Annotated in this window: 42 protein-coding genes (1 of these 42 running past the window's edge); 11 read left to right on the top strand and 31 right to left on the bottom strand. The window is 53.6% G+C overall.

Features of this window, described 5'->3' with window-relative positions; all coding sequences use genetic code 11:
- The 9 genes from AC0LWN_RS24755 to AC0LWN_RS24715 form a co-directional block, all read right to left on the bottom strand.
- A protein-coding gene (locus AC0LWN_RS24755) for an ABC transporter permease (RefSeq protein ID WP_474670072.1) crosses the window boundary here: on the bottom strand, nucleotides 1-182 show its 5' portion. It extends 736 nt beyond the left edge of the window; only the first 182 of its 918 coding nucleotides appear in the window; its start codon is at nucleotides 180-182; its stop codon lies off the left edge, out of view.
- Between the two features lie 54 nt (nucleotides 183-236).
- Entirely contained in the window at nucleotides 237-1,769 is a 1,533-nt protein-coding gene (locus AC0LWN_RS24750; protein ID WP_474670070.1) for an ABC transporter substrate-binding protein, read from the bottom strand.
- 30 nt (nucleotides 1,770-1,799) lie between these two features.
- Nucleotides 1,800-2,783, bottom strand: coding sequence for a M14 family metallopeptidase (locus AC0LWN_RS24745; protein ID WP_474670068.1), 984 nt, complete (start codon nucleotides 2,781-2,783; stop codon nucleotides 1,800-1,802).
- 153 nt (nucleotides 2,784-2,936) lie between these two features.
- Nucleotides 2,937-3,653, bottom strand: coding sequence for a response regulator (locus tag AC0LWN_RS24740; RefSeq protein ID WP_474670066.1), 717 nt, complete (start codon nucleotides 3,651-3,653; stop codon nucleotides 2,937-2,939).
- Complete coding sequence (gene dcuS / locus AC0LWN_RS24735) at nucleotides 3,643-5,253, bottom strand: DcuS/MalK family sensor histidine kinase (protein WP_474670064.1); 1,611 nt, start codon at nucleotides 5,251-5,253, stop codon at nucleotides 3,643-3,645. The genes AC0LWN_RS24740 and dcuS overlap by 11 nt, the downstream gene beginning before the upstream one ends.
- A gap of 30 nt (nucleotides 5,254-5,283) precedes the next feature.
- On the bottom strand, nucleotides 5,284-6,495 hold the full coding sequence (locus AC0LWN_RS24730; protein ID WP_474670062.1) for an MFS transporter: 1,212 nt from the start codon (nucleotides 6,493-6,495) through the stop codon (nucleotides 5,284-5,286).
- A 73-nt stretch (nucleotides 6,496-6,568) separates the two neighbouring features.
- Nucleotides 6,569-7,114, bottom strand: coding sequence for a hypothetical protein (locus AC0LWN_RS24725; protein ID WP_474670060.1), 546 nt, complete (start codon nucleotides 7,112-7,114; stop codon nucleotides 6,569-6,571).
- A 131-nt stretch (nucleotides 7,115-7,245) separates the two neighbouring features.
- Entirely contained in the window at nucleotides 7,246-7,665 is a 420-nt protein-coding gene (locus tag AC0LWN_RS24720) for a DUF350 domain-containing protein (protein WP_019912342.1), read from the bottom strand.
- A 30-nt stretch (nucleotides 7,666-7,695) separates the two neighbouring features.
- Complete coding sequence (locus tag AC0LWN_RS24715) at nucleotides 7,696-10,062, bottom strand: endonuclease MutS2 (protein ID WP_474670058.1); 2,367 nt, start codon at nucleotides 10,060-10,062, stop codon at nucleotides 7,696-7,698.
- 153 nt (nucleotides 10,063-10,215) lie between these two features.
- Here AC0LWN_RS24715 and AC0LWN_RS24710 point away from each other — a divergent pair, with 153 nt between their 5' ends.
- Nucleotides 10,216-10,563, top strand: coding sequence for a phage holin family protein (locus AC0LWN_RS24710; RefSeq protein ID WP_458964824.1), 348 nt, complete (start codon nucleotides 10,216-10,218; stop codon nucleotides 10,561-10,563).
- Between the two features lie 71 nt (nucleotides 10,564-10,634).
- On the opposite strand, the gene AC0LWN_RS24705 is transcribed toward AC0LWN_RS24710, so the two are convergent.
- The 4 genes from AC0LWN_RS24705 to pheS form a co-directional block, all read right to left on the bottom strand.
- Nucleotides 10,635-11,588 (bottom strand): GGDEF domain-containing protein, encoded by a 954-nt coding sequence (locus tag AC0LWN_RS24705; RefSeq protein WP_474670055.1) that lies wholly within the window; start codon nucleotides 11,586-11,588, stop codon nucleotides 10,635-10,637.
- A gap of 480 nt (nucleotides 11,589-12,068) precedes the next feature.
- Complete coding sequence (locus AC0LWN_RS24700) at nucleotides 12,069-14,240, bottom strand: hypothetical protein (protein WP_474670053.1); 2,172 nt, start codon at nucleotides 14,238-14,240, stop codon at nucleotides 12,069-12,071.
- Nucleotides 14,241-14,437: 197 nt separating this feature from the next.
- Nucleotides 14,438-16,882: a phenylalanine--tRNA ligase subunit beta gene (pheT, locus tag AC0LWN_RS24695; protein ID WP_474670051.1), complete on the bottom strand. Its 2,445-nt coding sequence runs from the start codon at nucleotides 16,880-16,882 to the stop codon at nucleotides 14,438-14,440.
- Between the two features lie 339 nt (nucleotides 16,883-17,221).
- On the bottom strand, nucleotides 17,222-18,256 hold the full coding sequence (gene pheS, locus AC0LWN_RS24690) for a phenylalanine--tRNA ligase subunit alpha (RefSeq protein ID WP_474670049.1): 1,035 nt from the start codon (nucleotides 18,254-18,256) through the stop codon (nucleotides 17,222-17,224).
- Between the two features lie 616 nt (nucleotides 18,257-18,872).
- On the opposite strand from pheS, the gene AC0LWN_RS24685 reads away from it, so the two are divergent.
- The 5 genes from AC0LWN_RS24685 (at nucleotide 18,873) to AC0LWN_RS24665 (ending at nucleotide 27,010) form a co-directional block, all read left to right on the top strand.
- The gene (locus AC0LWN_RS24685) at nucleotides 18,873-21,539 is read left to right on the top strand and encodes a hypothetical protein (RefSeq protein WP_474670047.1); all 2,667 of its coding nucleotides are present in this window, start codon (nucleotides 18,873-18,875) and stop codon (nucleotides 21,537-21,539) included.
- A gap of 82 nt (nucleotides 21,540-21,621) precedes the next feature.
- A complete protein-coding gene (locus AC0LWN_RS24680) occupies nucleotides 21,622-23,166 on the top strand; it encodes an efflux RND transporter periplasmic adaptor subunit (RefSeq protein ID WP_474670045.1) in 1,545 nt (514 codons plus the stop codon).
- The gene (locus AC0LWN_RS24675; protein WP_474670043.1) at nucleotides 23,163-23,858 is read left to right on the top strand and encodes an ABC transporter ATP-binding protein; all 696 of its coding nucleotides are present in this window, start codon (nucleotides 23,163-23,165) and stop codon (nucleotides 23,856-23,858) included. The genes AC0LWN_RS24680 and AC0LWN_RS24675 overlap by 4 nt, the downstream gene beginning before the upstream one ends.
- On the top strand, nucleotides 23,859-25,031 hold the full coding sequence (locus AC0LWN_RS24670; RefSeq protein WP_474670041.1) for an ABC transporter permease: 1,173 nt from the start codon (nucleotides 23,859-23,861) through the stop codon (nucleotides 25,029-25,031).
- 374 nt (nucleotides 25,032-25,405) lie between these two features.
- Nucleotides 25,406-27,010, top strand: a complete 1,605-nt coding sequence (locus AC0LWN_RS24665; protein ID WP_474670039.1) for a diguanylate cyclase domain-containing protein — start codon at nucleotides 25,406-25,408, stop codon at nucleotides 27,008-27,010.
- A gap of 126 nt (nucleotides 27,011-27,136) precedes the next feature.
- Here the strand turns inward: AC0LWN_RS24665 and pulA are convergent, their stop codons facing one another.
- The 13 genes from pulA to AC0LWN_RS24600 all read right to left on the bottom strand — a co-directional run bounded on the left by pulA (nucleotide 27,137) and on the right by AC0LWN_RS24600 (nucleotide 45,241).
- A complete protein-coding gene (gene pulA, locus AC0LWN_RS24660) occupies nucleotides 27,137-29,533 on the bottom strand; it encodes a type I pullulanase (RefSeq protein ID WP_474670037.1) in 2,397 nt (798 codons plus the stop codon).
- Between the two features lie 391 nt (nucleotides 29,534-29,924).
- Complete coding sequence (ptsP, locus tag AC0LWN_RS24655; protein ID WP_474670035.1) at nucleotides 29,925-31,637, bottom strand: phosphoenolpyruvate--protein phosphotransferase; 1,713 nt, start codon at nucleotides 31,635-31,637, stop codon at nucleotides 29,925-29,927.
- Complete coding sequence (locus AC0LWN_RS24650; RefSeq protein WP_474670033.1) at nucleotides 31,630-31,905, bottom strand: HPr family phosphocarrier protein; 276 nt, start codon at nucleotides 31,903-31,905, stop codon at nucleotides 31,630-31,632. The genes ptsP and AC0LWN_RS24650 overlap by 8 nt, the downstream gene beginning before the upstream one ends.
- Before the next feature lie 98 nt (nucleotides 31,906-32,003).
- A complete protein-coding gene (gene ptsG / locus AC0LWN_RS24645) occupies nucleotides 32,004-34,061 on the bottom strand; it encodes a glucose-specific PTS transporter subunit IIBC (protein WP_474670031.1) in 2,058 nt (685 codons plus the stop codon).
- Between the two features lie 257 nt (nucleotides 34,062-34,318).
- Entirely contained in the window at nucleotides 34,319-35,188 is an 870-nt protein-coding gene (gene glcT, locus AC0LWN_RS24640) for a glucose PTS transporter transcription antiterminator GlcT (protein WP_474670029.1), read from the bottom strand.
- A gap of 151 nt (nucleotides 35,189-35,339) precedes the next feature.
- Nucleotides 35,340-36,956 carry a hypothetical protein gene (locus AC0LWN_RS24635; protein WP_474670027.1) on the bottom strand — a complete coding sequence of 539 codons (1,617 nt, stop codon included), beginning with the start codon at nucleotides 36,954-36,956 and terminating at the stop codon, nucleotides 35,340-35,342.
- The gene (locus AC0LWN_RS24630) at nucleotides 36,949-37,659 is read right to left on the bottom strand and encodes an ABC transporter ATP-binding protein (protein ID WP_474670025.1); all 711 of its coding nucleotides are present in this window, start codon (nucleotides 37,657-37,659) and stop codon (nucleotides 36,949-36,951) included. The genes AC0LWN_RS24635 and AC0LWN_RS24630 overlap by 8 nt, the downstream gene beginning before the upstream one ends.
- A 215-nt stretch (nucleotides 37,660-37,874) precedes the next feature.
- Nucleotides 37,875-39,398 (bottom strand): flotillin lipid rafts scaffold protein FloT, encoded by a 1,524-nt coding sequence (gene floT, locus AC0LWN_RS24625; protein WP_474670023.1) that lies wholly within the window; start codon nucleotides 39,396-39,398, stop codon nucleotides 37,875-37,877.
- Nucleotides 39,398-39,934: an NfeD family membrane protein gene (locus AC0LWN_RS24620; protein ID WP_474670021.1), complete on the bottom strand. Its 537-nt coding sequence runs from the start codon at nucleotides 39,932-39,934 to the stop codon at nucleotides 39,398-39,400. Before AC0LWN_RS24620 ends, floT begins: the two co-directional genes overlap by 1 nt.
- 178 nt (nucleotides 39,935-40,112) lie before the next feature.
- Nucleotides 40,113-41,276 carry an iron-containing alcohol dehydrogenase gene (locus tag AC0LWN_RS24615; RefSeq protein WP_474670019.1) on the bottom strand — a complete coding sequence of 388 codons (1,164 nt, stop codon included), beginning with the start codon at nucleotides 41,274-41,276 and terminating at the stop codon, nucleotides 40,113-40,115.
- 153 nt (nucleotides 41,277-41,429) lie between these two features.
- Nucleotides 41,430-43,010, bottom strand: coding sequence for a UDP-glucose--hexose-1-phosphate uridylyltransferase (locus AC0LWN_RS24610; RefSeq protein WP_474670017.1), 1,581 nt, complete (start codon nucleotides 43,008-43,010; stop codon nucleotides 41,430-41,432).
- Between the two features lie 64 nt (nucleotides 43,011-43,074).
- On the bottom strand, nucleotides 43,075-44,061 hold the full coding sequence (gene galE, locus AC0LWN_RS24605) for a UDP-glucose 4-epimerase GalE (RefSeq protein WP_474670015.1): 987 nt from the start codon (nucleotides 44,059-44,061) through the stop codon (nucleotides 43,075-43,077).
- Between the two features lies 1 nt (nucleotide 44,062).
- Complete coding sequence (locus AC0LWN_RS24600) at nucleotides 44,063-45,241, bottom strand: galactokinase (protein ID WP_474670013.1); 1,179 nt, start codon at nucleotides 45,239-45,241, stop codon at nucleotides 44,063-44,065.
- A gap of 334 nt (nucleotides 45,242-45,575) precedes the next feature.
- On the opposite strand from AC0LWN_RS24600, the gene AC0LWN_RS24595 reads away from it, so the two are divergent.
- Nucleotides 45,576-46,433 (top strand): helix-turn-helix domain-containing protein, encoded by an 858-nt coding sequence (locus AC0LWN_RS24595; RefSeq protein ID WP_474670185.1) that lies wholly within the window; start codon nucleotides 45,576-45,578, stop codon nucleotides 46,431-46,433.
- Nucleotides 46,434-46,519: 86 nt separating this feature from the next.
- Complete coding sequence (locus AC0LWN_RS24590) at nucleotides 46,520-46,789, top strand: hypothetical protein (protein WP_474670011.1); 270 nt, start codon at nucleotides 46,520-46,522, stop codon at nucleotides 46,787-46,789.
- 365 nt (nucleotides 46,790-47,154) lie between these two features.
- Here AC0LWN_RS24590 and AC0LWN_RS24585 read toward each other — a convergent pair whose 3' ends face one another.
- From AC0LWN_RS24585 to AC0LWN_RS24575, 3 genes are read right to left on the bottom strand one after another with little or no spacing between them, the layout of a single operon-like run.
- Complete coding sequence (locus AC0LWN_RS24585; RefSeq protein ID WP_474670009.1) at nucleotides 47,155-47,892, bottom strand: NAD-dependent protein deacylase; 738 nt, start codon at nucleotides 47,890-47,892, stop codon at nucleotides 47,155-47,157.
- Between the two features lie 31 nt (nucleotides 47,893-47,923).
- Nucleotides 47,924-48,691, bottom strand: a complete 768-nt coding sequence (locus AC0LWN_RS24580) for an HAD family hydrolase (protein WP_474670007.1) — start codon at nucleotides 48,689-48,691, stop codon at nucleotides 47,924-47,926.
- 33 nt (nucleotides 48,692-48,724) lie between these two features.
- Nucleotides 48,725-49,465, bottom strand: coding sequence for an alpha/beta hydrolase (locus AC0LWN_RS24575; RefSeq protein WP_474670005.1), 741 nt, complete (start codon nucleotides 49,463-49,465; stop codon nucleotides 48,725-48,727).
- A 207-nt stretch (nucleotides 49,466-49,672) separates the two neighbouring features.
- On the opposite strand from AC0LWN_RS24575, the gene AC0LWN_RS24570 reads away from it, so the two are divergent.
- Together AC0LWN_RS24570 and ilvD are read left to right on the top strand one after the other, a co-directional pair.
- Complete coding sequence (locus AC0LWN_RS24570; RefSeq protein ID WP_474670003.1) at nucleotides 49,673-50,713, top strand: acyltransferase family protein; 1,041 nt, start codon at nucleotides 49,673-49,675, stop codon at nucleotides 50,711-50,713.
- Nucleotides 50,714-51,015: 302 nt separating this feature from the next.
- Nucleotides 51,016-52,701 carry a dihydroxy-acid dehydratase gene (gene ilvD, locus AC0LWN_RS24565; protein ID WP_474670001.1) on the top strand — a complete coding sequence of 562 codons (1,686 nt, stop codon included), beginning with the start codon at nucleotides 51,016-51,018 and terminating at the stop codon, nucleotides 52,699-52,701.
- Nucleotides 52,702-52,837: 136 nt separating this feature from the next.
- Here ilvD and AC0LWN_RS24560 read toward each other — a convergent pair whose 3' ends face one another.
- The gene (locus AC0LWN_RS24560; protein ID WP_474669999.1) at nucleotides 52,838-54,217 is read right to left on the bottom strand and encodes a polysaccharide deacetylase family protein; all 1,380 of its coding nucleotides are present in this window, start codon (nucleotides 54,215-54,217) and stop codon (nucleotides 52,838-52,840) included.
- Nucleotides 54,218-54,416: 199 nt separating this feature from the next.
- Between AC0LWN_RS24560 and AC0LWN_RS24555 the strand changes: the two genes are divergently transcribed.
- Entirely contained in the window at nucleotides 54,417-55,610 is a 1,194-nt protein-coding gene (locus tag AC0LWN_RS24555) for an AI-2E family transporter (protein WP_474669997.1), read from the top strand.
- Here AC0LWN_RS24555 and AC0LWN_RS24550 read toward each other — a convergent pair.
- Nucleotides 55,571-57,370 carry a peptidoglycan D,D-transpeptidase FtsI family protein gene (locus AC0LWN_RS24550; RefSeq protein ID WP_474669995.1) on the bottom strand — a complete coding sequence of 600 codons (1,800 nt, stop codon included), beginning with the start codon at nucleotides 57,368-57,370 and terminating at the stop codon, nucleotides 55,571-55,573. The genes AC0LWN_RS24555 and AC0LWN_RS24550 overlap by 40 nt on opposite strands.
- Between the last annotated feature and the right edge of the window lie 301 nt (nucleotides 57,371-57,671).

Here is a 57,671-nt window from a genome sequence, read left to right as displayed (position 1 = left end):
CATACGGGCTGGTTGAAGCCCAGGTTCTCCCGCAGAGCCGCCACCTGATCTTCACTGGCTTCAGGCGGCAGCATCAATCTGGCGGGATCACCGGACAGGCGGATAATAAAGAATACGATGGTCGCTGCCCCCAGCACAGCCAGCAGCGACTGCAAAAAGCGCTTGAACACATACCGTTTCAATCTAAACCCACTCCATTTCCGGCCTTAATGTCATCGCCGACCGAGCACGCATCATTATTTGCTTGCAGCGGTGATTGTGCTTACCGGAATCGATCCATCCACGCGTCCATTCCAATTCAGCTTGTTGGATACACCGTAGTACTGGTTTTCCTGGTACAGGAAAATACGCGGCGCATCCTGTATTACCTTTTCCTGAATTTCTTTATACAGGGCACTGCGGCGGGCTTCGTCTGTAGTGGATCTGGCTTCATCCAGCTTGGCATCTACATCCGGGTTGGCATAGGTCGAATAGGATTCTCCTGAACGCAGAATCGCATAGATTGCCGCATCGGCATCCAGCGTGTTCGTGCTGCTCCAACCCAGAACATACATCGGAGACTGCTTGCCGGAAGGCACCAAAGTACGGTAGACCGAGCTCTCGATATTGTTGACGGTAATGTTGACCCCAACCGCCTTCAACTGCTCAGCGATAACCTGGGCCACGTCAGTGTTCTTGATGTACCAGCCCACAGTATCCAGCGTAGAGGAAAATCCATTCGGATAGCCCGCTTCAGCCAGCAGCGCTTTAGCCTTCTCCGGGTTGTATTCATAAGCGTCGAACTCTCCGGCATAACCAAAATCCTTAGGCCCGATCAGACTGTTCGTCTCCACTGCCGCACCCTGCAGCACGTTATCAACAATAGACTTCACATCAATGGCATAGTTGAGTGCTTGTCTGACTTTTGGATCGTTGAACGGTTTTTCCGCTGTTTTCAAGCCAACATAGACGGTGTTGCCCGCTCTTTCCACAGTGGACAGCTTCGCGGTCGCCGAGGAAGTCACCTTCTCACGGTCTTCGGGAGAAACAGCGGTAATGATGTCCACTTCACCGTTGAGCAGTGCGCTTACACGGGTAGACGCCTCAGGAATGGAACGGAAGGTCACTTTCTTGACCTCTGGCGCTCCTCCCCAGTAATTCGGGTTAGCTTCCAGTTGTACGCTGCTGCCTTTGTCCCAGCTAACGAATTGATAAGGACCGGTTCCAACCGGCTTCTGGGCGAACTGCTCCTGTCCTACCTCTTCAGCATACTTAGGCGGTACAATTTCGGTAGGGTAGCGGTTGAAGCGCGTCGGAACCAGCGGATCCGGTTTTTTGGTAATAACATGTACGGTATATTCATCAATCACCTTAACCTCTTGAATGGTCGAAATGTAGCTGGCTGTAGGTGCATTGTTATCAGGGTTCAGCACCCGGTCGATGGAATATTTCACCGCATCAGCGTTGAACGGTTCATCATTTGTGAATTTCACGCCTTGGCGAAGCTTGAATTCCCAAGTCGTATCGTTTATCTGGCTCCAGCTCTCTGCCAGGCCAGGCACCAGCTTCTCATTCTCATCGCGCTTGACCAGCGTGTCGAAGATATTGTCAACCACCTGGGCGTTCTCAGTCAGAAAACCCGGGTCAAGCCCGTTAATGTCAAATGCGCGGGCAATGGTAATCTCCAGCGGCCCTTCAGCAGCGGTGTTCTTTGAAGTTCCGGTCGTGGAGCAGCCGGCAATCAGCAACGTCAGCACCATCAGAATAGCAAGCAGTTTCGTCTTGTTCATTGTAGATCCCCCTGTTGTACATAATTTTGTCTATTCTATAATTCCAAGCATTACTGCATAGCCCTTGTCGTTCACCAGCGCTGCGGAATGAATGGATAGAATAATTGCCTTGTCTACCGGACAGATGAGCCTCTGCATCTTGTAATCCGGATATGATACCACCTCAATTAACGTGTCCCCCCGGCGTACAATACTGCCCGCCTGGGTATGGCTTTGCTGCACCCCAAACAGCTCGAACCTCAATTCCCTGATTTCTGAGATGGAAAAGGGCGCATTGTCCGCCAATTGCTCCGGCTGAATCTCTTCTTGCATCCCCAGCCGGTTAAGTATGGTATGAATCGACTTCTCATGCCGGTTCACATCCACCTCACGCCAGGTAATTCCACCGCCGCTCTCCAGCAATACAGCCGGAATTCCTGCGCGGCACACCTCATTAATCAACATGCCCTTGGATTGAAAATCGCATGTGTACACCGCTGCAAGATCCACACCCGCCAGAATATCAAGCGCAGCCTTGTAGGCCTGTGGATGGTCGGCGGCAACCATGGCAAACGGACAGACATCCAAAAACTTCCCGCCCCCATGCAGATCAATCATGAAATCGGCGGAGGAGGTAATCCGCTGCGCCAGCCAGGCCCCATAACGGTAGGAATATGTATCCTGCCTATCGTGACCGAACACCCGGTTCAGATTCACGTTGTCGATAGGACTCCCATTCGTGCCTGCTTGATAGGCACCGGCATTCACGATGGGACATATGACGATACTACCGGATAGACTATCAAGCGGAAGCTTCTCAATCATACGTAAACAAGTCAAAATGCCGTCATATTCGTCACCATGCAGCGCGGCCTGAATCCATAAGGTTGGACCCTTCCTGGCACCCTTCAGCAGGATAAATACAACAGAATTCCCCTCAAAGTGTTCTTCTACCCTGGACACCGACTGTTCCGGCTGAAGGGAGAATGCTTCTTGCAGGGTTGAATAGTGCAAATTGGATGACAGTCTGGTCATGCCCCCTTCCCCTTATCTTTATAGATTGAAAATACTATTTCCGACTTTTCCAGTCGGTTTTCCAATGATTTTATCAGTATTTGTAGAAACTTGTCAACGGTTTGTGGCAACTCAAAAAAAAGAAGGACCCGCAGGTCCCTCGCAAACTTCCATTCAAATATATTTAGTGATCAGCTCATGCCCGGCAGGAGTAACCGTGTACATGTACACCGGTCTGCCCACCGCCCCATAGCTGATCTCCATCTCCAGCACGCCGGCCTCCGTGAGAAAAGCCAAATATTTGCGCACGGATATCCGCGAAATCGGGGCATTCGAAGTGATCTCCTCGGTGGAAAACACCTGCTTCTCCAGCTCCCGTATCGTGTTCCATATGCTCTCCAGCGTTCCTTCGGTAAGGCCCTTGGGCAGCGTTCCGGTCTTATCCTCCTCCGTCCCCAGAGAATGCCGCAGCAGCTTGTCGAGCTGCTCCTGGCTCAGATGCTCCCTATGCTTCATCAGAGCGAAATCCTCACGGTATGCCGACAATGCCGCCTGAAAACGTGCGAACTCGAAGGGCTTGATCAAATAATCGACAGCCCCGTACTGCAGCGCTTTACGAATGCTTCCATTGTCGCTGGCTGCAGAAATCACGATAATGTCAACCATACTTCCCTGCTCCCGCAAGGATGAGAGCAGCTGAAGCCCACTGGTGTGCGGCATATAAATATCAAGCAAAATCAGGTCCACTTCAAGCTCGGCAAGCATCCGCGCGGCCTCGTCTCCCGAAGCTGCCCAGCCCGCAAACTCGAAGCCCTGGACCTGCTCCAGATAATGACGGTTGAGCTTCGCCACCATCGGATCATCTTCAACAATCAGCACCTTAATGTTCATTCATCACATCACCCTTTACAGCATACGGCACATCGGCCAGGAACGTCGTTCCCGGCATACCGCCGTCTATAATCCGCAGCTCGCCCTGCAGCTTGTCCACACTTTTGCGGACCAGGTACAGGCCGATTCCCCTCTTTTCTCCCTTGGTGGAGAAGCCTTGAACAAATACCTGCTCCCGCAGCGCTTCCGGAATTCCCGGTCCGCTGTCTCCCACGATGCAGTGCAGGCGGCCACGGTCATAATGAAAAGCAAGCTCAATTTCCTTGACGCTCCGCCCTTCTAGCACTTCCATCGCATTGTCGAGCAGGTTGCCGGCAATCGTGATCAGCTCATGAATGCTTTGCGGGTCCGCCGACTCCGGCAGGTAGCTGTCCTCCGTCAGCTGCAGCTCAATTCCCGCTTCACGGGCCCGGCTGAGCTTTCCCAAAAGAAATCCGGCCATTACCGGGTCCTTGATCTGCCTCGTAATCGAGCCGATCTCCTTCTGGTAGTTGCTGACCGTTCCCGAAATGTACTGCTGCAGCTCACCGTACAAGCCCATGTGCGTCATGCCCATAATGACATGCAGCTTATTCATGAATTCATGCGCCCCTGCCCGCAGGGCATCGGCGTATACGGAAATACCGGACAGCCGTTCCGCCAGCACGGCAAGCTCGGTCTTGTCACGGAACGTGGCGATAGCGCCGGCAATCTGGCCGCCCACCCGAATCGGAAGACTGTTCACCAGAAGCGCAATGCCGCCAAGCTCAACATCCTGATCCTGCTTCACTTCACCGGTTGTCAGCACAAGCTCAAGCCGGAGCTCCGGCCAGTAGTCGGCGATATGCCGGTTCATTGCACCCCCGGTGATGCCCGACCCTCTCAGAAGCCGTTCGGCTTCCACATTGATCATTGTAATCCGCGCCTCATGATCTATCGCAATAATGCCCTCTCGCGTGGACTGCAGCATGGCACTGCGTTCCTCCAGCAGCTTGGAAATATCCGAAGGCTCCATGCCGAACATCATGTCTTTGATTTTCCTCGCCAGAACGACAGCTCCCCCGGCTCCCAGCAGAGCGCCGGACAGCAGAATGGCAATAATCGTCCATTCGTTTTGTCTGACCAGGCGGTGAACCCGGTCCAGCGAAAGACCGACCACAACTACCCCAAGCTGATATCCCTGACCGCTGTATACAGGCACAAAGGCGCGCAGCGACTTGCCGAGCAGTCCCTCGCCTTCAGAAATGCTCTCTTCACCATGCAGCGCCTCCTTCTGGCCTCCACCGACAAAGGGCTTGCCAATCTTCGAAGCATCGGGATGCGAATAGCGGATACTGTTCATATCAATTACAACTACAAACATAATATCATTGCGGCGGGTGATTTTGGAGGTATAGGCCTGAATCTCCTTATTGCGCCCTTCCCTGAGTCCGTCTGACACAAGCGGCATCAATGCAATCGTGCGGGCTATTGTAATCGCCTTGTCCTCCAGGGCATGCCTGGTCTGCGGAATAATCTGATTCCGGAAAATAAAGTATAAAACCAGCAGCACCACCAGCACCACGGTGGATACCATCATTGTAACCCTTGTCCTAAGGCCGTATTTTTCTTTCTTCGCCAATCGAAAGTATCCCCCTATTCCGTACACGCTTCAAGATGGATTCCATTTACGGCTTCGCTTCAGCAAACGGCGCAGAACCAGCCAGCTCCCCAGTGGAGCCGTTCCCAGCAGCAGCATCAGCAGTGTGATAACCTGCGTCGAGCTGGTCACGGACAGCACAGCGATGAACACGAACATTCCCAGCAGCCGCCCGCTCATCAAGCTAAGCTCACGCAGAACCACAAGCTCCACCCGTTTGCCTGCGCTTTCTGCCGACAAGCCCATCAAATCGAAGCTGGTCGAAGTCATTGGCAGCATGTAGAGCGGAAGGCAAAGCGAGGTTCCAATGCCCATAATCAGCAATGTACCATAGCTGAGCTTCCATAGCAGCGGTACAATGACGGCCACCAGCAGCAGACCACCGGCCAGCATTCCCGTCAACCGGTATTTAGGCTTGAACCATTTTCCCGCAGCATAGTAGCTGACCAGTGACACAGCCGAAGTAATAAACGCAAATTGTCCGAGCTTGCTCTCCTCTTTGGCCGCAATGTATACCAGAAGTCCGATCAGGAACGAAAACACGCCCTCCCGGAGACCCTGAAACAGCAGTGCCCCCGATGCAAATCTCCACGGACTTCCCGCACGGGACAGCTCTTTCCATGGCTCAAGCCACAGATAAGTTCCCTCGCTCTTGCGTTTCTTCAGCAGAAAGCTAAGCGCCGCTGCCACACTGTAAATGCAGAGCGAGATAATAAATACCACCCGGTAGCCCCGCTCCCCCGGCCACAGAGAAATAAGCCAGCCGGAAACCCACGGCCCGATGATGCCGGTACAAGAGCTCAGCAGCCCCATCCAGCCATTAAAAAAATCGCGGTTCTCCGCTTCGGTAATTTCAAAAAACACAATATTGAACGCCAGCCAATAAAAGCCGATCGCAAGCCCCAGAGTCAATCCCAGTGGCCAGATATAATGGACGGAGTTCCCGCCTAAGCGCAGCACTAGTAAATAAAAAAAGCCCGAAACGGCAATTCCCAGCCGCAGGGCATTCATCTTATTATGTTCCTTCACCCATTTACCGCCCAGCCAAAAGCTTAGGCCGAGAGCTACTTGCTGGGCAACCGCAAACCAGCCGATCATGGCAAAATTCTGGCGGCTCTTCCACAAATACACGTTCAGAAAAGTACCTGCCAGCATGCTTGCCAGCATATACAGTCCGCCCACAGCAAGCAGCAGAACGGCCTGATTCCGCAATAAATTTTTCATGTGTAACCCTCCTGCCTCCTGAACAATTCTTGCTTTAACATGTCCAGAAAAAAGGGAAACCATGAATCAGCCTTTACTTGGCGCCAGTGCTCAGGTTGCGTACAAGCTGAATGCGGTCTTCCTGCGCCAGACTGTGCTGCACATGGAAGCACGAAGGGCAGACGAAGACATTGAGCGCAAACGGCGGCTTCAGCACAGGTCCGCCCAGTGCTTCCGGCGAAGAAGGCTCGAAGCCGGTTACCTGCTGCTTGCCTGACAACAGCATAAGCTCATGGCACTGCGGGCATTCCGGCGCCTCTAACTGAGCTGCCAGAATTGCCGCTACACTTTTCTCATAACGCTTCAAATCATAATCGTCGCCGAACTGGACCAGTGTATTAAAGATCGGAACCACACTGTCCTTATCGTCGTCATCCCATAGATTATCGTCACTTACAACCTCATTGTCCGTCTCGCCAGCCACTTCCGGCTCGTCCTCATCCTCCAGGTCATCAATACCCAGCGTAACCGTACGGTATCCGCTAAGCTCATTGTTGCAGTGGGGACAGATATCCTCCGGGCCGAACTCCTCGTCCCATACAATCTCCGTATGACACCAAGGGCAAACTGTTGTTTCCATCTGAAATATCTCCTTCTTACCTCACATTTGAATTCAGTTGATCATTAGATAAAGAATGCCTGCGGCTAAAAAAGCAAGGGCAGAAAAGAAGAGCACCCGAACCAAAATCTTCATATCGTTCTACCCCCGCTTTAGAAAATAGCAGCACCAATCACATAGGACAGGGATATGGAGATCAGCATGGCAGTCAAGCCAACAGCCCTGTTGTCCGCAGCAATTTCATCATCAATGGAGAACACCGGGGTCAGAAACTCGAATAGGAAATAGGCCAAAATCAGCAGCAGAAATCCGACAACCGCCCATTTCATCGTGTCGTAGATCGACGCTCCCGAATCAATGCTGAAGCGCAGAATGTTGCAGATGCCGAAGATTTTGCCGCCGGTCGCCATAGCTACCGCCACATTTCCTTTACGGATTTCTTCCCAGCAATTATATTTGGTCACCATCTCAAAGAAGGACAGAAACACCACCAGGCCAAGTATCGCCACAGCGAAGTAGCCAAGCAGCGCACCCAGCGGATGATCCAGCAAAAGATCAATATTTTCTTGCATGCTCCCCCTCTTTCTGCCGGACTCCAGCCGCTATTGCAGTTCAGCCACGGTTACGCCCGCGCCGCCTTCATTATAATTCCCGAGCCGGTAGCTCTTGACATGCTTATGCTTGCGCAGGTATTCCTGAATGCCTGTGCGCAGCACCCCGGTTCCCTTGCCGTGAATAATCGAAATTTGTCCCAGATTGCCCAGGAAGGCCTCGTCAATAAAGCGGTCTGTCTCCATAATCGCCTCTTCCAGATTCGCGCCCCGCAGGTCCAGCTCACTGCGGATGTTCTCATCGCGGGTACGCTTAACCGTCGTTGCACGGCGAAGCGCCGGCGGCGGGGTATCGGGGGCTGAGGCCAGAAATTCCAAGTCCTCAAGATTAACCTTCATCTTCATAATGCCGAACTGAACAATGGCTTCCTTAGGACCGCTTAGCTCCACGACAAAGCCCTTTTGATTCACATTCTGCACTTTTACCTCATCACCGGGCTGAATCTTCCGCGGTGCCTTAACGCTGCTGCGGGAGGCCGTCTTCTTGCGCGGCGCCGGTTCCGCTTCATCAAGGCGGCGGCGGGCTTCAATCAGCTTGTGCTCCTTGACCGAAGCCCCTTCCTCCATCGCCAGGCGGCGCAAATCGCTGATAATTGTCTCAGCTTCCTTACGCGCTTTGTCGAGGATGGCACTGGCATCCTTCTCCGCCTTCTCCAGCCGCTTGTCGCGCTGGCTCTCCAGCTTCTCCAGCTCCTGCTGCTGCCGCTTGCGGAATTCCTCCGCTTCACGGCGGATCACCTCGGCGCGTTCACGTTCGTTCTCCGCTCCAAGACGGTTCTCTTCCAGGGAGGCAATCATATGCTCCACGCGCAGGTCTTCTTCTTTGACCTCGCCGCGGGCATGCTCCAGAATGGCGTTCGGCAGACCGAGACGTTCGGCAATTGCGAATGCGTTGCTTCGTCCGGGCACACCAATAAGCAGACGGTAGGTGGGGCTAAGACTCTGCACATCAAATTCCATACTGGCATTGATAACGCCCTTGCGTTCGTAAGCATAAGCTTTCAGCTCGCTGTAGTGCGTGGTTGCCACCATCCGGCACTCGGTCCGGTGAATATGCTCAAGTATGGCAATCGCCAGAGCCGAGCCTTCGGCCGGGTCGGTTCCCGCGCCTACCTCATCCAGAAGAATCAGGCTCTTCGGAGTCATTCTCCGCAGGATGGAGATAATATTGGTCATATGGCTGGAGAAGGTACTGAGGCTCTGCTCAATGCTCTGCTCGTCGCCAATGTCAGCATAAATCGCATCGAACACGCACATCTGGCTGCCTTCCTCAGCCGGGATAAACAATCCCGACATCGACATCAGGCTGAGAAGACCAATCGTCTTCAGCGTAACGGTCTTACCTCCTGTATTCGGTCCGGTCACGATGATAGAGCTGTACTGATTGCCTAGCTCCACATCAAGCGGAACGACCTGCTCCGCAGGGATTAGCGGATGCCGCCCCTTGCGCAGCTTGAGATAACCACGGTCATTCATCCGCGGCTGAATCGCCTTCATGTCGCGGGCCAGCCGCGCTTTGGCGAAGATGAAATCAAGCTCGCCCAGAATATCCACGTCATAGGCCATTTCCTCGGCAATATCGCCGACAAGCGCCGTCAGACGGTGCAGGATAATCTCAATCTCGCGCTCCTCGCGCAGCCGTGTCTCACGCAGCTTGTTGTTCATCGCCACAATGGATTCCGGCTCAATGAACAGCGTCGCCCCGGAGCCGGACTGGTCATGCACAATCCCGCCGAAATGGGCGCGGTATTCTGCCTTAACCGGAATAACAAACCGGTCGCCGCGAATCGTCACAAGCTGGTCCTGCAGCATTTTGGCTACAGAGGAAGAACGGATCATGGAATCCAGCTTCTCGCGGATTCGGGCCTCGCCTCCGCGCAGCTCACGGCGGATTGTGGCAAGCTCAGGGCTTGCTGTGTCCAGCACCTCTGCATTCTCATCGATGCAGGCACGGATGGCATCCTCCACATGCTTCTGCTCCGACAGCAGATCGCTCTGTGCGAACAGGAACGGGATCGGCTCATCCTCATGCATCGCTGCGAGGAAACGCTTGACTCTTCGCGCCCCGCCGATGGTGTTGCCCACGGAGAGCAGCTCGCCTGTGTTCAGCATCCCGCCAATGGAAGCACGCTTCAACGCCATCTTGATATCCGTCACGCCGCCGAAGGAAGGGATTCCCTTCAGCCGGTCAACATTTGCCGCTTCGTCAGTAGCCTGCAGCAGCAGCTTTACGCCTTCAAAATCGCCAGAGGGTCTGAGGGCTTCCGCAAGCACTCGTCCCATTGGGGTCTGCGTATATTGCATCAATTTATTTAAAATCTTGCGATATTCAAGCGTATGCAAAATTTTGTCGTCCAATTACAGTCACAGCTCCCTTCATAGATGGTTCCATTATACCTAATTCAGCCCATTTTCGCTATTTGGGTATGTTTCAGGCATAGAAAAAAGGATTCGGGTCACAATAAGAACTGCACATATCCTTACGCACACGCCAAAGGAGGTTAGACTAAAGTGAGATTTTTAGGTCATGTGGTCCGTTTTGTGGTTGCAGCGATTGTTCTGCTTGTTGTCGGCTGGATTGTCCCGCAGTTCTCGATTGGCGGCTTCTGGAGCGCTCTTATTCTGGCTCTGGTTATCGCGCTGGTCGGATGGGTCGTTGAAGGTATCTTTGGCAAAAAAGTAACGCCCTTCGGCCGCGGCATCGTCGGTTTTCTAGTCAGTGCGCTGGTCATCTGGATCGCCCAGTTCATCGTGAGCGGTGTCAGTGTCTCCATCCTGGGAGCCCTGCTGGCAGCTCTGGTCATTGGGATTATCGACCTGTTCCTGCCGGTATCCACTCCGTTTGAAGCAGCAAAATAATTCACTGCGGTTGCAGACACGAAACCCCCTACTCCGAATTATAGCGGAAACAGGGGGTTTATTGTATTTACTTATGCAAATGAACGGATATTATCATCTCCGAACGTGGTGGAAGCAGTCACTACGGTGTTTTTTCCGCTCCGCTTGGCGGTGTACAGCGCGTGGTCCGTTTTGCGGAACAGCATTTCCTTGCCGTAGCCGTGCTGGTAATCGCATAACCCGATGCTTACCGTAATGGGCTTGCCGCCGGCATAGGGATGCTCCATGGCTGAAATGGACAGCCGAAGCTGTTCAGCAGCCGAGTAAGCCTCATGAAAGCTTTTATCCGTAAAAATAACCGCGAATTCTTCCCCGCCATACCTGGCCGCAAAATCATTCAGACCAATCATGCCTCCAACCTTGGCTGCAACCTCCTTCAGCACCAGGTCACCTACCCAATGGCCGTACGTATCATTTACACGCTTGAAATTATCAATATCGAACAGCGCCAGCTGCAGCCGCAGGCCATTGCTCTCACATTGCTCTAGCAGCGAATCCAAATATTCATGAAAGGTCTTGTGGTTATACAGCCCGGTCAGCGCATCAATCTTCAGCAGCTTGTCGGAAATCGCCCGCTCAACCATAAGCTCCTGCTCCGATTTGGTGAGCTGCTCCAAATGCTCGCGAACTTCACGGCCCCGTGTAATTACTGCCCGCGCCATAACAACAAAGACAACAAATACGCACTCGACCATCAAAAACTCCAGCAGCGGCTTGTTCAGCAGCATCCGTTCCAGACCGAAATAAATTCCGCCGTAGAACACCAGACTGAAGGCGCCAAGGTAGCCCAGCAGCCTCTGGTCATAATAGATAAGTGAAATCATAATCGGCATCATAAGAGTCATCTGGGCACCGTCAACAAACGGCTCCAGCACAAAATACATCAGGTAAGAAACAATAAACCCGCTGACTACAACGGCCTGCTTATGATATTGACTGGTGGAACGCAGCCACATTTCGGCTGTCGTCATCGCAACTACAATCATGATGTTACAGCCAATAAACAAGTGTCCTTTGCTGGGAATAAGGCTGGCCTTGGCTTCAGGAGAATGATCCGACAGGACGAAAAGAAGCTGGGCCGCCAGCATAAAAAAAACGATGATCCAGTAACCAGTCAATATTTTACGGTGCCATTTATCCGAATTCAGCGAGTCATTTGTTATAATAATGCGGATCCCCTACTTCTCAACCGATAATATAATAGTACTAATTATAATGAATTTTAATGTTTTTTGCATCATATTTTTGCAATTTTCGACAAAGTTTGGAGTGAATTTTACAATCACCTCTCGTTCACTCATTACACTACCCGGAAATGATTCACCTGTTTCTTGCTGAGTTTTGATTTTACCACTACTAGGCGGAATGAATCTACTATTGAAAAACCTAGTCCTTCTGCCAAAACACAAGGCTGGCCCCAGACAGTTATCGCTGCCTGGGGCCAGCCTTGTGCTTTCGTCCGTCATTCAACTGTCCTGTTCGATCAGTTGAATCCATTCATTATATTCACTCTGCAGCTTGGCATATTCCGCCTGAAGGCTGCGATGCTCCTGGGACAGCTTGTCCAGCTCCCCTTGCTGCAGTTCAAACTGCGCCTGCACCAGCCGCAGTTGACCCCGCGCCAGCTCGTAGCTCTCGCCGATTTCTGCAAGCTGCTCCCGTACCTCGGTATGCTCGCGGGTCATTGCATCAGCCTCGGCTTCGGCCTTGCCGGCTTCCTGCTGCCAGACCTCAATTTCCTCGCGCAGCTGCGCTTCCGTATCGCTCCATTCTCGCTGGAGCTGCTGCAGCTCCTGGGCCTTGTTCTTCCAGGACGCTTCAACCTCGCGTGTCTCACGGAGCGCTTCCTCCTGCTCCGCCGCAGCAGCGGCCGCTTCACGGCCAGCCTCGTACAGCTCTTCCAGACGCCGTGCGGCTTCTTCGCCTTCGGCCTCCAGAAGCTCGTATCTTTCCTTCAGCTGCTCGCCTTCCTGCAGCACCTCGTCATACTGCGCGATAAGCTCCTCGTAACGCCCGCGCAGCGCCGCAAGCTCCTTGCGGGAGGCTTCCGCCTCTTCGCGCTGCCGCTGGCTCTCGAGCTCCGCTTCAGCCCGCAAGCCGGCCTCACGGTCAAGCTGCTGCACCATTCCGTCCGCCTGAGCGCGCAGCGTCTCAATCTCGCGCTGCAGCGAATAGGATTGCTCTTCGGCTTCCAGCAGCTTCGTCTCCAGCTCGCCGATATCTTCCATGTGCTTGCTTGCGAGCTCCTGCCAGTTCGCCGCTTCCTCTGCCGACTGGGCAAGCTCACTCTGCGCCGCGGCCAAGCTGCCCTTGGTTTCCTGCAGCGACTTCCGGAGCGCATCAGCTTCCTCCTGCGTCAGCTCATAGCGCTGGCGCAGCCCTTCCAGCTCGTCACTGAGCAGCGCTCCCAGCTCGCTGGCAGATTGAAGCTCTTCCTGCACGCGGGTCAGGCTGCCCTTCGTGGCCTGAAGCGAATCACTCAGCGCAGACGATTCTTTCTGCGCCTGCTCATAACGCTGGCGCAACCCCTCCAGCTCCTCCGTCACCTTCGTTCCCTGCTCCGCAGCGGATCGAAGCTCTTCCGTGAGCTGCTCCTCACGCTTCAGTACCGCTTCGTACTGCGCGAGCAGCGTCAGGCGGGCATCCCGCTCGCCCTTAAGCCCGGCTTCGGCCGCACGCAGCCTGGACTGCAGCTGCCCCGTTCCGCCGCGCAGCTCGCCAAGCTGCTTCTCCATTTCCTGAAGCTGCTGCTTATGCCGGTGCTCCTGCGTACCCAGCGATTGCCGCAGCTCCTTGTTCTTCGCCTGCTCTTTTTGCAGCGTCTCGCGCCCCTCAGTCAGCTCCTTCTCAAGCTGGGACTTCGTATCTGTAAGCTCCTTGCCGAGCACAGAGCGGACCTCGGCCAGCTCGCCTCCCAGCGATTCCCGGGTTTCCGACAGCTCCTGCTCCAGCCGGGACAACGCTTCCGCCTTCTCCTTTGTGAGTGTCTCACGGAGAGCTGCCAGATCCTGCTGATGGGCCGCCTTCAGCTCTTCAAGCTCCTTCACCCTTGCAGCCTCAGCGCTTTGCAGCGCCTGCTGATGGCTCTCACGCGCAGCGTTCTGCTCCTGCTCGCTGGTCTCCCGCAGCAACACCAGTTCCGCCTCACGCGCCTTCAGCTCTCCGGCAAGCTGCTCACGGGCAGCCGCCGCTGCCTGCTCTGCCTCCAGCAGCGCCTCGGCGCGAAGCTTGCGTTCTTGCTCCTGAATCTCCAGATGGAGCCTGCGCTCCTCTTCAGCGGCGGCAATCAGCCGCGCCGCTTCTTCCTTGGCTGCTGCATCCAGCCGCTCATATTCTTCCTGCCGCTCCCGCTGCACCTCCAGGAGGCGTGATACCTCCACGCGCAGCTCTGTGCGCTCTCCGGTCAGCATATTCAGCTCATTCTTAAAATCCTGGACCTGAATGGCCTGCTCCGCCATATGTACGGCTGCAAGCACCGCGATCCGGGGTGTGTCCAGTCTGGAATGGGATTTGGATATTGCACGCATGTGCTCGTCAACATAACGGGCGACCTGCTTCATATATTCAGTGCTGCTTCCAACAAGTTTATAGGAAGTTCCGTATATCTCCACGGCGACACGGGTCCGGTCCATAGCCACAGTTGTGCCCTCCTTTGTATGTGTGCGGATTCTAGTTGGTTCCCTGCTCCTATTGTAGCGTTATTTCTTGCGTTTTGCCAAAAAACGTCTTCTTTTGAGTCCATTCTGCCGCTATCCGCCGCACCATAGGGCGATGAAAAAAAGCCGCAGCAGAATCCGTTTCTAAATGGATTCGCTGCGGCTTTGTACAATTCCTGCTACTTTCTCAATTCTGCGCCAAAAGTTTGCTGAAGTGCGGAAACGACCTTGTCATGCACCTCTACAACTTCCTCGTCGGTCAGCGTGTGGTCCGTATGACGGTATAGCAGCGAGATGGCTACACTCTTTTTGCCGCTCTCCATCTTGCCGCCAGTATATACGTCGAACACCTGTACATTCTGCAGCAAAGTGCCGCCGTTCTCACGGATGGAAGCCAGCAGATGACCGGCAGGCACAGCGGAATCCACAACAACTGCGATATCCCGCTCCATTCCCGGGAAGCGCTGCAGCTCGGTGTACTGCAGGTTGGTGCGGGCAGCATTATAGAGCGGCTCCAGCAGCAGCTCGGCTACATAAGTATCCTCAAGATCCAGGTCCCGCTGCAGTTCAGGATGCAGCTGGCCCATTGTTCCAAGCTTCACGCGGCCCGCTTCTCCCAGCAAATATACGGAAGCGGAACGGCCCGGATGGTAATTCTCCGGCGCATCGCCTTCATAGACTATGCTGTCCGTAAGGCCCAGATAGGCAAATACAGTCTCAAACGCACCCTTCAGGTCGAAGAAATCCACCGGCTCTTCAGCCACATTCCACTGCTTGGACGCGCGGCTTCCGCTAAGCAGCAGACCAAGCACCGGCAATTCACGCGGCTGGCGGGTAAGCTGCTCTTCTTCCGTGAAGAACACATTGCCGACTTCGAACAGCGCCAGATCGCTTTGGCGGCGGTTCGTGTTATAGCGGGCAATATCCAGCAGTTGAGGAATAAGGGTAGTGCGGAGCACGCTGCGTTCCTCGCTCATCGGCATTGCCAGCTTCACGGCAAGCTTGCCTCCGGCAAGCGCCGGGAACAGCTTGCTTTGCTCCGGCTGGATGAAGGAATACCCCATAACCTCCTGGTAGCCTCCATGCGCCAGCAGACGCCGCAGCTCGCGGCGGAGGGCCTGCTGTCTTGTCAGCGCTCCCGGAGTGGTGACACCCTCGATCAATGTTGTCGGGATGTTGTCGTATCCGTACAAACGGGCGACTTCCTCAATCAGATCGACATCGTAGCTGATATCGCCGCGTCTGGTCGGCACCTGCACCTCAATAAGGCCTTGTGCGGCATCTCCGCACTTGAAGTGCAGACGGCTGAACAAGGTTTTCACCTCAAGCAGGGACAAATCCGTGCCCAGATAACGGTTCAGCTTTTCCAGGGATAAGGTCAGTACCTTCTCCTTAGCAGCTCCGCTGCCAGCTTCCACAATCCCTTCGTACACTGTGCCTCCGGCATACTGTGCAATCAGGGCTGCCGCACGGTTCAACGCCGGAATTACGGAATTCGCATCGACTTCCTTCTCGAAGCGCAGGGACGCTTCGGAGCGCAGACCCAGTTGCCGCGAGGTTTTGCGGACCGTTCCTCCGTCGAATTTAGCAGATTCCAATACAATATTCACGGTTTCCCCGGTTACTTCGGTGTCCAGTCCGCCCATCACACCTGCGAGCGCGACGGCTTTTGCTCCATCGGCAATGACCAGCATTTGCGGCTCAAGCTTCCGCTCTTGACCGTCAAGCGTAGTCAGCAGCTCGCCTTCATGTGCAAACCGCACGCCCAGTGTACCACCTTCCACTTTGTCGCCGTCAAAGGCGTGCAGCGGCTGTCCGTATTCCAGCATCACGTAGTTGGTAATGTCAACGATGTTGCTGATCGGGCGGATGCCCGCTGCCATCAGACGGTTCTGAATCCAGAGCGGGGATGGGGCAGGCTTCACTCCGGCAATGTAACGCACCGTATAATGCTTGCAGTATTCTTCGTTCTCAATCTTGACGGAGATGGAATCTGCGGCTGAACCGCCCGTCTCCACAATGTCTGCCGCCGGATTCGGCAGCTCCAGCTCGCGGCCGAGAATCGCGCTGACTTCATAAGCGGCTCCGATCATGCTGAGACAGTCGGAACGGTTCGGCGTCAGATCGAAATCAAGGACCTCATCATTCAGGCCCAGCACCTCCAGGATGCTCTGGCCGATTTCAGTGTTCTCGGGCAGAACGAGGATGCCTTCCTGCAGTTCCTTCGGCAGCAGCTTGTCGTTCAGTCCCAGCTCTTTGGCCGAGCAGATCATACCCTGAGATAGTACACCGCGCAGCTTGGCCTTCTTGATCTCCAGACCCGGCAGCTTTGCGCCTACCAGGGCTACAGGAACCTTCTGACCTGCCGCCACATTTTTGGCTCCGCAGACAATCTGCAGATCCTCGTCTTGGCCGGCGTCAACGATGCAGACATTCAGCTTATCTGCGTCAGGATGTTTTTCTTTCGATTTCACGTAGCCGACGACAATCCCGGAAAGGCCTTTATTGCGACGCTCCACACTGTCGATCTCAATGCCGGCGGATGTGATTTTGTCTGCCAGCTCTTCTGCGGCCACGCCCTCAAGCGATATATAGTCAGAGAGCCAGGAGGTTGATACTTTCATGTTCGCACACTTCCTTTTATTTCAGATGTATTTATCTACGTGCCGGGTTTGCTTGCTGCGCGGAGACCGTTAGCAGCGTTGGACCTTTGTACTTCCGTTTTAAAAAGCCTCTGTTAATAGGGTCCCTGCGGGGAATGTTTGGACTTCCGGCCGCTGTTGTCTCCAGATGTTTTGGATTGTACCGCTATAGCGGATAACATCCGGAGACAAAGGCGGACGCATTCGCTCCTCCAGTTCCAAACTTCCCCTCCGGTCCATTTTTTAACAGAATGTTAAAACAGAAACAAAGATCCTCGGGTAGCCGCAACTCCCCCCGCCAGCCCGCAACTCGCCAAAAATCTAAATCCCCTTGAACTGCTTCACAAAAGCCATATCATTTGTGTAGAAATAGCGGATGTCGTCGATGCCGTATTTCAGCATTGCAATCCGCTCAGCGCCCATGCCGAACGCGAAGCCGCTGTATTCGGCAGGATCGTAGCCGCCCATCTCAAGCACGTTCGGGTGAACCATACCGGCGCCGAGGATTTCCAACCAGCCGCTTTGCTTGCACAGACGGCAGCCGTCGCCGCCGCATTTGAAGCAGCTCACGTCCACCTCCACGCTCGGCTCAGTGAACGGGAAGAAGCTTGGACGCAGGCGGATGCCTGTCTTTGGCCCGAACATTTCTTTGACGAACTGCTGCAGCGTGCCCTTCAGATCGCTCATGCGGATATTGCGTCCAATCACCAGACCTTCAATCTGATGGAACTGGAAGGAGTGAGTTGCATCGTCGTCATCGCGGCGGAACACCTTGCCCGGGCAGATGATTTTTACCGGAGTTTCGCCCTTCATCGCCTGCATGGTGCGGATCTGCACCGGAGAGGTCTGTGTGCGCATCAGGATATCCTCCGTTATATAGAAGGAATCCTGCATATCGCGGGCCGGATGGTTCTTCGGCAGATTGAGCGCCTCGAAGTTATAATAATCCGTTTCGACTTCAGGACCTTCCGCCACCCGGTAGCCCATGCCGATGAAAATATCCTCAATCTCCTGCACGACCCGGCTCAGAGGGTGAATCCCGCCTTGCGGCAGACCGCGGCCCGGCAGGGTTACGTCCACTTTTTCCGCGTTCAGGCGGTTTAGTGTCTCCTGCTGCTGGAAGGCTTCCTGCTTCGCACCGATAATCTCCTCAATAGCGCTGCGCACCAGATTCGCCACCTGGCCGATCACCGGGCGCTCCTCTGCACTGAGTCCGCCCATTCCGCGCAGAACCTCTGTAAGCTCGCCTTTTTTACCCAAGTACTTTACACGCAAATCATTCAGAACCTGCGGATCGCTAACCTCCTGCAGCTTCGCCAACGCTTCGACCTTCAATGCTTCAAGCTTTTCTTTCATGGCCGTGTACTGCCCCCTTATCATGTCATTTGCAACAAAAAAAGGCCTTTCCTCCCGGTAAGGGACGAAAAGACCGTGGTACCACCCTTGTTAGACAAGCCCTGTGCCGATCCCTTAAGAGCATTATTCCCCTTATGGCATAGCGAAGACCCGTCTCACTTTAACAGAAATAACGGTCTGCGGCCGGTTTCCCCTACGCGCCCTTCAAGGAAGCCTTGAACGAACTTCAGGGAACTGCTCCGGAGTGAACTTCGGCAGCTCTGCTCTCCTAGAAACGCTCTCAATCTGCGGCGTCTCCTCCCTGTAGGCCAGGCACTGCGTACTTTTCTCCATCACTGCATTTAACTGGATGCTGCTGGATAACCTGTATCTTCCGATCAGAAGATATGTCAATTTATTATATGCAAAATCATCCGTTTTGACAAGCCGGACTAAATTTAGGCCAATTTTTATCTTCTTTTAAGCTTCCTTTAAGCTTCACAGCGCGTTTCAGGAAAATTTTTCAGCTAACGCTCAGCGGAATTTGATATTTTTCCTTATTAGTAAAGCCTGGCTGTCCTCATTTCCTGCGGCAGCTCTCCTGATGGCAAAGGCTTTTATACAGGGAGGGAAATTCATGCACAAACGAAGCAAGGCCTATGTTCTACTGCTGCTTAGCACATTTGCCGTCAGCCCGATTGCCGGGCCTGCGGTTTATACCGCCACGGCTGCTGCGTCCACGGCCACAACAACTGCTGCTGTAGCAGAGACTTCAACACTCACCAAGCTCAGCGCTATCAAACTCGGAACCACACTCAGCGTGAAGCTGAGCAATGTGGGGATTTTCAGCCAATCGGGCGGAAATATCCTCACGTATACTCTGACCTATGCCAACACGGCGGACAGCAGCGTCAACATGGTCAATTACTTCTCCAAAGTGGTGACCCCCGGGGGAAACCTCATCAAAGGAGCTGCCGTAAGCGCCGATGCCTCGAAGAAAAAAATCGCCGCGGGCGAGAGCACCAGCATTACATATTATGCGAATATCGGAACCGCCACATCGGTAAAAGGACTCAAAATCAACATGTACGGCTGGAATTTCAGCGCAGCCAATTTCGAGCAGCGGATTGGTACGTTTACCGTCCCTGCCAATTACTCAGTCTCCGCCCTCCCGGGTGAGAGCAAAAAAGTGGAACTCAGCAGCATGCCTGTCACAACTAAAGCCGAATCTCTGCAAATTTACAAATATAACGGCAAGGTATACGCCAAGGCAGGCATCAGCCTGACCAATCTGGGTACAAAGGTGCTTACTGATCCGGGCTACAGCTTGTACCTGAAATCCTCGGGAGGGTCTATTTTTACCCTGGCACTGGATGAGAGCAGCTCAGAGTACAAAATCCAGCCGCAGGAGAAGAAGACGCTCTACTATATGACCGAAATCCCCGCCTACATGAATTTAACCAACATGACACTGCAGATCGCCAAGCTGGATGAGACGCTCAAGCTGACTCTTCCGGTTGCTTCCTATGCTCTTCCTGCCGCGAAAACCGCCGATTTCACTGTGGCCGCAGGCTATATCAAGAAGGTGTCGGTCAACAGCAACATTGTGGATATGCAACTGCTGAAGGCGAATGTATACGCAGAGAATGAGTACGGGATATGGACTTATCAGTTCCGGGTGAAAAATACCGGCAGCAAAGCGGTCACATTGCCAGCCTATGAGCTTACGGTCAAGTCGAAGGAGGGCTACACCTTCCCTATTACAACAACGGCTTTTGCCAGCCTGACGCTGAAGCCGCTGGAGGAAAAGCTGATCACGCTCAGCGCAAGCATTCCGCTCACACTCGCACAGGACAAACTGGAGCTGCAGATGATTGCGCCCGCAAGCAGCGGCGATACGAATAAGATCATTCTTCCGGTCGCCTATTTCAAAATCCCCTATACGCTGGAAAGCGACACTCATGTACTCTCAGAGAACAGCGTAACAAACAATTATGGAACCTTTGGGGTCACGCTTCAGTCCTTGCTGCGTCTGCCTTGGGGCAATGAGGATCTGGTGCAGGCGAAGCTGAACATCCGCAACTCGACCTCCAAAACAATCACGCTGCCCAAGCTGAGCGGGATTCTTAAGGTGGACCAGAATGATCTGACCGCTTCATCGCAGCTTGTTATCGACAATGACACGACCACGCTTGCTCCCGGCGCAAGTGTTCAGGTTACCGTACTGGCCCATGTTCCGTACACCCTGGATTTCAGACAGACCAAGATTATTCTTCAGGAAACGAGCGGCGAGAATGTATCCCAGTTCCTCTCTCTCGGCACAGCCGACGGTGCTGTAACCAGCATTACTCCGCTTGCAGCCGGCAAAACCTTCAGCATTGCCACGACCGGCAAAAAAGCAAGTGTACAGGAGCGCCTGACAACCGTCTACAAAGGCAGCAGCTCCAAGCTCATCTACAGTGAAATTGAAATGAACAGTGAAGAAACCCGTCAGGCAGATCTATCACGATTGTATGCCCAGTTCAAGACGGCTGACGGACAGTACTTCGAGGCTACAGCCAACCAGTCCGAGCTGTCGACCAGTCCTAAAGGCAAGACGCTGATCACCTTTTGGGCCAAAGTACCAACCACCGTTGATACCTCCAGTCTGCAGCTCTATGTAGGCCAGGGCGTTGCCGATGGCAAGCTGACCAGTGCGGGAACGGCGGCCACCGCATATGTGAATACCGCTGCTATTCCGTTGACCGTTACGGATGTGACCGCACAGACAAGTCTCAGCAACATCTCCATGTTCCCGTACACGCTGGCGATTTCCAATTCAACAGGCAGTATTACTGCGGGAAGCAGCAATTTTACGCTGGCGGTCAACTATATTTTATCCCAGGATACGTCCTACCAGATGGGCGCTTACGGGCATAAGCTCATACTACATATCAGCGATCCGTTTGGACAGTACTTTGAGAAGTCGCTGACACTGGGAACCGACCTGACTGCCGGAACTTACACAACGTATACCACGACCTTCAGCAGCAATCTATACCAGACTTTAGGAGGCGGCAATTACACCCTCACGCTGTACGATGAGTTCCAGGGGCAGCGGATCGCCTTGGGCAGCCAGGTCTATAACATTGATGTGACGGCAAAAGCAACTGCGACTCCAACAGCGACGGCGACTCCAACGGCAACGCCAGCGGCAACAGCAACTCCAGCAGCTACGGTAGCCCCAACTCCAACTCCAGCGGCGACAGCAACACCAGCACCTACTCCATCCGCTTCCGGGGCATCCGGGGCTGGCGGCAGCTAAGAGGTTACTCAAGCAAACGATGCTTAATGCATATCAAATGAACCACTCTGCCTTTTATATTGAAGCAAGATGGAGGATCGGAATGAACAAGAAGAAAAAAATAATTATCGCCTCAAGCGTCGTTGTCGTTGCCATCGCGGGTATCCTTGCCTATGTCCTATGGCCTGACCAGAGCAAAGAGGTTAACGCGGCTCCGCTGAATACAGCAACCGTGACCAAAGGAAATATCCTGGTCGGAGTATCGGGCTCCGGGTCCGTCTCGGCGATTAACAGTGAGAGCATCCGCACCAAGGAAGCCGGGGAAGTCGATAAGGTTATGGTTAAGAAGGGCGATGTTGTTAAAAAAGGAGCCGTGCTGATCACCTTTGTAGCCGCAGATCTAAACGACAAGCTCAAAGAAGCGAATAAATCGCTGGCAAATCTGAAGACAGAGCTGGAAAACAAACAGGAAAATTACAAAACGCTGGCGATGAACAACGCTACGGACGATGAGCTGGAATCGGCAAAAACAGCTATCGACAAGGCGAAAAGCGATATTCAGGACCAGCAGGACTCCATCGCGGAAATTCAGGACGATATGGTTCCTCCCGACCCGTTAACCGCTCCAATCGACGGTACCATTACCGCAGTGAACATTACGGACGGGGAACAGGCACAGAACGGCTCCGAGCTGCTCACCATGACGGATTATGTGAATTTGAGCGTTACGGTGCAGGTCGATGAGCTGGATATTCCGAAGGTCAAGCTGAATCAAGCGGCTACGATTACACTGGATGCCCTCGAAGATAAGGAATTTACCGGCAAGGTCATTGATATCGCCAAAGAAGGCACGTCTTCCAACGGTGTCTCGCTGTTCGATGTTACAGTGGGCTTGAATAAGTCAGATGGCGTACTTGTCGGCATGTCAGCGGAAGTAGCTATTACCATTGAGCAGAAAAAAGATGTGCTGACCGTGCCCCTCGAAGCGGTCACGGAAGTGAACGGCAAGTACTTCGTAGCCGTGCCGGTAACGACGGCAGACAACAGTGCCGCAGGAAATGCTGCCGATGGGCAAGCGGCTGGAGCCAAGCCGGCTGAGAGCCAAGCAGCCAGCGGACAAGGTGCTGATGGTCAGTCGGCGGGAGGACAACCGGCCGGGGAACCACCTGCACAAAGCCAGGCGGCGGATGGGCAAGCGTCCGGCAGACAACCTTCAGAAGGCCAGGCCCCAGGCGGGCAAGCGGCTGGCGGCGGGTTCCCGGGTGGTGAAGCGGGCGGCCGGGGCGGCATGGCTTCAGGCTACGGCCAAGGCGGAGGCAGAAGCGGTGCAGGCTTCGGTCAGGCCGGTGGCCGAAGTGGTGCAGGCACAGCCTCCGGCCAGAAGCGGGTTGCGGTTGAAGTGGGCATTCACGACGAGAGCAGCATTGAAATTGTCAGCGGGCTAAGTGAAGGCGATGAAGTGATTATTCCTACCGTGATTTCGACAAAGACGTCTTCTGAAACGCAGACCCAGGCCGGCGGCATGGGCGGCGGGTTTGGCGGCGGTGGTATGAGCGGCGGCATGTCCGGTGGCGGATTCAGCGGCGGTAGTGGTGGCGGATTTTCCGGTGGCGGTGGTGCTCCCGGAGGCGGAGGTGGCGGCCGATGAGTTCCGCTGAACCGCTGATCCGGGTCGAGAACATGGTTCACCGCTATACGATGGCCGGAGAATCAATGACCATCCTCAAGGGGCTGTCCTTTACCATTGATTACGGCGAATTTGTAGCGATTATCGGGCCTTCCGGCTCCGGCAAGTCAACCTTGATGAATATGCTGGGCTGTCTGGACGTTGCCGTTGAAGGGGATTACTTCCTGGACGGCCAGGAGATCCGCAAGCTGTCGGATAATAAGCTAGCACAGATCCGCAATGAGAAGATCGGCTTTATCTTTCAGAACTTCAATCTTCTTCCCAAGCTGTCCGCTATTGAAAATGTAGAGCTTCCGCTGATCTACCGCAAAATGCCGCACCGGGAGCGGCGGGAAGTGGCCCGGACCTCACTGGTCCGGGTAGGACTGGAAGAGCGGATGCACCACCGCCCGTCTGAACTATCAGGCGGGCAGCAGCAGCGGGTTGCCATTGCCAGGGCGCTGGCGGGGGCGCCTCCGATTCTGCTTGCCGACGAGCCAACCGGAGCGCTGGATACCAAGACCGGACAGGAGGTCCTCCAAATGATCCGCGAGCTCAACGAACAGGGCCACACCATTATTCTGATCACACATGATCTGGAGATTGCCCAGCAGGCCAAGCGGATCATTCGTATCCAGGACGGCAATCTCGTAGAGGATCGGAGGAATATCTGAATGATGCTTTTTCAAAGTATGAAAATGGCTATCAAAAGTATTCTCAGCAGTAAAATAAGGGCTTTCCTTACGATGCTTGGGATCATTATCGGCGTATCCTCCGTCATTGCGCTGGTATCTATCGGTCAAGGAACTACCTCACAGATTACCGAATCCCTGAATTCCCTCGGAACCAATCAATTGACGGTTAACATTATGGGCCGGGGCGCCACCACCTCGCTGACCTATGAGGAAGCATTGGCACTTGGCGACATTGAGGGTGTAGACGGCGTATCTCCTGTGATCAGCAACAACGTCACCGCCAAGAACGGAACAGAAAATACGACTGTATCCATTGAAGGAATTACCCCGGCTTATGAGGATGTGCAGGATTTTCATGTACAGTCAGGCCGCTTCCTGCTCGATATCGACACAGAGTACCGGCAAAAGGTCGCCCTTATCGGCTCGGACACAGCGGAAACCTTGTTCGGCACCGATGATCCTGTAGGTCAAAAGGTACAGCTGAACGGAAGAAGCTTCAAAATTGTCGGACTGCTGGAATCGAAGGGCTCAAGCCTGGGAGGGTCCAATGACGAGAAAATCCTGATTCCCATCTCTACGGCTGAACGGTTCCTGCAAAGTAAAGGCGTTCGGTCCATCACCATAACAACCACCTCTGCGGATAATGTGACCGCGGTCAAAACGAAGCTGGAAGCTGCGCTGGATGCAAAATTCAACTACGCCGACAATTCCTACTCCGTCTTCGATGCCCAGGAAATGCTGGAGACCGTATCTTCAACCAGCGATACGCTGTCAATGGCACTGGGCGGTATTGCCGGGATTTCCTTGTTTGTAGGCGGCATCGGCATCATGAACATCATGATTGTCTCCGTCAATGAACGGACGCGGGAGATCGGGATTCGCAAGGCCATCGGCGCCAAGAAAATTAATATCCTGATGCAGTTCATGATCGAGTCTATTGTCCTAAGCGGATTCGGGGGACTGCTTGGCGTTGGCTTAGGCCTGGGGATCAGCTGGGCCGTTGGAAACTATACTTCGATGAATGTGGCAACCTCCTGGAACATGGTGATCATCTCCTTCCTGTTCTCCCTGTTTATCGGCGTTGTATTTGGAATGATGCCGGCGAACAAAGCAGCAAGAATGCGGCCGATCTATGCACTCCGAAGCGAATAACACCTGCATTTCTTTACTTTTTACTATTAAAAATAGTTAAGCCGCAAGCCTCCTGCCTCCGGGAGGCTTGCGGCTTTTTGGACATGCAGACGGTATGCGATCGCATAGCCCTGCAAAATAACCGCATAGACGGGAGAAGCTTAGCCCCTGCCAAAGGTCTATTTTCTCCCATAAATGACTGCTTCCTGCAGAACTGCAACCCGGGACCTAGCATGTACGAATTATTGCTGCAGGCGGGTATTCGTTTGCAGAAAAGTTGGGTAATAGGACTCAAGGATAGGAATTCATAAGGTAGTAGGTCCCGGATCTGACTCCGCAGGTTTATGTATACAGCAATGAGAGCACTTATAAGTTTTATGCGGGGGTGGATGACAGTGGCAGGTTTTACCGAGGTCAAAAGCACGCGATTAATTCTATTATTCGCTGCCAGTTCCGTTCTTCTCGTCGGCATCAGCATCGCTTCTCTGCTCTATCTGAACTACACGATGAACAGACTGTCAGCTTCCCTGTACAATGATGTATATCAAAACTCTGAGCTGATCCTGAACGCTGACCGGGACCTGTACCAGGCTGCACTTGCGCTTCATACGGCAATGGACGGGGATATCACCAGTGAGCAGCGCAGCCAGCTATCCCGGGAATTCGAGGAGAACAATGCACAGGCGAAACAGCGGCTTGGCATAGCCAGCCACAATGTTATCTCCGTGAAGAACACGCTTAATGGAATGAAGCAGAGCGGGTTGCTGCTCGAAGAGCTGAAGAAGACGCTGGACAGCTTTGACGGCTCCTTCGAGACCTGGTCGGACACGGGCCGGAGCCTCATCTCACAGCGGGCCCAGAGCGGCTCAAGACCGGTGCCCTTCTCAGCGCTGCAAACCAATGCCCTGCTGTACGAGGTACGGGAGCATCTGGACAAAGCCGAGCAGTTGATCGACAGCTATGCCCAGCAGATTACCCTGGAATTCAGGAATCAAAAAAGCTCACTGTTCGCCCTGTATTCCCTGTTCTTGTTCCTGCTTGTTTTGGTCATTATTTATCTCAGCCGCAAGCTGATTTCACTCCAAAATGAAATGCTGGAGGAGAAATCCCTGTACCAATTGATCGGGGAAACGATGTCTGACTTTATTATTTTGACCGACCCTAACGGAGTGATTATGTATGCTTCTCCTTCGCATGCCAGCGTGCTGGGCTACATACCAGGTAAAGGTTCTCCGCTCTCCAACTATATCCGTGAGGCAGAGGTCTCCTGGATGAAGCTCAAAAACATGGTCCAGGCCGCTTCGCGGATTACCGAGCTGCGCATGCGTTCGGCGGAAGGACACTGGGTATGGCTCGAAACGAAGGTAACCCTCATTAGCGGCAGCCAGGCATTTCCGGCGCAATTCATGCTGGTATCCCGCGAGATTACACAGCGCAAGCAGAATGAGGAACGCCTCCACAAGATGGCCTTTTATGACCACTTGACCGCAATCCCCAACAGGGCCCATTTCAAAATGTACATGGAGAACCTGATCGGCCAGCCGGAGGAGCACAGACAAGCTATTGCGCTCGCCCTGCTCGATTGCGACCGTTTCAAGCAACTCAACGACACGCTTGGCCACCTGGCGGGAGATGAGTTCCTCCAATTGCTCTCCCGCGAGCTGCAGCAGACCGTGAAGGGCTTCGGCCAGGCTTTCCGCATTGGCGGGGATGAGTTCGCCGTGGTACTGCACCGCTTCACCACTCCACAGATGCTAAGTGAAATACTGGACCGCCTGCTGCGATTGTTCAATCAATCATGGCCGATCCATCAAGGGGCCAGCTTCCACAGCACAGCCAGCATCGGTGTAGCGCTGTATCCGCAGCATGGCAGCAGTATCAATGAGCTGCTCCGGGCCGCGGACCTTGCGATGTACCGCTCCAAAAAGCATGGCGGCAATGAGGTCAATCTGTACAGCGAGCTGATGAATGAAGAATATTCTGAACCTCCTAAACCATAAGCAGAAGCGGCTATACCGTCCTTCAATGGACAGTATCCGTTTCAGCGAAAAACTCCCTAATAGAAAAGGCTGTTCTATTGAGCCAATCACCAACAGCGGTGACCCTCAGAACAGCCTCTTCTCTATTTAACTGGTCATCTGCAGCGGATCATCCGCATTGCCGCCGTTCTCCTGCCCGCGGTCACGTACCAGTACTTTGACAAGCCCGGCGCTTCCGGAGCAATCAATGAAGCGGTCGCCGCTGCCGTCCTTCTCTTCCCAGTCGCCCAGCCGCAAAATGTAGCCTACCCTGTCCATGCTCGGAAGCACTTCAACCCGCGCTACCGCATGTCCATCCTCCATGTGCCTGAAGTCGCATTGTCCATCCTGAATGCCTGTACCCCACACCCAAAGATTCCAGCCCCGGTAATCGCCATCCGGGCGGTCATAATGAATCTCAATAATCTTGGCTCTGGGTAAAGGCTCGCCGTATTTGTCATACAGCACCATCATTGACAAGCCTTCAACCTGCACCTCATGGCCCTCTGTCTGACGGAAGGCATCCGCCCCGGCACGGGTGTGGTCAACTACGATGTTCCAGCATCCGTCCGTTTCAGGGAGAGTGTGCGTGACCGGTCCCAGGTTGGCATTAAAAATCACCACGATATTGTTCCAGGCATCACCGCCTGCATTGTCCTTCAGCGTATAAGAGACCACCCCGCCATCACAGCGGAGAAATTCCAGCGAACGCTCAATTTCCAGGCGCCCATGCAGCCGGAAGGCCGGATGCGACTTACGCAGCTCAATAAGCCCCTTGTAATATTGAAAAACAGGACTGAACATCCTTTTATTCTCCCAGCGGATCGCGTTGATCACATCCGGGCTGCGGTAGCTGTTATGATCGCCATACTTGCTGCGCAGGAATTCATCTCCCGCCTGCATAAAGGGAATACCCTGCGAGGTCAAAATAATCCCGTTCGCCAGCAGAGAGCGGCGCACCGTCTCATCTTCGAGAATATCCTGCAGATCAAGTGCGATGTAAGGATTGGCTGCGGCAACCGCCGCCTCCAGATCGCCGCCGTTCTTCAGCCTGCCATTCTCCAGCTCCGGCAGCCCTGCCTCCCGCCGCAGGCCTTGCGTAGCAAGCACCTTATCCCACAGGTTCAAATTATCGTGGGCGGTAATATAGTTCACCGTCTCTACAGGAGAGTCGGTAAACTCATGGATCGCGCCCTTGATCCCCGATGCAATCGCACCTTCTTTGCCGTATTCTCCGGTTGCAAAGCCCTTGCCCCAGCCGTCGCTATCGCCCTTGATTGCAAAGCGGAAGTTATCGTTGAAGACCGCATACCCTTTGCCCCGCTGTACACCCTTAAGCGTTTTGGTTGCGAGCGGCGAGTCTCCTCCCGTCCAGGGTTCACCGTAGATGAGCAGACTCGGGTTAATCTCCAAACGCAGTTCTTCGGTAATTTCACGCATCGTTACGCTGTCGATAAGCCCCATAAGGTCAAACCGGAAGCCGTCAATATGATATTCAGAAGCCCAGTAGGCCAAGGAATCCTTAATATATTTGCGCACCATCGGCCGTTCAGTGGCAAGCTCATTGCCGACCCCCGAGCCGTTGGACAGTCTTCCATTATAGTCGTGGCGGTAGAAATAATCCGGCACCAGAGGCTGAAATGGCCCCTTCTCCACGGAATACGTATGGTTGTACACGACATCCATAATCACCGAAATCCCCCGGCTGTGCAGCGCCTGCACCATTTCCTTCATTTCACGGATGCGGGTTCCTGGATCAGAAGGATTCGTGCTATAAGAGCCTTCCGGCACATTATAGTGCTGCGGATCATACCCCCAATTATATTCCGTGAAAATTGACTCAGCGCCGCTCTTACCGCCCGCTCTCAATTCATCTATGGTCTGAAAATCGAAGACCGGCATCAGGTGCACATGGGTAATTCCCAGCTCGGCCAAATGATCAATGCCTAGCAGATGTCCTGCAGAATCCCGCAGCCCACCTTCGGTAAAAGCCTTGAATTTCCCTTTATGCTGCATTCCCGAGCTCTTATCCGCCGAGAAGTCACGTACATGCAGCTCATAAATGACAGCATCGGCGGGATGCGCCAGAACAGGGGAAGCATCCTCGCCCCATCCCGCAGGATCGGTATCGCGCAGATCAATAATCGCTGACCGCATACCGTTTGCCGATACCGCTTTGGCATAAGGGTCAGCGGCTTCTTCCAGCGTACCGTCGGCAAAAACCGTCCGGTACATGTAATATTTGCCCTTCATATCCCCGGAAAGCCGCGCCAGCCAAACGCCGCCTTCCTGCCGCAGCATATTTACAATCCGCCCGCTGTCCCTGAAATGGGAGCCTGCTCCCGCCTCGCCGTTCCCGCCAGTTTCATATAATACCAGCGACACAGTAAAAGCGGTGGGGGCCCAGACTTTAAAAAGGCTGTACTCCGTAGTGTAGGTTAAGCCCAGGTCTTTTCCGTCATAGGTCTCTATCACTGTCTCTGCATTTATATAATTACTTCTCATTCAATTCACCATCCTAGTGCTCCCGTCAGACTGCCGGAAGACGATCACTTATTATTACCCAACTATTTCCACTTAATAGACAGATAATACTTGCATAGCTCTGTAAGCGATGAATAAGGACGTACCATATCATATGTAACAGTATGTTCACATGTTTGGGTCCCAGAGCATAAACTGCTGTCCACTCTTCCTTTATCGGCAGGAAAGTTCCACCAGTTAAGCTTGCAAAGTGAAAGCAGCTAGTCTATCGAAAGTATAGTATACCTTTCTATGAATCGGATAGCCACTGTAAATCATTACTTACATAAAAAAACGGCCCCCAGAGGAGGCCGTAACATTGTAGTTGGAAAAGTAAACTTACAGAAGCGGAGTAAAACTGGCAGTACAAAAATTAATTCACGCTGCTCTGCACCAGTGCAGCTACTTCTTCAGCGGTGCTGAGCTGCAGCGCCTTCGCGGCCATGTCCTTCATCTCGGCTGCAGACAGCTTGGAAATCTGGCTGCGGGCCGGCAGAATGGAGGTGGCGCTCATGCTGAATTCATCAAGGCCCAGGCCCAGCAGCAGCGGAATTGCGGTGCTGTCCCCGGCCATTTCGCCGCACATGCCGGTCCATTTGCCTTCGGCATGGGCAGCGTCGATCACGATTTTGACCAGACGCAGAATGGCCGGATTGTATGGCTGATACAGGTAGGATACCTGTTCATTCATACGGTCGGCAGCCATTGTATATTGGATAAGGTCATTGGTTCCGATACTGAAGAAATCGACTTCCTTGGCGAACTGGTCAGCCAGCACCGCCGTTGAAGGAATCTCCACCATGATGCCAAGCTGAATGCTGTCCGACACTTCCTTGCCTTCTTCGCGGAGCTTGGCCTTCTCTTCGAGCAGCAGATCACGCGCTGCACGGAATTCGCCAAGCGTGGCGATCATCGGGAACATAATGCGCAGATCGCCGTGGGCACTTGCTCTCAGCAAGGCGCGCAGCTGCGTACGGAAAATATCCTGACGGTCCAGACACAGCCTGATCGCGCGGAAGCCCAGGAACGGGTTCATTTCCTTCGGCAGCTCCAGATATGGCAGCTCCTTGTCGCCGCCGATGTCCAGTGTGCGTACAACAACCGGCTTGCCCTTCATGTTCTCCAGTACAGTGCGGTACGCATTGTACTGAATCTCTTCGGAAGGCAGCTTGTCACGGCCCATATACAGGAACTCGGTACGGTAAAGGCCTACGCCTTCGCCGCCGTTCTCGATTACACCGTTCACATCGTTTGGTGTGCCGATGTTGGCGGCCAGCTCTACATGCTTGCCGTCAGCCGATACCGTCGGCTCATCGCGGAGCTTTTTCCACTCGGCGATTTGCAGATTGTACGCTTCCTGCTTGGCTTTGTACTCTGCAACTTCAGCATCGCTCGGGTTGATTAGCACATCGCCGCTCAGACCGTCAACAATAACCAAATCGCCTGCCTTAACTTCAGACAGCACGTTCTTGGTGCCGACCACCGCAGGAATTTCCAGCGAGCGGGCCATGATTGCCGAGTGTGAGGTGCGTCCGCCGATATTCGTCGTGAAGCCCTTGACGAAGTTGCGGTTCAACTGTGCTGTATCCGAAGGCGTCAAATCCTGGGCGATGACAATAACTTCCTCGCTGATCTCGGCAGGGCTGACATAATGAATGCCCAGCAGATGGTTCAGCACACGTTTGGTCACATCGCGCATATCGGCCGCGCGTTCCTGCAGGTACGCGCTTTTCATATTTTCGAACATTTCAATAAACTGGGACGCTACTTCATTTAAGGCGTAGTCCGCGTTCACCGATTCCTCACGAATTTTGTCCATGACGGGGCTGATCAGCTCGGGATCTTCGAGAATCAGCAGATGGGATTCAAAAATCTCCGCCTTCTTCTCGCCCAGCTCAGCGAGTGTGCGTTCCTTGATGCTCTGCAGCTCGGCTTTGGATTTATCCAAGGCCGCATTCAGCTTGGCAAGCTCAGCTTCGACATCACTGACAGCAGATTTCGTAATGGTGAAATCCGGATGTTCCAGGATAAAAGCACGGGCTACTGCAATTCCTGCGGAAGCCGCGATTCCTGAAATTTTACTCATGGAGCTCTCCCAGCCCTTCTTTAACCATTACATCCTGCAGTGCGGACAGAGCTTCAGTTTCTTCACTGCCTTCAGTAATCAGAGTCAGAGTGTCTCCAGCCTCAAGACCCAAAGACAAGACGCCAAGGATGGATTTCAGAGTCACCTTTTTACCTTTAGCTTCTGCAAAAGATTCGGTGCCTTTGAATTTGGTAGCTGTATTTACCAGCGCTGTTGCCGGGCGTGCGTGAATTCCGTCTTCGTCAATAATTCTGAATGTTTTTTGCATGATATGATCCAACTCGCTTTCTATTATTTTAGATTGTAATTTATGGTAAAGGGCAGCACTCCCCTTAATTATAAGGGAAGCGCTGCACCATTGCACATTTACCGGATCGTGATGATATCCTTGTCGCCGATAGCCACTTTGCCCGGCTTATTCAACGTTACGGCAGAGCCTTCAGGCAGATTGGAGAAGATCACCGGAGAAATCACGGAAGGCGCATGGGCCTTAACATACTCCAGATCGACCTCCATAATCGGCTGCCCTGCGGCTACCAGATCGCCTTCTTCAACGAGAACCGTGAACCCTTGCCCCTTGAGCTTAACGGTGTTCACACCGATATGCACCAGCACTTCCTTGCCGCCGTCGGACATGATGCCGACTGCATGCTTGCTTGGGAACACGTTGAACACTTTACCGTATACCGGTGAAGCAATCTTGCCGTCATCTGACAGGAAGGCAAAGCCGTCGCCGGTCATCTTCTGCGAGAAGACCGCATCCGGTACTTCCGTGATATCAAGCAGCTCGCCGTTAACCGGGGAGACGATATCTTCAGGGACAATGGCCGTGCCCTGCTCACCTGACTGCTTCTCAAGCTCTGGCTGCGGAGCAACAGGTGCAGCGGCTGGTGTTCTGCCATTCATCACATCTTGAATCTGCGACTTGATCGTATCGGAACGTGTTCCGAAGATCGCCTGAACGTTGTTGCCGACTTCGAGTACGCCGGATGCGCCCAGCTTCTTCAGGCGGCCCTTATCTACACCTGCTTTATCTTTAACCTCTACGCGAAGGCGTGTAATGCAGGCATCAAGATGGGCAATGTTCTCTTTGCCGCCTAGCGCGGAGAGAATGTTGCGCGGCAGATCGTCGCCGCTTGTCGATACACTCTCTGTGCTTGTCTCTTCCACATCAGCCTCCGGCTCTTCACGGCCCGGAGTTCTAAGGTTGAACTTGCGGATAACGAAGCGGAATCCGAAGTAGTAGATGACCGCAAGCACCAGACCTACCGGAATGACCAGCCACCAGGCTGTACGGTTCGGGATTACACCGAAGAGCACATAGTCGATGAACCCTCCGGAGAAGGTCATCCCGATTTTGACATTAAGGATATGCATGGTCATGAAGGACAGACCCGCAAATACGGCATGCACTGCGAACAGCAGCGGAGCCACGAACAGGAATGAGAATTCCAGCGGCTCAGTAATCCCGGTGAGGAAGGAAGTGAGCGCTGCGGATACCATCAAGCTGCCGACAACCCGTTTGTTCTCAGGTCTGGCTTCGTGATAGATCGCAAGTGCCGCTGCCGGCAGGCCGAACATCATGAACGGATATTTACCGGTTGTAAAGGTACCTGCTGTAAACTCAACACCGTCGCGAAGCTGCTGCATGAAGATCCGTTGGTCCCCGCGGACCAGGTCTCCGGCTTTGTCGATATAGCTTCCGAATTCATACCAGAACGGTGAATAGAAGATGTGATGCAGGCCGAACGGAATCAGGGAACGCTCAATAACCCCGAAGATAAAGGCTGACAGCGTCAGATTCGTATCAATCATACTCTGCGATACATAGTTCAGGCCGTGCTGAATCGGCGGCCAGACGATCGTCAGTACAAGACCGAGGATCAGGGAAGTAACTGCTGTCATAATCGGAACAAAACGTTTACCCGCGAAGAAGCCCAGATAGGATGGCAGCTCTATGCGGAAGAACCTTTTGTACATCGACGCAGCCAAGATCCCGACCAGAATACCGCCGAATACGCCGGTCTGCAGGGTTGGAATCCCCAAGACGCTGGCATAGGCAAAATCCTGCTTGCTCAGCACCCATTGATTGATACCGAGCACGGTTCCCATGGTAACGTTCATTACGAGGAACCCGATGATTGCCGCGAGTCCCGCAACCCCTTCACCGCCGGCAAGCCCGATGGCAACCCCGACCGCAAAGAGCAGCGATAGGTTGCTAAAAACAATTTGTCCTGAATTCATTAACACGTTGGCAATGGCTTGAACCGTATTATTTTCCAGTGCCGGCACATATTGCAGGAAATCAGGGTTAACCAGCATGTTGCCGATCCCAAGCAGCAAACCTGCGGCGGGAAGAATGGCCACCGGCAGCATGAGCGCTTTACCGACCCGCTGCAGTACGCCAAACAGCTTTTTAAACATTGAGGTCACTCCTTTAACAATATTCTCCATTCAAACAGAAGCCAAAAAAGGCATGAGCAACACAATATAAAGGATGTTCCTCTAACACAAGGTTAGAATACCCCGACTTGGGGCTGAACAACCAAAATACTGTAAATCACTCATGCCTGATCGTATCAGTTACACGCTTTGTATTCTGTTTTACATAATAACAGAGAACATTGTAGCACCGTTCATTTGAACATGCAAGCAAAAAATTTCCGCACATTGCGAAGCCATTACTGGCCAGTCTGCATATCCGGTTCATCCTCTTTTTTCTGGGCGAGGCGCTGCAGGTGAATCGTAAGGTAGCTTACCTCTGCCGGGTACACCGGGATGTGCACTCTTTGCTCGATCACCTTGGTCAGCTTCCAGGCCAGCATATACATCTCCGGGTATTCCCGTTTCATAAGTCCGTCCAATGAAGAGGTCTCCCTGACGGTTTCACCGCGCCGCAGCCTCTCCAGAACAAACCGCAGGTGAGTAACCAGCCGGGAATAATCCAGCGAGTTACGCGGGATATGATAATCCAGACTATCCTCTACGAGATTCACCAAATCGCCAATCAATAGCGAATGCTGCCTCACCTCAGAAATATGCCGGTTGCTGAGTGCGCTGACAATATGCAGGGCTACAAAACCGATTTCATCGGAGGGTAGCGTTACTCCCATCGCCCCGTTAATCCGCTCCACTGCATATTCTGCGAGACGGTATTCTTCCGGGTAGATTTCTTTGGTCTCGTATAGAAAAGGATTATGTATCGGTATATTCTGTTCATGGCGCCGGATCGCAAAGGAAATATGATCGGTAAGCGCAATGTGGATATGCTCATTCAGCGACTGGCTGCTGCTCTGCATAATATGAAGGACAATTTCCTGCACAACCTCAATCAGCTTCTCGTCCACCTGGGGAACGAGCTGCTTGTATTGTTCCTGCTCCTCCTGATTGCGGAGAATAAACATCTTCTCTACGGAGGACAGACTGATCTGGTCATGCATTTTACGGTTATACCCGATCCCCTTGCCAATAACGACCACTTCGGCATACTGGGGGTGCTGGGCAATAATAACATTGTTGTTGAGCACCTTAGCCACAGTAATACTGCTCACTTTTGACACCTCTTTTAATTCTGAATACCCTTTCCTTTTGAAGCAGCCCGTATAACGAAGCAGCATGTGAAGATTATACTTGAGCTACCATCATAACATCAAGAAAGCGATTTTAGAAGGGTATCAGACGACAGGAGGCCGCATGCAGCAATCATTTCACTCTAAAGGTTTTGGCGGAATATCTGTAGACCAGGAAGAGGGCAATCAGCATGTAGACTGCCGCCGCGAGCATCACCATCAAGGCAAAATGGGCCGGCGTGCTCTTTATTTGCATACATGCGGCACCTACTCCCAGCACGATGCTGTTAACGATAGTAAAGAACGGATTCTTCACATTCAGTTCTGTGCTATAGGGCTGGAAGATATAATACATAAACAAATGATGTACCGAGAAAAACAGTGACAACCCAAGAACCGTTCCACAAAAACTTAGAGCTGCAGCGATCCCCCAGTCTTCTCCTGAGAACAAAATGAGCAGATTGACTGCCAGGCAGATTGCCGCAGCCGGAATCAGATTGAGCCCGCTGATCCGCAGCAGGCGGGTACGGAAATTGCTAAGAATGGCTGATTGCTCGCGGTAGAACCCATAGCGCAGCAGACTCAGGTCACAATTATAGAACATCGCCTTGCAGACCTTTTCCCCGATGGAAGTAAAGTTCATGAGGATCACGAACACGGGCAGACCATCAATTAAATACCCGGCAAGCTTCGAAAATTTCTCCGGTGCGGTGAGCAGTACCAGCAAACCTGCGGCAAACAGTACGCCAATAATAACGAGACGCCGTTCAATAGGCTGAGTCAGAAAACGTTTGTGCCGGGAGAAAAAGATCGCGTTCAGGTAGGCATAGCCGCTTTTCCCCGAAAATTGATCCGGCCGCAGCTGTTCCGCCGAGAAATCCTCCTCTTTGGTCTGGACCTCTCTCACCCGTGACTCCTTCATCATCCGTCCCATATCTAGCAGCGGATCATCAATTTTGGTTACGGCATCCACCGCATTCCGGTAGCGCGGATACCTGGCGATATACACTGCCGCTATAATTCCCAGGGCCGCAATAGCAAGACTCAAGGGCAGACTGAACAATACGGCATCCATATTCAGCCAGACCTTTCCGAGGTACAAAGGCGCGAAAGCGAGCAGATACCCGGCTCCAATGACGGACCAGACCCAGCCCGTTTTTTTGACCAGCACGATTTCCTGTTTGTCGAACAGCAGCAAATGCAGCGCTTCACAGACTGTGCGCCAGAGCGTCAGCAGCAGGGACAGCAGCATGCCTTGCCAGAGCGGTGCTTCGAATAAACCGGCAAATAACATCATTGCAGGCGTAAAGTAGATAAAAAAAGTCACGCCCCTGAGCGACAGGGTAGCATGCATATACTTGTCAGCAGGCAGTCTCATCAGCTTCACGCAGATATATTTATCCCGCTTCGGCTCCAGAATGGAGGCATTGGAGACCGCTCCTACAATAAAGCTAAGCAGCACCAGCGCATACAGGTAGAGATCATATTGCTCTGAAACCGGCAGCTCCTTGTTCGTCAGCAGGATAGGCGTGTACACTATGATTCCCAAGTAGGCAAACTTAGACAGGAAACCCCATATAATTCTCAGGATAACAGCAAGCACAGTGAATGTTTTTTTGAGTGTTGCCCGGGAATAGACGCTGTCATTGATCAATTTTCCGAGAACAGGGATTCTTCCAAAGTAGTACAACAGCCGGTTCGCGCCCGACGCCCCCCGGATCTCCATAATGGTCTTCAGTGTGCTAATCATGGCCGTTGCCATCCTTCAGCAGCGCTATAATCCGCTCCTCGAATTCCGGGCTGTGGAGGGTATCGGCGGGGATCTCCTGAAGCAGGCCGTTGTTCAGAATCACAAGCTCATCGCAAAGATCGGCGGCAAGCTGCAGGATATGGGTGGAAAAAATAATAATATGATCCTCTTTCATCTCGCGCAGCAGCTTCTTGATTTCCAGCGCCACTACTACGTCAAAGGAGGTCAGCGGCTCATCCAGCAGGATCAGGGGCGGACGGGTGATGATGAAGAGGAGCATCTGGATTTTGTTCTTCATCCCGTGGGAATAACCCTTGATCAGCCGGTGGCGGTCCTCCTGCTCAAAACGGATGATGTCAAAATAGTCGTCGATGGTTCTGCCGGGGTCGATTTTGTCCCGGTTGATGTCCATAAAAAACTTAACAAACTCATATCCTGTCAAAAATTCCGGCAAAATCGGCAATGAAAAAACATATCCGATCTCCTCCTCGCGCAGCGGCAGGCTCACGTCCCCTCTACGCAAAAAAGCCCCGCCGCTGTCCATCCCGATTTCTCCGCTCAGGCAGTTGAAGAGCGATGTTTTCCCGGCGCCATTGCGTCCCAGCAGACCATAGATTTTGCCCTTTTCAAAAGTATAATCAATGCCGTTAAGAACCTGCTTATCGCTGTAGCTTTTCCTGATATTATCCAATATCAGCTCCATCCTGGTCCCCCCTAGTTCAGTTCATCCAGCTTTTCCCTCGAATTCCTTCGAGCCCTATTACTTTTAACGCAAAGATTGTATCTTGGTTTCACAAAGTTTGGGTTTTCTGTAAACTAGACTCTGCCAGCATGCAAAAAGCCGCCCACCCGGGGCGGCCTGATTACCTGGAGCATAGTTAGGCTGATGCCTCAGCTTCCCAGAGCATTATTCGCCTGCTATTCTTCGAGCTTCTCAACTGCTGGAGTTGCAACAGGCGCGGGCACCTTGGCCGCGGGTATCCCCGCAGAGCCCTTCATCAGCCCCTTGATCAGCGCCTCCACATCAATCCCGGAGACACTCTTCAGCATTTCGGGAGCGGTGGACATGAGCTGGGTCACATAGTTGCTGACCCGGGCTGCGCCTTCACCGTTGCCGGTATCGACAACCGTAAGCTTGTCGATGGATGCCAGCGGCTCGGCGATGCGTCCGGCGAGCTCAGGCAGCATCTTGACGATGATGTCGAGCACAGCGGCCTCACCGAATTTCTGGAAGGCCTGCGCCAGCTTCTCTTTGGCCTCTGCTTCCGCAAGACCGCGCAGCCGGATAACCTCCGATTCTGCTTTACCTTTGGCCAGCTCGGCATCCGCCACCGCCTGGCCTTCCAGCCGCTTCTGCTCTGCAGTCGCTCTCGCCTGGGTTTCGATGCTGTACTGCAGGGCGTCGGCCTCACGCATTCTCTTGGCCTTGTCAGCCTCTGCCGCCTGCTCTACCGCATAGCGGTCGGCTTCCGCCTTCTTTTTCACCTCGGCATCATACTGCTTCTCGCGCACCTGAATCTCTTTGGCTTGCAGGTCGATTTCGCGTTCCTTGCGGACCAGCTCGACCTTCATCTGCTCTTCAACCACCGTCTGCTTGGCGCGGGCCTCCTGAATGTGGTATGCCTGGTCGGCTTCCGCCTTCGCCATATCCTGATCGCGTTTGAAGGCTGCTACCTGAAGCTGATTATCCTTGGATGCCTCGGCAATATTCGTATCGCGCACAAGCTCTGCCTTCTGCCCCTCTTCCTCGGCAATAGCCTTTTTGATCCGGGCATCCCTCAGCGCTTCCGCTTCAGCGATTTCCGCATCCCGCTTCACTGTGGCAATCCGCGGTTTCCCAAGCGCTTCCAGGTACCCGTGCTTATCGCGCACATCCTTGATCGTGAACGAGACAATCTGCAGACCCATTTTCTTCAGATCACGTGCCGCTACCCCCTGGACCTCCTGGGCAAAACGGTCCCGGTTGCGGTAGACCTCCTCCACCGTCATTGAGCCGAGAATCGCCCGCAGATGCCCTTCCAGCACCTCCTGCGCCTCGCTCTTCAACGCATCAATCGGCTTGCCCATGAACTGCTCGGCTGCTGTAGCCACATCCTCGGTGGAGCTGCCCACCTTGATAATCGCTACACCGTCGGCAATGACCGGTACCCCCTGCTCGGTATAGACCTCCGGGGTCGTCACATCCAGCTTATGGGAGAGCAATGACATGAATTCAGCCTTCTGGAAGATCGGCAGAATAAAGGCCCCGCCCCCGCGGACAATCTTGATTTTGCGGCCGGAGCCGTCGTCCGAAATATGATTGTTGCCCAGGAATGAGCCTGTAACGATCATCCCTTCATCGGGCCCAACTGTCTTATATCTTGCCCAGAACGCTATTCCGAGTACAAAGAGCACCGCAACCACCACTGCAGGAATAAACAAATATTCTGGCAACCCGTACATCACGCATCCACTCCTCTTCGCTGTTCGAATTCAGATACAAGTGCAACACCTTCTTCTACCTCTACAACAACAACCTTACACCCGGCAGGCAGGGGATGATGGTCAAAGCTCGCCGCCGTATGCAGACTGTTGCCCGCACCGAACTTCACCATAATCTCGCCGTAGCCCTCTGCCGGAACAGGAACCGTAACCTCCCCTATCTTGCCGGGCAGTTCACTCATGGAGAATCCGCTGGACATCTCACTTCTGTTCATCGGCTTCACCACTCCCAGATACATAACGACCGCCATAAACGCCGCAGTCAGCAGGGACAAAGCCAGAATCGGGCCGTTCTCCAGACTGCTGTAGCGGGTCAGCAGAAGACCTGCTCCGCCGAATACGGTGATGCCTCCGGCCAGCACGGCAGGACTAATCCAATGAAAGGTAACCACATCAAACACCCCGTGCAGGGCACTGCCGATCAGATCTCCCACCAGCACGCTGACTACGGCAAAAATGACACCTAACGCCAAACAGCCCAAATACAGCGTTTGCATATTGTTCTCCTCCCGTCTTTACTTCCGGACTGTCATAATAGTGTAAACGTATAAACCATGTCCTTGGTTTCACAAAGTTGGGTTTTTATCTCAATAATGTGAAAAAACCGCCCCAACTGGGAGCGGCTCATTACTCTTATGTGTTGCTAGGTACTCAGCGGAATAGCTGCGCCCTGTCTTACAATGCCATTTTGTAAATCTCCACAACATCTTCCCGGTCCAGCTTGCGGAAATTGCCGAACGGTCCAAAACGTACAGCTTTGTCGGCCATGCTGCCGATTTCGCTGTCGTCGATATCATAATCACCCAGCGTCTTCGGCGCACCGATGGAATCCCAGAAGCCGCGCAGCGCTTCGATACCTTCAAGACCGACCTCTTCGTCGGTTCTGCCGGCCGGATCAATGCCGAACACATTCACAGCCAGTTGACGGAAGCGGGCAGGGTTCGTGCTGAGGTTATATTTCATCCACTGCGGGAAGAGAATCGCCAGTCCGCCGCCATGCGGAATATCGTATACCGCTGAAACGGAATGCTCGATATTGTGGGTAGCCCAGTCCCCTGCAAAACCCATGCTGACCATTCCGTTCAAGGCCATCGTACCGCAGTACATAATCGTCTCACGCAGCTCGTAATTGTTCAGATCCCCGATCAGCTTCGGTGCAGTCGCGATTACTGTGCGCAGCAGTGTCTCACAGAATCCATCCTGTACAAGTGTGTTGCCATCAGTATGGAAATAATGCTCCAGTACGTGGGACATGATGTCTACCATGCCATAGACGGTCTGGTCGCGCGGCAGCGAGAACGTATTTACCGGATCAAGAATGGAGAAGGCAGGGAATGCGTGAACACTGCCCCAGCCCATTTTTTCCTTGGTGACTTCATTGGTAATTACAGAGCCGTTGTTCATTTCCGAGCCTGTAGCAGCCATAGTGAGCACTGTACCCAACGGTAGCGCCCCTTGCGGAGCTGCTTTGCGCTCTACGAAATCCCACATGTCGCCATCATATTTCGCGCCAACCGCAACTGCCTTGGCACAATCCAGCACGCTTCCTCCGCCTACGGCGAGAATCAGGTCGATATTCTTCTCACGGCACAGCGCCACACCTTTATGTACGGTGGACAGACGCGGATTCGGTTCTACGCCGGATAGCTCTGTAACAACAGCACCGGCAGTGTTCAGCTCGGCGATTACATTATCGTACAGGCCGCTGCGTTTGATGCTGCCGCCGCCGTACATCAGCAGTACGTTCTTACCGTATTTCGGCACTTCGGTCTGGAGTGCGCTTAAGGTACCTTGTCCAAAAATCAACTTGGTAGGATTATAAAATTCAAACTTGCGCATATAGTTGGACCTCCATTAGTTCAAGAGTGTGGTGCAATATTATATTATAAACCTCTGAAATCCCTCATTCAAATCGAACCCGGATAAAACGTCTCACGCAAAAGAATGCCCCCAGGCCGAAAAAGCGGCTGAGGGCATTTCTGTGCTTGCAGCTTATTGGAAGCCAAGGCTGTGTGCAAAGCGGCGGAAAGCCGCCTGGCCTTCCGTTGTCCGTTTGTAAACGCCGGCATGCTCCAAAATATGGGTGAATTTGATGCCGACCTCGTTCTGCACCGTCTTGACCGCTTCCTCACGGTTCATTGCGGTGCCAAAACGTGCCGTCAGCTCCTGAATCCAGGAAGCGTGCTGAGCCAGGGCATGGTCCTCCTGAGCCTGTACAGCTTCCAGCAGAGCTGTATCACCGGCCAGAATACCGGAAATGGCATCCAGCTCTTCCTTCAGGCGTCCCGGCAGAATCGCCAGTCCCATAACTTCAATCAGGCCGATGTTCTCTTTCTTGATATGATGCATCTCCCGGTGCGGGTGGAAAAACCCTTCGGGATATTCCTCGCTGGTCCGGTTGTTGCGCAGCACCAGATCCATTTCGTAGCCGCCGTCTTCGGCCCGGCGGACGATTGGAGTAACCGTATTATGAGGCGTTTGCTCTCCATCCACATCGCTAAACGCATATACTTCGGCTTCCGGGTCGCTGTAGGCTTTCCAGGCTTCGTAGATCGAGTTGCCGCATTCCAGCAGCACTGCCGGATCTCCGCCATGCAGACGGAGTACCGACATCGGCCATTTCACGATGCTGAGGCTGACGCCCGGGTAGGAATCGTGAGTGAAGGTAGCCTCCTTCGGCGCTTTCTGGATCGGAAACGTATGGCGTCCGCCCTGGAAATGATCATGGGTCAGAATCGAGCCGCCGACAATCGGCAGATCGGCATTCGAACCGATGAAGTAGTGCGGGAAAGCTTCTACGAAGGCAAGCAGGCGCTTCAGCGTATCCTTGGTCAGCTTCATCGGCACATGATCATGATGGAACACGATGCAGTGCTCGTTATAGTACACGTAAGGCGAGTACTGGAAGAACCACTTCTCGTTATTCAGCTCCAGCGGAATAATGCGCAGGTTCTGGCGCGGCGGGTGATTCAGTCTTCCGGCATACCCGACATTCTCGCGGCAGAGCAGGCATTTCGGATACACCGGCGGCGGAAGCAGCCGGGCCATTGCAATTTCCTTCGGATTTTTCTCCGGCTTGGACAGATTGATCGTCATCTCAATATCCCCGTATGGAGATTCCTGCAGCCAGAAAACATTCTTGGAAATACGATCCATACGGATGTAATTGGAATCTATGCTCAGCTTGTAAAAGCGGTCTGTTGCTGCCTGAATGCCCTTTTCAGCCTTAAGGCTGTAGAATTCGGCATTCACCTCGGAAGGACGGGCCATCAGGAGGCCCATGATTTTGGCGTCCAGCAGATCGCGGTACGTATCTGTATTCTCCGGGATCAGTCCGATTTCGAAGCCGTAGTCGATCAGAACATCCAGCGGCGCCTGCGGACTCGTAAGCGGTGCTTCTGCAAATTCGCCTGCATACGGCTCACTGAAGCCGAACTGGTCCAGCAGCTCATTGCGGCTGTAGTCGATATCCGCCGGCTGTATCAGCCCCTGGTGCTGTGCAAACAGCACCAGCTGTTCGATAGCATGCAGCGCCTTCTGCGCGGCGGGAGCGGCACTCTTGTCGTTATTCATTTCAATTCTCCTTCATGTGCTGTAGCGTAATCCTCATGTAGCGTATCCGGCAGCCCGGGTGCGCTTACTCCCCGTAGCCTTGCGGGTTAGCCGAATGCCAGTTCCAGGCGTCTTGGATGATGCCTTCAACATCGGCATGCTGCGGGTTCCAGCCGAGCACCGAGCGGGCTTTGGCCGAGGAAGCCACCAGCACAGCCGGATCTCCGGCGCGGCGCTCCTGAATAACCACCGGAATCTCAAGGCCGGTCACCTTCTTGGCCGTTTCAATGACCTGCTTGACGGAGAAGCCCAGTCCGTTGCCGAGGTTGAACACGTTGCTGGCATTGCCTTCGCGCAGGTAGTTGACCGCCCGCACGTGGGCATCAGCCAAATCGCTGACGTGGATATAGTCGCGCACGCAGGTTCCGTCTTCTGTCGGGTAATCGTCACCGAATACTGCAATGCTCTCGCGCTGCTTCAACGCGGTCTGGAGCACCAGCGGAATCAGATGGCTCTCCGGACGGTGATCTTCACCGATCTTGCCGCTTCTATGCGCACCTGCGGCATTGAAGTAGCGAAGCGCCACATATTTGATGCCCAGCACCTTGTCGAACCAGGCCATCATCCGCTCCATTGTCAGCTTGGTTTCACCGTACACATTCGCCGGCTCCGTGCGGTCGGTTTCCTCAATCGGCACCTTTTCCGGTTCGCCGTAGGTTGCGGCTGTGGAGGAGAAGACGATTTTGTCCACACCGGCCTGCTGCATCGCTTCCAGAAGGCACTGTGTACCGTATACGTTATTATCGTAGTACTTCACCGGGTCCTTCATGCTCTCGCCAACCAGGGAGCTTGCGGCAAAGTGGATAACGGCGTCGATCTTATTTTCCGAAAAAAGCTTAGCCAGCGTTACCTTGTCCCGCAGATCACCTTCATACAGCTTGCCGCCCAGCAGCGCCTCGCGGTGCCCTGTCAGCAGATTGTCGATGACTACAACCTCTTCTCCCCGCTCCAGCAGCTCCGCCACTGTGTGGGAACCGATATACCCTGCTCCACCCGTTACCAGAATCGCCATCTTACTTCTCCCCTTTCAGTTCTTCTACGCCATTGCCAATTCCGCATACATAGAACTCGCCGACCAGACCAGTCTTCGCTGTGTAGGCCTCGCCTACTTCACGGATAAACCGCTCTACATCATCCTCATGCACCAGCGATACCGTGCAGCCGCCGAAGCCCGCACCGGTCATACGCGAGCCGAGTGTACCAGGAATTTTCTGTGCTTCTTCCACCATCACGTCCAGCTCCAGGCAGCTTACTTCATAGAGATCACGCAGCGACACATGGGAGTCATTCATATATTGACCGAATTGCTTCAGGTCGTTCTTCTTGAGCACTTCAACAGAGTCTAGCACGCGCTGGTTCTCTTCCACTACGTGGCGGGCGCGGCGTCTAACGGTCTCGTCTGTGATTTTGTCCTTGTGTGCTTCGAACTGCTCAGGCTTCAGCTCCGCCAGGTAAGACAAGCCCGGAACCTCCTGCTTCAAAATAGCCAGAGCCTCTTCGCATTGGCTGCGGCGCTCGTTGTACTTGGAGTCCACCAGGCCTCTCTTCTTGTTCGTGTTGCTGATCACCAGCTTGTAGGAGCCGGTCACAAAAGGAATCAGGCTGTACTCCAGTGTGTCGCACATCAGCAGAATCGCTTGATCTTTCTTGCCGTTGGCTACCGCGAACTGGTCCATAATCCCGGAGTTCACGCCGACATATTGATTCTCCGCACGCTGGGACAGCAAGGCGATTTCCACCGTATCCGTATCTCCGCCAAGCAGCGTCAGGAAAGCGAACCCGGTTACCACTTCGATGGAAGCCGAGGAGGACAGGCCCGAGCCGTTCGGAATTTCGCCGTGGAACAAGAGGTCATAACCGGAGGATACCGGAAGATCCTTTTTCGCCAGCTCCACCATTACGCCGACCGGATAGTCCACCCATTCACCGGTTTTGGCTTTGCCGATTTCACTGTAGCCAATAGAAGCTTCATATGGGAAATTCGTCGATGCAAACTGAACCTTGCCGTCGCTGCGCGGACGCACGATCAGTGTGGTTCCGAAGTCCAGCGCCGCCGGAAACACGTAACCGCCGTTGTAGTCCAAATGCTCTCCGATGAGATTTACCCGCCCTGGAGCATAGAATACCCGCGCCTCCTCTGCGCTTTCTCCGTATTTCTCGATAAATTTGACTTTCAGATCCTGAATGCTCATTATTGCACTCCATCCTTTCGCTGCTTTTCGCTTCAACTTTGGAAAATCGTATTGCTGTGTTTATGCTTACATTATAATAAAATCAGACTTGCCCTGATAATGCAATCATGTGTGTAATGTATGGACAAATGTGACTTTTCAAAAGGTAAGCGATATAATCAGGGAGAACTGTATCCGCTGCATTTATCCGCCCTTAGAGCAGTGGCAGCGCTAACCAAGTAGAAACGGCTACGCCGTCCTTAAAAGGACGGTATCCGTTTCAGCGAGAAATATAAGGATAAAGTATAGTGTGAAATTAATACTTTTTTATATTTTAAAGAAAGGCGGTTCCAGCGTGGAACATACTTATTCTGTAGGATCAAATCCCGTGGTTTACGATAACCAGCATCTGCATGTGCTTTTTGCCGGCGAGAGCCAGACCCGGCCGCTGCATCAGGCCGGTCCCAAAATCTACGACTACTACCTGCTGCACTTCATCGAGTCCGGCTGCGGAACCTTCCGGACCGAGCAGCACAAGTACGAGCTTGGCCCGGGAGACTGCTTCCTCATCCATCCGGGCCAGCTCGTCAGCTACGTCTCGGACCAGCAGCAGCCCTGGCGTTACCGCTGGGCGGCCTTTACCGGCACGGACGCGGACGCGCTCGTGCTGCAGGCCGGCTTCACTCCGCAGAAGCCGGTTCTGTCCACCGCCGAAGGCAGTGTCTTCCCCGGCGCGCTGGCCGGGATGATGCGTGCCTTCTATGCGGGCAAAGAGAGCGCCCATCTAACCTCGCTGGGCTGTCTCTATCTGCTCGTCGGCGAAGCAGCGGAGCTGCTCCTCGCCTCCTCAAGGCTGCCCGGTGCGGAATCGCAGGTGAAGCGCACCGTGAAGCAAATGATCCACTACATGGCCGCGCAGTACGCCCATCCCGTATCCATTGAACAAATGTGCGCCAGCCTCGGCTACAACCGCGCTTATCTGTCGCGGATCTTCAAGCAGGAGACCGGCCTGTCGCCCGTCACCTACCTGCTGAAGCTGCGCATCGAGAAATCACGGCAGCTTCTCCGTGAACGCCCGGAGCTGTCCGTCGAGCAGGTCGCCGCCTCTGTCGGACTGACAGATGCCCTGTACTTCTCGCGCCAGTTCAAACGCTTCTGCGCCCAGTCGCCCACCTCCTACCGCATTGCGACAGCAAGGCACGGAGAGAAATAGGGGGAGCCATGCGAAGAGCTTGGGCCCGGCAAGGAGCCTGGCTCAAGTGAGGAGCTTCGGCTCCAGGAGAGGGAGCTTGATGCAGTGTGGAGCTTGATGCAGACGTTGAGCTAAGCCTACGAGGGAGCTTGAGCCAGGCGGAGAGCTCGGTACAGGCGAAGAGCTTAGGCGCTGACCCTTGGCCGGACTTCGGACTTGGCAGCAGGGTAGACCGGCAACCGATGGTCGCCCCCGCCAGCCCAGGATCATCAACGTGTGCGGAGAGTAGTGCGGGGCTTCTGTCCATTACAGCTTGCCTCCGCTCCACTCATGATATCCGTCTTCGGATAAATGCAAAGTGGAATTTGTCCAACTAATCCGGACAAGTCCTTCGCGTAGAGATGGGTTAGTTGGATTTTGTCCAACTAATTTGAGGCAAACCGGGATGATTGCTTGAAATGGAGCAGATTAGTTGGACTTTTTCCCACTACGGGTGCTCTACAGGCAAATGTTGCTAATTTAGTTGGACTTTTTCCCACATAGCTCGGCAAATGATTGGATACATCGGCTATCGGCGGCATTTCGTGCCAGGAAGCTCCGCTTGACGCATCTCCCACTTCGAACAGGAATTTGGGTATAAAAAATGACCTCGCCCTCCACTTCCTGTGGATTTCGAGGTCATTTTTGAATTATTCTCCCCTAGTTCGAACACTTTTGCAGCAGCCCCAAGATAGCAGATGTTTCATAGCTGCTCCTGAATTTTGCCCATCACTGCACCGATACGTTCGGTAAGAATCAGATCCGCCTGATGATCATACGGGGTCGGCTCACCATTCAGCAGCACCGTGTGCCGGCCGCGGAAGTAGGTAATCAGGCTGGCTGCAGGTTGAACCGTGAGCGAAGTGCCGCCAATAATGAGCAGATCTGCGGCGGCAATCGCCGTCACCGATGCTACCAGCACATCATGGTCCAGCTCCTCTTCGTAGAGCACCACATCGGGCTTAATGATCCCGCCGCATTCAGGGCAGCGCGGAACACTGTTTGTGGAGGCAAGCACTTGCTCCAGGCCGTAATAACGCGAGCAATCCATGCAATGGTTGCGGTGAATGGAGCCATGCAGCTCAAGGACCTGCTTGCTGCCGGCAAGCTGATGCAGGCCGTCGATATTTTGCGTGATGACCGCCTTAAGCTTGCCCTGGCGCTCCAGTTCCGCCAATAGCAGATGGGCTCCATTAGGCTTCGCTTCCGGGTGAATCATTTTACTGCGGTAAAAATCAAAAAAAATGTCCGGGTAGGACATAAAGAAGCTGCGGCTCAGCATCACCTCAGGCGGATACGGGGAATTATGCTGGGTCTGATACAGGCCTGCCGCAGAGCGAAAATCCGGAATCCCGCTTTCCGTAGACGTTCCGGCGCCTCCAAAAAAAACAATATTACCGCTATCCTTAATCCAGGAAACCAGTGTCTGCAATTGCTCCATGATCTCATACGCATCCTTTCCATATAGAATTCTAAGTAAGGCGAAGCTGATGATAGCCAGAAATAATGGTATCCGCATCCAGCAAATGACCGGCACTCCCGGTTCTGGAGATTCCGATGGAGAGGCGCAGACCTGCGTTTTTGCCAAGCTGCATGTCGGCATTGCTGTCGCCAATGATCACCGTCTCTTCCAGCTTCAGGCCCAGCTCCCGGCAAGCGGTATCGGCCATTTCGGGCGCGGGCTTGCCGTGTGCAACCCTGTCTCTCGTAACAACCGTATGAAAATATCCGGCGACACCGAGCCATTCCAGTTGCTCGCCTGTAGTTTTGGCCCCATCGGATGTAACGACGCCCAGCTTCATAGAAGCTGCCGCACACTGCTGCAGAAAAGGCAGCAGATCCGGCAAAGGCACCGCGGTCCGGCGGCGGCGCAGCTCATTCATCGCCTCCTTGCCGATGGCGGTTACGCGGGTCATCGCTTCGTTCCAGGGCACTCCGGCAGCGTAAAGCTGCCAGGCAAGAATCCCGTTCGTCTCCTCGGCGGTTGCCATCGAAAGCGGTCCGGCGGCGTCATAGCCAATCACCTTACCAGCGGCATCGTGGACTGTGCCAAGCAACTTCGCTATATTTGTGCGGGAACTTCCTGAATTCCCAATGATCTCTAGCTGATTCTCCAGACCCTTCAGCATGATTTCCGCCCAAGCTCCCCAGGTAGCCAGCAAATCAAGCAGCGTGCCGTCCTTGTCGAACAATATGCCCTTGCAGGGCACGGACAAATCGTTTACATGCAATACAGCCATTCTCCTGCTCCTCTCCGTGAACGGGATGCAGGATTAACGCAGATTTCCCAGCCAATCCAGCATGGTCCGCGCTGTGCGGATCTGCTGCTCTTCCTCGGTAATCGTCGCTTTCCCGTCACCCTTCTGCTCGCCGTAGCTCCCGAACTGGGCATGATTGCCGCCCTTGACCGAATAATACACCGTATTGCCAGGCAGATAGGAGCGGCCTTCATTGTATTTTGCCTGGTCCACCACTTTATCTTCCGTACCCAGCACCGACAGGACGGACAACGTGGTGTCCTTCAGACTGCCCTTCTCATCCGGGTAAGAAGCCAGAAAAAAAACACCCTCCAACTGGTTAGCATGGTCCGCCGCATAACGCGAGGCCATCACGCCGCCAAGCGAATGGCCGCCCAGAACAAAGGTCAGATTGGGATGCACACGGATGATGTCATCTGCCGCATCGCTTTTGATCACCGCAAGATTCAGCGGCATCTTGGCGATGTAGAACGGATGGCCGGCTGCGGCGATTTTTTTGGCCAATGGTGCGTATGCCTCTGCCTTTACCAATGCGCCCGGATAAAAAATGACTGCCGCTCCAAGTATGGCGGAAGGCTCAAATGAAATCCAGTTATCATTTTGTTCCACGCTGACCCCGCCTGAAGAGAGCAGTGCGGTCTCCGCTTTTTCCTCCGGAGCATAAGGGATTAAGTATCTCCAAAGTAACAGCCCAGCCGCAATTATGATGACTGCAATTCCTAAGAGAACGCGGCGTTTCGTTATTTTTTTCTTCAATAATGTTCACTCCCCGGTACTGCCTACAGAAAATTATAGAGGAATCAATGAATTCAAACAACCTTCAACACATCGCCACAATTACCAGTCGTGATAGCGCTTACTAATGTGATCTAATTCACAATTGGTTCGCCGAAAATCTTGTATTTTAAAATTAAAGTAATTCACTTGGCACAACTACTGGCTAACTATATTGGAGGTTAGGTCATGGCAGCAGTAAGCCCTCTTGCAGCGCGCGGAGACACATTTTTTCTGAATCTGCGCTTCATGCTTATTGTCACCGTTTTTGCCGGCAACGCCATTGAACCTCTGATTGGCCGTATGAGCGGAATGCATAGTCTGTACCTGTGGATATTTAGTTTTCATATGCCGCTGTTCGTGCTTGTAACCGGCTATTTCGCCAGATCAAGCCTCTCCGGGAGCGCAGGCCGCCGGGTGCTGATGCAAATCGGACTTCAATACCTTATTTTTCAAAGCCTGTATTCGCTGCTTGACGTCTCCCTCTTCCATGTTACTAATATACATCACTCCTTCTTCGCACCGTATCTGCTGCTCTGGTTCCTGGCCAGTCATGCCTGCTGGCGTCTCTTGATGCTCGGCATGAGCAGATGGAGCAAATCCGCACAAATCATCTTCGCTGTCTCGGCTGGCGTTGCAGTAGGCTACTTGCAGCTTGACGGGATCTGGTTCAGTATCAGCCGTACCTTTGTCTATTTGCCTTTTTTTGTGATTGGCTATCATTTTTCCTTCGATGCTTTTATCCGGTTCTACAAAAAATATGTCAAAATCGCTGCCGCCGCCCTTTCGGTTCTGCTGCTGGTCCTTCTCGGCGTACTGGGTTCGGATCTTCCGCTGGGCTGGCTCTATGGAAGCATGACCTATATGCAGCTTGGAGCCACTGAATGGTACGCCGGTGTGTACCGTCTTGCGATGTACAGCCTGCAGCTTGCTGCTTCGCTCGCTTTTCTGGGCTGGGTGCCTTACCGGCTGAGCCGGATGACTGATTATGGCCGCCGCACACTGTATGTCTTCCTGCTGCATGGCTTTGTTGTCCGGCTGGCCGCTGCTTCGGGAATCTACGCCTATCTCGGCAATGCCGCCGGGGCTGCGCTTGTGCTGCTGTCTGCGGTTTCCTTCACAGTGCTGCTGGCCCACCCTGCAGTCAAGAAGCTGCTTCATCCGCTGGTCGAGCCGTCCGTGGACTGGATGATCACCCTGCAGCGCGCCGCTCTGCGCCGTTCCCTATAATATCATTCCAAATGCTGCCTGTCCCCGTAGGGATAGGCTTTTTTGTCTTTTCACAAGGAAAGCGGTTAACGACAAAGTTCACATTGTCCGGTAGAAAAAAGAGGCCTTTTATGATAGACTCTCTTATAACGTTCGTATTATATCCGCTTAAATTTTATAGAAACGGCTTCGCCCTCCTTCTGTTTTTGCAAGAAGCTGGACCCCGTTCATTCTATAAACCGCAGCTGCGCAGCTTTTGGGATTGCAATGCGTTAATGCGACACTATATCGGTTCACACATCATTTAGGAGGGGAATGTCATCATGGCAGTCAAGAAAATGCGCTCAGACATGATCAAAAAAGGCTTTGACCGCGCTCCGCACCGCAGTCTTCTGCGAGCAGCCGGCGTAAAAGAGGAGGATTTCGGCAAGCCGTTCATCGCGGTCTGCAACTCCTATATCGACATTGTGCCAGGCCACGTGCATCTGCAGGAATTTGGTAAAATCGTCAAGGAAGCGATCCGCGAAGCCGGCGGCGTTCCTTTTGAATTTAACACCATCGGTGTCGATGATGGGATTGCCATGGGACATATCGGGATGCGTTATTCCCTGCCCAGCCGCGAGATCATTGCCGATGCCCTGGAAACTGTCGTTTCCGCGCACTGGTTCGACGGCATGGTCTGCATTCCCAACTGTGATAAAATCACCCCGGGCATGATGATGGGCGCCCTGCGCGTCAACATCCCGACGATCTTTGTCAGCGGCGGCCCAATGAAAGCCGGCGTGGACAGCAAAGGCAAAAAGCTCTCCCTCACTTCCGTATTCGAAGGCGTAGGCGCTCACCAGGTCGGCAAAATCAACGATGATGAGCTGCTTGAGCTTGAACAATACGGCTGTCCAACCTGCGGCTCCTGTTCCGGGATGTTCACCGCGAACTCCATGAACTGTCTGGCGGAAGCGCTGGGCCTCGCTCTGCCGGGCAACGGCACTATTCTCGCGGTAGCCGAAGAACGCAGAGAGTTCGTCCGCAAATCGGCAACCCAGCTCATGGAGCTGATCAAGCTGGACCTGAAGCCGCGTGATATCGTAACCAAGGAATCGCTCGACAATGCCTTCGCGCTTGATATGGCAATGGGCGGCTCTACCAATACTGTGCTTCACACACTGGCACTTGCTCAGGAAGCGGAGATTGACTATCCGCTGGAACGCATCAACGAAGTAGCGAACCGCGTACCTTATCTCGCTAAGCTGGCTCCGGCTTCCGATATCTTTATCGAAGACGTTGACCGGGCAGGCGGCGTAAGCGCCGTTCTGAACGAACTGCTTAAGAAACCGGGAGCAATCTTCGGTGATTGTATGACCGTTACCGGCAAAACGCTGGCCGAGAATGTAACCGGCCATGAGATTCAGGATACGAGCGTCATTCACCCGCTGGATAAGCCATATTCCGAAGTCGGCGGCTTGTCCGTCCTGTACGGCAATCTGGCTCCTGAAGGCTCCATCATCAAAGTCGGCGCCGTAGATGCCTCCGTTGGCGGCTATCATAAAGGTCCGGCGATCTGCTTCGATTCCCAGGAAGAAGCACTTGCAGGCATCGCTAACGGCAAAGTCAAAGAAGGACATGTCGTCGTTATCCGCTATGAAGGCCCGAAGGGCGGACCAGGCATGCCGGAAATGCTGGCTCCAACCTCTCAGATCGTTGGCATGGGCCTTGGCGCCAAGGTCGGCCTGATCACCGATGGCCGCTTCTCCGGCGCATCGCGCGGCATCAGCATCGGCCATATCTCGCCTGAAGCAGCGGAAGGCGGTCCTATCGCTTTTGTCGAAGACGGCGATATCATCGAGCTGGATCTCAATAACCGCAAGATCGAGCTGCTGGTTGACGAGGAAGTACTGGCAGTCCGCCGCAGCGGCTGGAAAGGCTTCGAGCCAAAGGTCAAAACCGGCTATCTGGCCCGCTACTCCAAGCTGGTTACCAATGCCAGCAAGGGCGGCGTATTGAAGATCTAGCAGGATAGACATACTCATAAATAGGCGTCCCACAACCACATTAGTTAGGTGGTTATGGGACGCTTTTTTAATAAAAAAGCTCCCATAACCAAAGGCTACGGAAGCTTATCCTATAATTGCTATTGCATTTACCATTTTAGTGCACCGCTGTCGCTCCAGGCAGTTCGGCCTCCAGGGACAGCTCTTCTTCCCTTACCAGCTCACGCGGCTTCACAGGTTTCTGCGGACGCTGCTGATTCATCTGGTCCAGCAAATGGGATATCGACATCAGCATCATTTTGGGAACCAGCACCTCGCTGCGCTCCTTGAGCCTTGCACTGCCCGCCGGATGAATAACGCTCAGCAGAATGCTTAAGTAGAATTTGGTGGAGCGGGCGAACCAGCCCTTCGGTAAATCGAGAACCATGAACCCGAATTTCTCCGGCCCCCGGTTGATCATGCTGACACCGTACAGCGCTTTGGCTTCAGCCAAATCCACATCCCCGGCAATCCGCTCCGCAAGCATCGGCATATCCTTCTCCATGTGACGAATCAGACGGATCGCAAGCTGGGCTGAAGAACGGGAACGGACACCCAGCTCGAACAACTGCCTGTTGTCGATATGCAGCTCGATGACCTTGTCGCCTTTCTTCAGCTGCTCACCGTCCTCCAGCTGCACCGGTTCGCCTTGATATTTGCGCAGACGATAGTGCAGGAACGGATCTGACGGTGAAATAGTCTTGACCTGGAACATCATCTGAAAGGCTTGCTCCCAGACCAGCCATAAACGAACCATCAGCCGCTTACCAAAGGAAAGACGATAGATCGGAGAATTCTGCATATTCTTGATCATCTCATCAACCCGGATACTGCGCAGTCCGCGTCTCTGTGCCTCCTCCAGCATTTGTTCCAGGGCAATCAGCATATGCTCCGGCGCGTTCGGGTCTGCTCCCAGTGTAGTGCCGCAATCATGCAGCAGCATCACTTCGCCCGGATTCAGCTTGCTGAGCAGCTTCTCAGTGAGCCGGTCTGCGCCCAGCTTCTCCTTCCAATCGCCGAACATGGCCGACCAAAGAACGATCTGCACCTGACGGCGTTTGGAAAAGTCAAACAGATTGACAATTCCCCACGGCGGACGGTAATACGTGCTGCGCTCGCCGGTAATACTGTAAATAATATCATCAGTACGCTGAATCTGTTGTTTGACGGTAGCCGGACGCATCAGCCAATTCGTTTTGTGTACATAATTATGAATCCCGATCAAATGCCCCTCATCATGCATCCGCTTGATAACCTCCGGATTCTGTTCGGCATGCGAGCCAACGACAAAAAAGGTTGCCTTTGCCTCATAGCGCTTAAGCAGGTCCAGCAGAAGCGGTGTATAATGCGGGTCCGGGCCATCATCAAAGGTTAGAGCAAATTCAGTGCGTCCATTCCCTTTGCGAAAGACACGATATCCAAATATCCGGCTGATCATACCGGGGATAAACGCATAAAAGGTTGAGATGTAAAATAACCAGAGCAGCAAAGTCTGCATGTAAATTCCCCGCTTTTTCAGAGTTGACTTTGAGTGAAGTACCTCAGTTTTCCAGGTGAGCAGATTCCCACAAAAAAACGTTACCCCCTATTTTAACACAGCTATTAAAGAAATAGACGCTTTTTTATTAAAATCGTGTACAATGAATTTAAGCTAATTCATAAAAATCATCATACACAAAAAGGAGTCGTTTATATCTATGCTGCCGCTGTACAAAAAATATTGGCGCACCATCTTTGATGTTGGACTGGTGGTTCTTACCGTGTATCTTGTGATGCTTGGTTTCAGCACGCTGTACCGATTAGCAGCGCCGGTGTTTTTATCTTTTTTCGTATTCCTTCTGATCGAGCCGCTGGCCCGTTTTCTGAACCGCCGGGGGATGCCCAAATCGTTTGCCTCCGCCATTTCCGTGATACTGTTTCTGATTATTTTGCTGGGCGCCTTATTCGGTGCCGGACTACTAATCACTATGCAGGCGCTTCAATTTCAAGACGACCTTCCTAAATATACATATGTGGTCCAGCAGCAATTTGCCGAGGCTACAAACTACCTTCAGCACAGAATCGAAGCGCTGCCGCCGAATCTCACGGACAAACTTAACGGCTATTTTACGGACGCAACCAATGTTCTCTCTAAATGGGCGATCGCTTTCTTCAAGTATATGATCGGAGTTCTCGGCTCCTTCTCTTCGTTTATGGCCAATTTCGGCATCGCGATCATTCTGGCGTTTTTCCTCAGTATGGAAATCAAGGACTGGAAGAAGATCGCGCATGATAAAATGCCCAAGACGTTAAAAACCGCGTACGCTTTTTTACAGGGCAATGTCTTTAAGGCAATCGGTTCCTATTTAAAAGCACAACTGATTCTGATCAGCATTACTTTTGCGATTGTGCTGATCGGCCTCTTCATTCTTCAGACCGGAAATGAAATTACAATGGCGCTTGTCTGTGCCGTGGTCGATGTGCTGCCGCTGCTCGGCGTATCGGCGGTGCTGATTCCCTGGATTGTATACCTGTTCATTATCGGCAATACCCCGCTTGCAATTGGAATGATCATTCTGCTTGCGGTGGTGCTGATTGTGCGCCAGCTGCTGGAGCCGAAGATCATGGGCAACTCCATCGGTGTATCTTCCGCCTTCCTGATGCTCTCGTTCGTCCTTCTGTCCAGCTCGCTGTTTGGGGTAGCCGGGCTGATTCTTTCGCCGATTCTGCTCATTCTGGTTAAGGAGCTGATCCAGCAGGGCTACCTCCAGCGATGGATCTTTCTGCCCCAGGAGGAGTTCATTGTCTCACCGTTCGCAGCAAGCTCGTCATCGGCTGCCGGTGACCCGGCTTCGGGTGAACCTTCCGGTTCTCAAGCGCCAGAAGATTCAGACAGCAGCTCAAATACCTGACCGAACAGCTTGGTAGCAGCATGCGGACTCCCCGGAGCCACATTCTCCACCAGAGCGGATACCGCATATTTCGGGTGATCCACCGGCCCGTAGCCGATGAACCATTGGTTATTGCGCGGCACTCCTTTGACCAGCGTCTGGGCTGTGCCCGACTTGCCTGCTACGGGCCACTTTGTGCCCAGCAGGCTTTTGCCGGTTCCCTCTGTCACAACCATGCGCATCAGGGACAGCAGCGTCCGGGCCGTGTCCGGCGATATTCTGCCTTGGGAAGCCGGGGCCAAATGTCCCGGCAGCTCCTGCAGCGTCTGGCCGTTGGCAAAAGCGACCCGCTGCAAAATACGCGGCGCCCGGACTTCTCCCCCATGCAGCAGCGTAACCAGCAGGTTCGCCGCCTGCAGCGGCGTGATTCTGACGTCACGCTGGCCAATCGCCGTCTGCACCCTGGCCCCGCCGTCATCGGGCAGCAGGGTGGTAAAGATGGTTCCCGGCTGCTCCCCGGCCAGCGGCCGGAGCAGCGGCAGGCCAAGCGTGTTCTCCGCTTGCCAGCTAATGTCTCTCCCCAGGCCAAGCGCCAGCGCTGACGCCTGGAGCTGCGCCCCGCTCAGCCGCTCGGCCAGTGAAGCAAATACAGTATTGCAGGACACGGCGAACCCTTGCGCCATCGTAAGGGAGCCGTGTCCTTTGCCTGCCAGGCAGGACAAGCCGTATTTGCCGTAATGCCCGGAGCAATAGAATTTTTCTTCGGGCGAAGTGACCCCGGCCTCCAATGCAGCGGCGGCGGTAACAATCTTGAAGATCGAGCCGGGAACCGCCGCCTGCAGCGCCCGGTTGTTCCATTCCCCTCCCTTAGGCGAGATATGCCCGGGATCATAGAACGGCAATGATACCATTGCCTCAATATCTCCGCTTGCTGCATCCAGAACCACAACCGCCCCCTCTTTGACTCCCGCCTTGGAGGCCAGCTTCTCAATCCCCTCCTGAAGACTCTTATCAATCGTTGTATATAAGGACAGCGGGTAATACGGATTCCCCGGCGCTCTTACCCGGACCCTACTACCCGAAAGACGGTTGCCTCGCGCGTCCACCTGCGCATAGGCTTCAGTGTGGCCTACCCCCTTAAGCAGTGGTTCCAGCGTTTTCTCCAGTCCATCGGTCCCTGTCAGAGGGACCCGCAGGCCGGTCGGCGATTCCTTTATTTCCGCTGCCGAAGCCTCGGACAGGTATCCCAGCCACTGGCGGCCTGTGGCTTCCCCCTCGTATCTGCGGGCAAAGGGCAGCACCCGCACACCGTCAATGCCAAGCCGCTCCACTTCATCCGCCTGTGCCGGGGTCAGCTCCAGCGGATTTTTGCCGCGGCCGGACGGCCACAGCAGCGGCTGCTTAAGCCCGCTGCGCCCTGCCTGAAGCTGCTCGTAAGTAACGCCGAGCACGGTGGCAAGACGCTGCAGCTTCTCCTTGTCCGCAGCGCTGTCTGCCGCTCCTTCCGCAGTCTCCTCCTGCGGAAAAAAAGCCGCCGTCCACACCGTCTCGCCGGCAAGCGGCTGTCCGTTCCTGTCATACAGGCGGCCCCGCCCGCTGTCCAGCACCGTTTCCCGCTCACTCTGAATCTCCGCCATCTTGGACAGGGGATACTCCGTTCCCGGAACCTTCCTGTCCTTCAGCAGTAATTGCACCCATGCCAGTCTAAGAATCAGTACCGCAACCAGCGTAGCCAGAAAAAGTGAACCCCAAAATATACGATTACGGTTAAGCTTATGCAAGACCATTCCTCCTGAAGTTAGTATCCTTACGCTGACAGGGTTCATGGCCTTTATTATGCCCACAGAACCACTTCAGAATAACCCTGGAAGCCAGTCAAACTGCTGCCAGTTTTTATTCATACTCCAAGCGGAAACGGCTACGCCGTCCTTATAAGGACGGTCAGAGTGTCGAGAAACCCAGGTCTTTTAATGGCCTTGGGTTTCTTTTGTGTTTCAATGTCGGCGTGCGCGCGGGAAAACGAGGGGGTTACCCCCGTTTTTCCCGGCGATCCAGGTGGATCGCCATCTTCTTCATGTTCTG

Source organism: Paenibacillus sp. sgz302115 (assembly GCF_056120445.1).
This window is presented reverse-complemented; position numbering and strand designations above follow the sequence as displayed.

Bases quoted from the DNA above. Each gene is read 5' to 3' on its own strand.
- AC0LWN_RS24680 (WP_474670045.1), top strand. From the start codon at position 21,622: ATGAACAAGAAGAAAAAAATAATTATCGCCTCAAGCGTCGTTGTCGTT.
- AC0LWN_RS24560 (WP_474669999.1), bottom strand. From the start codon at position 54,217: ATGCAGACTTTGCTGCTCTGGTTATTTTACATCTCAACCTTTTATGCG.
- AC0LWN_RS24725 (WP_474670060.1), bottom strand. From the start codon at position 7,114: ATGGAAACAACAGTTTGCCCTTGGTGTCATACGGAGATTGTATGGGAC.
- AC0LWN_RS24580 (WP_474670007.1), bottom strand. From the start codon at position 48,691: ATGGCTGTATTGCATGTAAACGATTTGTCCGTGCCCTGCAAGGGCATA.
- pheS (WP_474670049.1), bottom strand. From the start codon at position 18,256: ATGAAAGAAAAGCTTGAAGCATTGAAGGTCGAAGCGTTGGCGAAGCTG.
- AC0LWN_RS24555 (WP_474669997.1), top strand. From the start codon at position 54,417: ATGCTGCCGCTGTACAAAAAATATTGGCGCACCATCTTTGATGTTGGA.
- AC0LWN_RS24630 (WP_474670025.1), bottom strand. From the start codon at position 37,659: ATGGAGCTGATATTGGATAATATCAGGAAAAGCTACAGCGATAAGCAG.
- AC0LWN_RS24745 (WP_474670068.1), bottom strand. From the start codon at position 2,783: ATGACCAGACTGTCATCCAATTTGCACTATTCAACCCTGCAAGAAGCA.
- AC0LWN_RS24740 (WP_474670066.1), bottom strand. From the start codon at position 3,653: ATGAACATTAAGGTGCTGATTGTTGAAGATGATCCGATGGTGGCGAAG.
- ptsP (WP_474670035.1), bottom strand. From the start codon at position 31,637: ATGAGTAAAATTTCAGGAATCGCGGCTTCCGCAGGAATTGCAGTAGCC.
- AC0LWN_RS24670 (WP_474670041.1), top strand. From the start codon at position 23,859: ATGATGCTTTTTCAAAGTATGAAAATGGCTATCAAAAGTATTCTCAGC.
- AC0LWN_RS24750 (WP_474670070.1), bottom strand. From the start codon at position 1,769: ATGAACAAGACGAAACTGCTTGCTATTCTGATGGTGCTGACGTTGCTG.
- AC0LWN_RS24585 (WP_474670009.1), bottom strand. From the start codon at position 47,892: ATGGAGCAATTGCAGACACTGGTTTCCTGGATTAAGGATAGCGGTAAT.
- pulA (WP_474670037.1), bottom strand. From the start codon at position 29,533: ATGAGAAGTAATTATATAAATGCAGAGACAGTGATAGAGACCTATGAC.
- AC0LWN_RS24615 (WP_474670019.1), bottom strand. From the start codon at position 41,276: ATGCGCAAGTTTGAATTTTATAATCCTACCAAGTTGATTTTTGGACAA.
- floT (WP_474670023.1), bottom strand. From the start codon at position 39,398: ATGTACGGGTTGCCAGAATATTTGTTTATTCCTGCAGTGGTGGTTGCG.
- ptsG (WP_474670031.1), bottom strand. From the start codon at position 34,061: ATGTTTAAAAAGCTGTTTGGCGTACTGCAGCGGGTCGGTAAAGCGCTC.
- galE (WP_474670015.1), bottom strand. From the start codon at position 44,061: ATGGCGATTCTGGTAACGGGTGGAGCAGGGTATATCGGTTCCCACACA.
- AC0LWN_RS24730 (WP_474670062.1), bottom strand. From the start codon at position 6,495: ATGAAAAATTTATTGCGGAATCAGGCCGTTCTGCTGCTTGCTGTGGGC.
- AC0LWN_RS24600 (WP_474670013.1), bottom strand. From the start codon at position 45,241: ATGAGCATTCAGGATCTGAAAGTCAAATTTATCGAGAAATACGGAGAA.
- pheT (WP_474670051.1), bottom strand. From the start codon at position 16,882: ATGAAAGTATCAACCTCCTGGCTCTCTGACTATATATCGCTTGAGGGC.
- AC0LWN_RS24610 (WP_474670017.1), bottom strand. From the start codon at position 43,010: ATGAATAACGACAAGAGTGCCGCTCCCGCCGCGCAGAAGGCGCTGCAT.
- AC0LWN_RS24675 (WP_474670043.1), top strand. From the start codon at position 23,163: ATGAGTTCCGCTGAACCGCTGATCCGGGTCGAGAACATGGTTCACCGC.
- ilvD (WP_474670001.1), top strand. From the start codon at position 51,016: ATGGCAGTCAAGAAAATGCGCTCAGACATGATCAAAAAAGGCTTTGAC.
- AC0LWN_RS24635 (WP_474670027.1), bottom strand. From the start codon at position 36,956: ATGATTAGCACACTGAAGACCATTATGGAGATCCGGGGGGCGTCGGGC.
- AC0LWN_RS24620 (WP_474670021.1), bottom strand. From the start codon at position 39,934: ATGCAAACGCTGTATTTGGGCTGTTTGGCGTTAGGTGTCATTTTTGCC.
- AC0LWN_RS24685 (WP_474670047.1), top strand. From the start codon at position 18,873: ATGCACAAACGAAGCAAGGCCTATGTTCTACTGCTGCTTAGCACATTT.
- AC0LWN_RS24705 (WP_474670055.1), bottom strand. From the start codon at position 11,588: ATGATTGTAGTTGCGATGACGACAGCCGAAATGTGGCTGCGTTCCACC.
- AC0LWN_RS24720 (WP_019912342.1), bottom strand. From the start codon at position 7,665: ATGCAAGAAAATATTGATCTTTTGCTGGATCATCCGCTGGGTGCGCTG.
- AC0LWN_RS24570 (WP_474670003.1), top strand. From the start codon at position 49,673: ATGGCAGCAGTAAGCCCTCTTGCAGCGCGCGGAGACACATTTTTTCTG.
- AC0LWN_RS24650 (WP_474670033.1), bottom strand. From the start codon at position 31,905: ATGCAAAAAACATTCAGAATTATTGACGAAGACGGAATTCACGCACGC.